This is a genomic window from Mycetocola sp. CAN_C7, from assembly GCF_015752285.1.
GTDB lineage: Bacteria > Actinomycetota > Actinomycetes > Actinomycetales > Microbacteriaceae > Mycetocola_A.
This window is the reverse complement of sequence record NZ_JADOUY010000005.1, coordinates 170,728-228,398: the sequence shown is the minus strand read 5'-3', so window position 1 is coordinate 228,398 and position 57,671 is coordinate 170,728. Positions and strand designations below refer to the sequence as shown.

Below are 57,671 nucleotides of genomic sequence, written 5' to 3'. Positions count from 1 at the left end.
TGCGGCCGTAATGTTGTCGCATGGACTACGCCCTGCTCGGCATCTTCGGAATCTTCGCAATCGTGGCCGTCGCCCGATTCGCGCCCCGGGTCGGCGTGGCCGCTCCCCTGATCCTCGTCGTCGTCGGCATCGCCGCGAGTTTCGTCCCGTGGGTCCCGCCATTCGATTTCCCACCCGAGCTCATCCTGTCCATCGTCCTGCCACCGATCCTGTATTCGGCGGCCGTGAACGTTCCGCTCGTCGACTTCCGCCGCAACCTGAAAGCCATCACCGGCCTGTCAGTGCTTCTCGTCCTCGTCTCCGCTTTGGTGAGCGGTGGCCTGCTCTACCTCCTCCTGCCCGACCTCAGCCTGCCTGCAGCGATCGCCCTCGGAGCCGTCATCAGCCCGCCAGACGCCGTGGCGGCGACCTCGATCGGTAAACGGCTCGGCCTGCCTCCCCGTCTGGTGACTGTCCTCGAGGGCGAAGGGCTCGTCAACGACGCCACCGCCCTTGTGCTGCTCCGTTCGGCGATAGCGGCGACGGCCGGAACGGTGTCGCTGGCTGAGATCGCCGGCGATTTCCTCTATGCGGTCGCTGCCGCGATCGCCGTCGGCGCCGTGGTCGGCGTCGTCACCGTCTGGGTGCGGTCCCGCCTCAACGACGCCGTGCTCACCACGACGATCTCGTTCGCCGTGCCGTTCGTCGCGTTCCTCCCCGCTGAGGAGGTCGGAGCATCCGGGGTTCTCGCCGTCGTCGTCGCCGGTCTGGTGACCGGTCACAGCAGTGCCCGCCGGTTCAGTGCACAGGACCGCATCTCGGAGCGGATCAACTGGCGGACTGCCCAGTTCGTTCTCGAGAACGGCGTCTTCCTGCTCATGGGAATCGAGCTCAAGGCACTGGTCGAGGAGGTGAGGGACGACCACCTCGGTGTCGGTCATGCGGTGCTGTTCGCCCTGCTCGCGACGCTCGCGCTCATCGTGGTCCGCATCCTCTTCGTTCTCCCGCTCATCGCGCTGCTCAGACGGGAACAACGGCGCGCGGAAGGGCAGGGCAAACGACTCGGCGTCGTGCTGCAACGGATCGATGACGCAGGGCCGACCGATGACAAGCGCCGATCACGCTTGCGTCGGCTGGTCACCCGTAAGCAGGCCGACGTCGAGTTCCTCGCCTCTGAAGGACTCGGCTGGCGTGGTGGGGCGGTTCTCGCCTGGTCAGGAATGCGCGGCGTCGTGACCCTCGCCGCGGCGCAGTCGCTGCCCACAGATATCCCCTACCGCCCCCAGCTGATCCTCATCGCCTTCACGGTCGCCGTGGTGACGCTGCTGGCGCAGGGCGGAACCCTGCCGCTCCTCATCCGCAAACTTCGGATCGTAGGGACGGATGCCGCCGCCGACCGGACCGAGCTCGCCGAACTGATCGACGAGATCTCAGCGGTCGGCGCTGCCTCGCTGGACGATCCGACCCTGCTTCGTGGCAATGGTGGCGAGTTCGACCCCGAGGTCCTCGAGCGGGTGCGTCGCGACAGCGTCATGCGCAGCGAATCGGTTGCAGAGGCCAGGGAGGGCGCCCCAGGTCCGCATCAGCAGCACCGGATCCTCCGTCAGCGGGTGTTGCAAGCGGAACGTGATGCCCTGCTCGATGCCCGCGCGACCGGCAGCTACAGCTCACGGGTGATGGAGCGGGCGCAGAGCATCCTCGATCTCGAGGAATCCCGGCTGGTGCAGTTCGACCAGGGATCCACACACTCCTCATCATCGTGAGACCACGACCGCGCGAGCGGGGACGGATGCCGCATCCGTCCCCGCCCTGTTCAGCCGGTGCCCGTCAGACGTCGGCTGGCGCTCCGCCCCGGTCGTTGACCTCGCCGGCCGCGTGCTTTCCCCCGCTCCGATCGGCGTCGGGGAAGGCCCGCGAGAGGGCGCTCGGCCACCAGATCGCCCGCCCGATGTCGTAGCTCAGCGCCGGGACGAGGAGTGTCCGCACCAGGAAGGTGTCGAGCAGCACCCCGAAGGCGACGATGAACGCGATCTGCAGGAGGAACAGGATCGGGATCACGCCGAGGGCCGCGAAGGTCGCGGCAAGCACAAGCCCTGCCGATGTGATGACCCCTCCGGTGACAGCCAGGCCGCGCAGGATTCCCTGCCTCGTGCCGTGTTTCTTCGATTCCTCCCGCACCCGTGTCATCAGGAAGATGTTGTAGTCCACGCCGAGGGCGACCAGGAAGACGAACCCGAAGAGTGGAACCGAGGGATCGGCACCGGGGAAATCGAAGATCCCGTTGAACACCCACGCCGAGACGCCGAGCGCGGCCCCGAACGACAGCACGACGCTGGCGATGAGCAGGAGCGGTGCGACGATCGAGCGCAGCAGGAGCATGAGGATGATGGTGATCGCGCCGAGAATCAGCGGGATCAGCAGGTTGCGGTCGTGGATCGCCGTCTCGTTGGAGTCGAGCGCGATGGCTGTGACCCCGCCGACGAGCACCGAGCTCGCGTCGGTGGAGAGGTCGGCGAGCTCGGCCCGAAGTTCGACGACGACGCGCTCTGCCGCGACCGAGTCTCCCGCTTCATCGAGGGTGGCCTGCAGAAGCACGGCACCGTCGATGACGGTGCCGTCAGGGACGGGTGTCCCCGGTGGACCAAGCGGCTGCACACCGTCGTCGGTGACCTGGAGCGATCCGGACGGCGAATCCTCCGACAGCACGCTCAGGGAATCGACGCCGTCCGTGCCGAGGACGATGCCTGCCACCGTCTCGAGCCTTCCCTCAGGGGCGATGATCACGGTCGGTGATCCGGAGCCGGCCGGGAAATGGTCGGCGAGGATCGCCTGTCCGTCCCGCGCCTGAGATTCGCCGAGCACAAATTCGCTCTGAGCGACGCCATCTGCCTTGAGCTGGAAGACCCCGAGGCACATCACCCCCAGAAGCAGCACGCTCGACATCCAGATCACCCGGGGACGCTTGTGGATCAGACGGGCGAGCGACGCCCACAGGCCCTTCCTGTCTGCCGAAATCGGGTCGTCGCCGACGGTCCCGGCCTTCGGCCTGATCGGCCAGAAGGCGACCCGGCCTGCCCAGAACAGCAGGGCGGGGAGCAGGGTGAGCGCTGCGAGCAACGCGAAGACGATTCCGATGGATGCCACCGGCCCCAGCGCCTTGTTGGAGTTGAGATCGGAGAACAACAACAGCAGCAGTGCGGCGATGACGGTGCCGCCCGACGCGAGGATCGGCTCCCACGACCCCTTGAGCGCGGCCCAGGTCGCCGTCCACTTGGTCGGCTGGGCGACGAGTGCCTCCCGGAATCGCGCAATGTACAGCAGTGAATAGTCGGTGGCCGCGCCGATGACGAGGATGAAGAGGATGCCCTGGGTCTGACCGCTGAGCAGCAGGATCTCCGCCCGAGCGAGTTGCACGACGACGAGGATCGACGCACACAGGGCCGACAGGCTCGAGAAGAGCACGATCACGGGCAGCAGCGGTGAGCGGTACACGATCACGAGGATGAGAAAGACGGCACCGAGGGCGACGAGCAGCAGGAGGCCGTCGATGCCGGCGAACGCTCCGGTGAGGTCAGCGGTGAGCCCGGCCGGGCCGGTCACCGCGGAGCTGAGGCCGTCGACCGCGTTGTTCTCGAGGACGGCACGAAGAGCCTCGACGGTGTCGGCCACCTCGCCGTCGGTGTCGAGGGCCAGAACGACCTGGATCGCTTCACCGTCTTCAGAGGGGATGACCGGCGAACTGTCGTCCGCCAGCACACCATCGAGGGAACCGAATCGTTCGATGTCATCGTCGATGTGGGCGATGTCCGCGTCGGTGAGGCCGCCGTCCCGTTGGTAGACGACGAGGGCGGGGATCACGTCGTCGTCCCGGAACGCGGACTGAAGCTCCTGCACCTGTGTTGCCTCAGCGCTCGCGGGAAGCTGCTGCGACTGGTCGTTGGTGCTCACGTCGCTGATCTGGCCGAAGCTCGCCCCGCCGGCCCCGAAGAGTCCGAACCAGACAAGGATCAACGAGACGGGAAGAAGAACACGCAGCCAGGTGGGCACACGCGAGTTCCGAGCGGGGGCAGAAGTCGTGATCACATCCCAGACGTTACGGGGTGCCAGGGGGCCCGCGCGTGAATCAAAAGGTTGAAAGCCTGATCACCGCAACTGGCTGAAGGCCTCAGCCTTCCTCGTTGTGCCGGCGACCAGGACGGTGTCTTCCGCTTCGAGCACCGTCTCCAGCGTCGTGTACGTCCACGGTGCGTCTCCCCGCTTGTACGCGGTGACCGTCACCCCGTACCGGTTGCGGATCCCGGTTTCACTGAGCGGTCGGCCGACGACGATCGCCGGTGGTTTCGTCTTCACGAGCGCGAAATCGTCGCCGATATCGATGTAATCCTGCATCGCTCCGCGCACCAGATGGGCGACTCGCCTGCCCATGTCCTTCTCCGGATACACGACGTTCTGCACGCCGAGCTGCTCGAGGATCGCCCCGTGCGGATCGCTGACGGCTTTCGCCCAGATCTGCGGGATCCCGAACCGCAACAGCAACGACGTGGTGAGGATGCTCGACTGGATGTCGCTTCCGATCGCGACGACGACGCGATCGAATTCGGGGACCGAGAGCTGGCGCAGCGACTCCTCCTTGGTCGCATCGGCACGGACGACGTGGGTGAGCATGCCGTTGAGCCCCTGCACGGTCTCCTCGTCGCCGTCGATGCCCAGCACCTCGGTGCCGTTGGCCATGAGCTCGAGTGCGAGAGCGCTCCCGAAACGACCGAGCCCGATCACGGCCACGGAGTCGGCCTCGGCGATCCGGTTGGGGTCGGCGCCGTGGAACAGACGGAAATTAGCCAATGATCGGCCTCTCTTTCGGGAGTTCGTACAGGACGGGGCGTTCGCGGAGCGCGATGGCGGAGGCAAAGGTGATGGGGCCGAGCCGGCCGACGAACATCAGGAAGACAAGCATCAGCTGACCGGCCGGGGGCAGGCCGCTCGTGATCCCGGTGGACATGCCGACTGTGGCGAAGGCTGAAATCACCTCGAACAGGAGCTGATCCAGATCGAAGTCGGTGATGAGCATGAGGAAGACGGTCGCTGCCATGACGACGGCGACCGAGAGCAGGACGACCGTGATCGCCTGACGGTGCACGGCACGGGAGAGCCGCTTGCCGAAGATGTTCACCGCGCCGTCGCCCCGGATCTCGGTCAGCAGAATGAAGTAGAGAACAGCGAATGTCGTGACTTTGACTCCGCCGGCCGTTCCTGCGGGTCCTCCACCGATGAACATGAGCATGTCCATACCGAGCCAGGAGGCGGAGTGCATCGCGGCGGTGTCGATGCTGTTGAAGCCTGCTGTGCGCGTCTGGACCGACTGGAAGAACCCTGCGAGGATCTTCGCCGGCCAGTCCATCGGCCCGAGCGTGCCCGGGTTGTTCCACTCCAGTGCTGTGATGTACACGGTTCCGCCGAGCAGCAGCACGACGGTTCCCCAGACCACGAGTCGCGTGTTCATCGACCACTTGAGCGGCGATCTGAGGTGCTTGCGCAATTGCATGATGACCGGAAAACCCAGGCCACCGAGAATGATCGCCGCGGCGATCGGCAGGCAGATGAACGGGTCGTCTGCGTACGACATGAGGCTGTCGCTGAACAGAGCGAAACCGGCGTTGTTGAACGATGACACCGAGTGGAAGACACCGAGCCACAGCGCCCTCCCGAACGATTCGCCGTAGCCGATCATGAACTGGGCGGTGAGCAGAACGGCGACGACGGCTTCGACGACGAGCGAAATCCGGACGACTCCGAGGACCAGCCCCTTCACATCGACGAGGCCCAGGCTTTTGACCTCTGCTGCCGCGGTGATCCGTGACCGCAGCGACATCCGTCGGATGACAGCCAGCCCGATCACCGACGCGAACGTCATGATCCCGAACCCGCCGATCTGAATCAGGGCAAGGATGACCACGTGGCCGAACGCCGTCCAGTACACGGGGGTGTCGACGAGGATGAGGCCGGTGACGCAGACCGATGAGGTCGCTGTGAACAGCGCTTCGAGAAGCGACGCACCGCCCGGTCCCACTTTCGCGATCGGGAGCATGAGAAGCCCTGTCCCGACGGCGATCGCTGCGGCGAAACCGAGTGCGACCATCTGAGCCGGGTGCGGGTTTCGCACGCGGTGGAGCGCAGACGACAACACAGGTCGCGACGGGGTTCGCACCGGGCAATCATACGCACCTGGGGCGAAGAGACGTTAGTGAGCCTGTGCGGCGCGCAATTTCGCCAGGACCTGGAGCTTCAGGTCTTCGGGAGCCGTCTCCTTGCATGCTCGCTGAACGGCTTCGGTCAGCGTCGTCGCGAGCAGCGCCTCTTCCTGGCACGAGGTGCAGTGCTCGAGGTGCTCCCTGATGTCGGCCGCGTTCGTCGAGCACACCTCGTGCCTGAGGTATTCCTCCAGGTCACGCTTGGCCTTGTCGCATCCGCAATCGGTCATTTCTGTGCTCCTGCCCGGCCGGTGTCGATCCCGCGCTCCTGGGCGTAGTCGGCCAATAGGTCCCTCAGCATGCGCCTGCCTCGATGCAGGCGGCTCATGACGGTTCCGATGGGTGATTTCATGATGTCGGCGATCTCCTGGTAGGCGAAGCCTTCGACGTCTGCCAGGTAGACCGCGAGTCGGAAGTCCTCCGGAATGGCCTGGAGGGCATCCTTCACCGCACTGTCCGGCATGTGGTCGATGGCTTCAGCCTCGGCCGAACGCGAACTCGATGCGGTCGTCGACTCAGCGCCGCCGAGCTGCCAGTCCTCGAGGTCGTCGATGGTGCCCTGGTACGGCTCACGCTGCTTCTTGCGATAGATGTTGATGTACGTGTTCGTGAGGATCCGGTACAGCCAGGCCTTGAGGTTCGTCCCCTGCGTGAACTGGCCGAATGCGGCGTACGCCTTCACGAACGTCTCCTGGACCAGGTCCTGGGCGTCAGACGGGTTCTTGGTCATGCGCATGGCTGCGCCGTAAAGCTGGTCGATAAACGGGAGCGCCTGCTCTTCGAACAGTGCCCGCGGATCGTTTTCCGGCTCTGGCGTGGGTGCTTCGTCGACGGTGGTCATCAGGGGCCATTCTATGGCCGCTTCAGGTGCAACCGGTCGTTCGAGCACTGCAGTCGTCATGCCACGCACGCCCTTTCTTCGTCAATCGCCGATACATTAGAGGAACAATGCTTGAGTCGAAATATTCCGCACCGGAGTTCGACCTGTACGGCGACCGGCACCAGCCGGACGACGACGGGTCCTGGGCTGCGCCCGTGAGCAGTGGACCGGTCGCGGCCACCGTGTCACTCCCCGGGTCGAAGTCGCTGACGAACCGCGAGCTCGTTCTCGCCGCACTCGCCGATTCCCCGTCGCTGCTGCGCTCGCCCCTGCACTCCCGCGACAGCCAGAACATGGTCGACGCGCTCCGTGCGCTCGGCGCGACGATCACCGAGACGGATGCCTCAGGCAGCTTCGGCGCCGACTGGCTCGTGAGCCCGGGCGAGTTGACCGGTTCGACCACTGTGGACTGTGGGCTCGCCGGCACGGTGATGCGATTCGTTCCCCCCGTCGCCGCTCTCGCACTCGGCCCGACGACGTTCGACGCCGACACCGCCGCACGCGGGCGACCGATGGGCACGATGATCTCCTCGCTCGTCGCGCTCGGCGTCGACATCAACGACGACAGGCGGGGTGCGCTCCCCTTCACCGTTCACGGCACCGGCCGGGTCGGAGGTGGCGATCTCACCATCGATGCGTCGATTTCGAGTCAGTTCGTCTCCGGTCTACTGCTCGCCGCCGCACGGTTCGACGACGGCCTCACCCTCACCCACTCCGGCGAGCGGCTGCCGAGCCTCCCGCACATCGACATGACCATCGCCGCGCTTGCGGCGCGCAACATCCCCGTCACCTCACCGTCCGTCGGTGTCTGGCGGGTCGAGCCTGGCGCCATTGCCGGCCGTGACGTCGACATCGAACCCGACCTCTCCAACGCCGCTCCGTTTCTCGCCGCCGCTGTCGTCACCGGAGGCACCGTCACGATGTCCGGCTGGCCGGCCGAGACCACGCAGGTCGGTGCCGAACTCCGTGATCTGCTCCCTCGCTTCGGCGCCACCGTCACGCTCGACGGCGACCGGCTCACCGTCACAGGACCAGAAACCGTTCACGGCGTCGACCTCGACCTCACGACGGCGGGTGAACTCGCTCCAGCGCTCGTCGCGATCGCGGCCTTCGCCGACTCGCCGTCGACGATCACCGGGATCGGGCACATTCGTCATCACGAGACGGATCGTCTCGCCGCCCTCGCCGCCGAATTCACGAAGCTCGGCGGGAACGTCACCGAGCTGGAGGACGGCCTGCGCATCGAGCCTCGTCCGCTGTCAGGGGGCACCTGGCTCAGCTATCACGACCACCGGATGGCGACGACGGGAGCTCTCGTCGGTCTCGTCGTTCCCGGCGTGGTCATCGAGAACATCGCCACGACAGCGAAGACCCTCCCCCAGTTCCCTGAACTGTGGACAGCGATGCTCGGCGGGACCGTCGTCGGATGAGCTGGTGGGACACCGGCGACGATGACGAACCGGAGTTCGACGAGTCGAGCATCCGGGTGCGGCCCAACCGCAAAGGCAACCGCCCGCGCACGAAGACACGACCGGAGCACAACGACGCCGAGACGGCGCGTGTGCTCGCCGTCGACCGTGGCCGATACACGGTGCTCCTCGACGAAGGAACGCGCGATGAACGCCGCATCACGGCATCCCGCGCGTCAGAACTCCGCAAGCACGCCGTCGTCAACGGTGACCGGGTGCGCGTCGTCGGCGACCTGTCCGGTGAGGACGGCACGCTCGCGAGGATCGTGCGCATCGTCCCACGCACCACCCTGCTCCGCCGCAGCGCCGACGACACCGACGAAGTCGAGCGGGTCATCGTCGCCAACGCCGACCAGATGCTCATCGTCGTCGCTGCTGCTGACCCTGAGCCCCGTGAACGCCTCGTCGACCGCTACCTCATCGCAGCGCTTGACGCCGGTATGCGACCGATCCTCTGCATCACGAAGACCGATCTCGCCGACCCGACCGAGTTCCTGCAGAACTTTGCGGGCATCGACGTCACAGTCTTTCGGAGTTCGACCGATCGGATGCCGCTCGCGGAGATCACCGAAGCACTTGTCGATCACGACACCGTCTTCGTCGGCCACTCCGGGGTGGGTAAGTCCACCCTGGTGAACGCCCTCGTTCCGAGCGCGCAACGGGCGACCGGCCACGTCAACGCCGTGACCGGCCGGGGGCGGCACACGTCGTCGTCGACTGTGTCGTACCGGATCGAGGGCCAGAAGGGCACCGGCTGGGTCATCGACACCCCCGGTGTTCGGTCGTTCGGCCTCGGGCACATCGACCCGGCGAACATCCTCCGTGCCTTTTCCGACCTGGCCGAGGTGGCCGACCGCTGCCCGCGTGGCTGCACCCACCTGCCCGACGCTCCCGACTGCGCGATCATCGAAGCGGTGGATGCAGGCGAGCTGGGTGACACCGGGGCTGCGCGACTGGACTCCCTGCAGCGCCTGCTCACGACCTTCATGAAGCCGACGCAGTACTGACCTCTACTCCCTGCTCTCATTTAGGCTGGGAGCATGACAGACGCGCGACTCTCCGCTGGAGACCAGGCCCCCTCATTCACTCTTCCCGATGCGAATGGCACGCCGGTCTCGCTCGCCGACTTCGCCGGTTCACGGGTCATTCTCTACTTCTACCCCGCCGCCATGACTCCCGGGTGCACCACCCAGGCCTGCGATTTCCGCGACAGCCTCGGCTCATTGCAGGCGGCCGGGTACACCGTCCTCGGCATCTCGAAGGACGCCCCGGCAACCCTCAAGACGTTCGCAGAACGGGATGCTCTTCCCTTCCCGCTGCTCAGCGACGAGGACCTCACCGTGCATCGGGCGTACGGCGCATACGGCGAGAAGAACTCCTACGGCAAAATCGTCACCGGGGTCCTCCGTTCGACCTTCGTCGTAGACGAGCACGGCGTGCTCGAGCAGGCGCTATACAACGTCAAGGCCACCGGCCACGTCGCGTCGCTTCGCAAGAAGCTGAAGGTCGCCTAAGCGGGGGCGTCGACCCCGGGCTCCTCGCGCCTGATGGCACTCATCACCGATGGTGTGAACAGCAGGACGAGCACGAGGATGCTTGGAGCGACGAGCGCCCAGCCGATGGCGGGTTGCGCGTACGCGCCCTGGAACGCGCCGACGGCGATGGCCAGTTGCACCAGTTGCCAGATCACGGCTCCCCCGCGGATCCAGCCCCGCCGGCGAAGGGCACCAACGGCAACGGCGGAGACGAACACGGCCCCGATGGCGACGAGGACGGTGAGGGCGATCGCGCTGGTGATGGATGCAGCAGGCAAGGTCAGGATGTCGACGATGAGAACACCGACCAGAATGATCATGGCGAGGGCTTCAGCGAAGAGGACGACGGTGAGGAGCCACACCGCTCCCGACCCTCGCCGAGGTTCCGAGGCAGGAATGATAGCGTCCCCGGATGTCGCGGACGTGTCGTCGGTGTTATTCACAGGTGTATCCCATACGAAGCTATTGATTTGACCGTGCCACTATGTCACGATTGTTGAGGCCTGAATACGACGCTCACAGAGAGGTGAGCAGATCCGCATGACGTGATCGCCCTCTCCCAGTATTCGGGAAACCCTCATTTCCGACCATATCGGTCGTCTACCCCCATTCAAAGGAGCACCCGCATGGATTGGCGCGACAAAGCCGCTTGCCTCACCGCTGACCCGGAACTTTTCTTCCCCGTCGGCAACACCGGGCCGGCCGTCGACCAGATCGACAAAGCCAAGACCGTCTGCGGTCGTTGCACTGTCACCGAGATCTGCCTGCAGTACGCTCTCGAGACCGGCCAGGACTCGGGTGTCTGGGGTGGCCTGTCCGAAGATGAGCGCCGCGCCCTCAAGCGTCGCGCCGCCCGCGCACGCCGCGCCTCCTGATCAGACTCTGATCGCGCTGAACTCCTCCCGCTGAAGCTCCCGGCCCTTTCGGTCCGGGAGCTTCGCCGTGTGGTCGGTGAGGCGCGGGCGAGCCGCCGCGCTGCGTGGCGGCTCAGCGGCATCCGTTTCTCCGCGATCTCTCAGCCGCGATCCGTCAGCTTCGCGAGATCCAGCGCAGCGGCACCTCGATGGTGACCTCTGTCCCTGAACCCATGACCGTGTGCCAGTCGATCGTGCCACCCAGTTCTCCCTGGATGAGCGTTCGAACGATCTGCGTGCCGAGCCCGGTGCCGACCTTGCCCTCCTGCAGCCCGATCCCGTTGTCGCGCACGAGCACGGTGAGTTCGTCGCCCGAACGATCGGCGACGATCTCGACCTCCCCGTCGCGACCCGCGAGGCCGTGCTCGACGGCGTTGGTCACGAGCTCGGTGAGAGCGAGGGCGAGCGGCGTGGCATAGGCGCTCGGCAGCACGCCGAATTCGCCGGTCTTGCGCGGGTGCACCGTGGTGTTGTGCGACGACGCGACCTCGGCGATGAGCATCAGAACACGCTCGAACACCTCATCGAAGTTCACGTCCTGCGTGAGGCCCTCCGAGAGTGTGTCGTGCACGACGGCGATCGCCGCGACCCGGCGCATGGCCTGGGTGAGCGCCTCACGGGCTTCGTCGGTGTGCGCCCGGCGACCCTGGATCCGAAGGAGGGATGCCACCGTCTGCAGGTTGTTCTTGACCCGGTGGTGGATCTCACGGATCGTCGCATCCTTGGTGATGAGCTCCCGCTCCTGATGCCGCAGCTCAGAGACGTCGCGGCAGAGCACGATGGCGCCCGCCCGTTCGCCGCGGTGACGGAGAGGGATGGCGCGGAGCGACACGGTCACCCCACGCGCTTCGATGTCGGTGCGCCAGGGCGCGCGTCCGGTCACGACCAGCGGAAGGGATTCATCGATGACCTGCTTGCCCGGCAGGATCTGCGTCGTCACCTCGGCGAGAGATTCACCCTCGAGCTCGTCGTTGAATCCCATCCGGTTGAAAGCAGACAGGGCGTTGGGACTGGCGAAGGTGGTCACCCCGTCGACGTCGAGACGGATGAGACCATCGGATGCCCGTGGGGCACCACGGCGGGGACCGGTCGGCGCAGAGAGGTCAGGGAAGTCCCCTGTGGCGATCATCTCGAAGAGATCGTTCGCGCACTCGTTGAAGGTGAGTTCCTGCCTGCTGGGAGTGCGGGCTTCACCGAGGTTGGTGTGGCGGGTGAGGACGGCGATCGGAGCCGTCGTGTTCTCCGGCGATGTGGCTGCCAGCCGACGCATGACCGGAACGGCTCGCACACGGGTGGGCGTCTCCTCGTACCAGTCCGGTGCTGTCGAGTCCGTGATCTGTCCGCTGGCGAACGCCTCCGACACCTGCGCGCGCCACTGGGGCTTGATGAGCTGACCGACGAAGTCGCGGTAGAACAGGGTGGCTGCGCTCGACGGGCGGTAGTGCGACACAGACATGAAGCTGCCGTCTGCCGTCGGAACCCAGAGCACGATGTCGGCGAAGGCCAGGTCGGCGAGGAGCTGGGCGTCGCCGACGAGCATGTGCAGCCAGTCCACATCCTCATCCGTGGAGCGGCCGTTGGCGAGGACGAGGTCACTGAGCGTCGACATTCGTCCAGTCTAGGCTGACGCGCCGGCCCGGCCGGCTTCGCCAGCGACCCGGTCATCCGGTACTCACAGACGCGAGGATCCGGCTCCGTCGGAGCGCTCGCCTGCGGGGAGCGATGACGGCAGCGGGCAGGATCCGGTCGCGAGCCAGGCGGGCGATCGCCGCCAGCGCCGGGGAGCGCGGGCTCACATCGCGCAGGGCTCGACCGGCCAGCAGCGCGGCATCCGTTCCCCGGTCGTCTGCGGGAACGAGGACCGGGTCCCCGATGCCGCCGAAGCGTTGCAGGGTCGCCCGCACCTGGCCGTTCGGGTTCAGCCCTGCCACCCCCGCGCGGACCTTGTTGACGACAGTGGTGATCGGTCGATCTTCGGTCACCTCGACCAGGTCGGGGTATGCCCGCAGGTATCGGGCGAGGCCGATGGGGTCAGCGGCCGCGACCGCGACGATGCGGTCCGCCGAACGCACAGCGGCCAGGGTGGCGGCATTGCGACGTGGGGCGAACAGGTCGCTTGAGATCTCCTCGTCGTTCTCGAGGCTGAAGCCGGTGTCGATCACGACGTAGTCCGCCCAGTCCCGGCAGGCGGCGATCGTGCGGGACACGCGCTCGGTGCTCAACTCGGGCCAGCGCGCCGCCCGCGGTATGCCGGTGAGCACGTTGAGTGTGCCGCCATGGACCGGGTACGGCTGCCTGATTCGCTCGAGTTCGGCCGTGGTGAGTCCGTCCTGGCCTGCGAGCCTGCAGGCGGCCGCGAACCCGGGTGCTTCGTCGAGCATCCCGAGGATGGGGGCGATCGATGCGCTGTGGGTGTCGGCGTCGACGAGAGCGACCGCGTGGCCGGCCGCGGCGAGTTCGGTAGCCAGGCAGATCGCGACGGTCGTGCGGCCGGGAGCTCCCGCAGGGCCCCAGACCGCGAGGACGGTGCCGTTCTTGTCGATCGCAGACGCCACCTCGACCTGGACACCACCACGGATGGCCGCGTCGATGACCTCGATGGCCGCGTCGGCGTCCACCACGTCGTACAGGCCGAGCGCCGCAGCGTTGCGTCTCCCGGCTCCGTCTGACGCCAGTGCGAGCACGCGGATGCCACGCCGGTCGCAGGCTGTGAGCAGGGAGGGAGTCAGCCGCTCGGCGTCGGCCGAGACAAGCAGAACGTCTGGCCGCCGTCCGTCGAGGGCCGCGATCGGATCGGTGAGTCGGCCGATCCGCGCGTCCACCCGGTGGCCGCGTTCGACGAGCGCGGAAACCAGACGGTCCTCGTCGTCCCGGTCGAGAGCGAAGGCGAGATCGGCCACCGCGTCACCCGGCCGGGACGATCGAGATGGCGTTCTCACCAGACAGTGCGGCGAGCAGCGCAGCGACCCGCCCGGTCGGAACGAGCACTTCGACCCGCTCACCGGTTCCGGCGGCGACGAGACCCTGCTGTTCGACCACCCGCACGACGCTGACGTCGGAGACGATCACCGTGGGAGGAGCGAACGACCCGTCCTCCTGCTGTTCGGCCGACCACACATCGACCAGCGACCCGGTCTGCACCGAACCGGCCAGGGCGAGCGATGACGGAACGACGACGGCGCTGACCTGCACCTCGGCATCCGTCCGAACGGCGGAAAGAGGCACGAGTTCGCCTGCGAACACCGTCCGGGTGACGACGAGGCCAGCTGCAGGCAGCGCCGTCAGGTAGCGTTCCCCGGCCGAATCGAGCCGGACGTTCACCACGGCGAGATCGTCGTCGGTGACGGTATCGCCGACCGAGAGCGTCGACGTCGCGGTCAGCACCGGGCTGGACCGGTCGGCGGCCCGGACGACTCCCCAGACGCCGAGAATCGATCCGATGATGAGCACGACACCGATCGCCAGTCGGGGGTCGAATCCGATCCGGTGTAGTCGACGCGACGCCATGATCACCTCCAGCGTGAGAGTGGATGCCGCACCCGGGTGCGGATTCACCCATCGTGCCAAGATGTGCGACACGACGAGAAAGTTATCCACAGACGGCCCCCACCGTCACGGGCTGGCGGAATAATCAGTGCCATGGATACGGTTTCCTCCGACTCCGTCGGTCGCTTTCTCACGGTGGCCGACACGGCCGACCTCCTCAACATCTCGACGGCTGAGGTCATCGAGTTGGTGCGGTCGGCCGAGCTTCCGGCGATCCACGTCGGTTCTCCGGGACGCTGGCGGATCGAACGAGTCGTGCTTGAGGCGTACATCGATGGCAAATACGAGGAATCCAGGCGGATGGGACTGTGGCGCCAGGCGAACCTGGCGAGCCTCCCCGAGGTGTCCGACGGAGCCATCGTGCGCCCATCCGACGCCTGACGCACCGCGGGTTAGTTTCCGAGCGAGCCTCCCCGGCGACCACCACGCGCGCCGCCGACGGCACGCCGGTCCCGGCGGTGGCCCCAGCGTGCCCCACGTGACCGGGAGGCCGGATCGATCGTGCCTTCCTCAGAGCAGGATCAGGGCGATCCCGGCGAGGGGAACGAGCCGATGGTGGCTGACGTTCCTTTCGCGGCGCGCGGCACCGCGCTCATGCACCGCAAGGTCGACGTGGTCTCCCGCGACCCGGTCGAGCGTGCCGCCGTGAACGGCCGGCGGCATCGACCGGCAATGGAGTTCGACGTAGACCCGCCGACGGCAGAGGTCACGCAAGGCGAAGGACATCCCGATCCTGTCGGTCAGCCGTGGCGCCTGCTCATCGCGGTCGGGAACGGAGAGACTGCGAGTGATGTCGCTCTTCGGCAGGGTCACACCGGCGATCGCATCGATCGGTACGATGCAGGCGCCGGATGCTCCGTCCCGGCCGACGAGGTCGGCACTCATCCAGTCCCGGCCGAAGGTCTGCGGCAGCACGGTGATCATTTCGCCGGTGACGAGTTCGAGGACCACCTCGGCACGATGGCCGTCCCTGCCTGAGAACGTCTGGAGCCGGTCGCGGAGGGTGAGTCGACCGACCCGGAGCCTGTGCTCTTCGGCGCGTTTGTCGAGTTCCTCCGCATGCAGCTCGTGTTCGAGCTGGCTTTCAAGGTCGTCGAAGAGGCTGTCCCAGCGCATGGTTGGAGAGTAGCGACTCCCCTCGCCGGCGCGGGAGAGTTATCCACAGTTTGAAATGTGGGGTTTACAGCGGTGATCAGACACTGGGAGAGTAACTCGTCATAACGAGCCCGACAGGGCAATGCTGACGCAGGCAGTGCGTGGACCCGAAACAGGCATCCTGTCACCGAGCGAGACGACGACCCCGGCAGTGGGCGTCCCGCCCAGACCTCACCAGGTCGCCGTGCCCACACCCAGGTTGTTTCCGCGCACGTTTTCCACGGAGCCTCGCATGAACTCCCCGTCTGCCGGCGAACCGGCATCCCGCCCGTCCGGCACCAGCCAGGCGCACCTTTCTTTCGATCCCGACCAGTTCTTCGGCAGGCAGAAGACGCCGACCGGGCAACTCCCTCCGCCTGAGCCTCTGCTCGAGAACCTCACCCGGTGCGTCATGGAGGTTCTCGCCGGGGCCCGCGAACTCGACCAGCTCGCCAGGTGGATCTCCGAAGACGTCTACAAGCACCTTCTCAAACGCCAGGTCGTGTCAGCGCGGGCTCGCCAGGTCAAGGGACTGCAGGCCGTCCGGCCCTTCCTGAAGATCGGGCGGATCACGACGTGCGAGCCACGCGACGGTGTCGTCGAAGCCGTGGTGATGGTTCACCAGCGCGCTCGATCCCGGGCGGTGGCCATCCGGCTCGAAGGGATGGACCGTCGCTGGCGAGCGACGGCGATCTCCGTGCTCTGAGCGCGGTGTTGTGCTCGGTACGACGCTAGCTCGCGTCGCACAGAGTCATGCCGCGACGACCCTTCGTGACCATTTCATGCCGCGACCACCTCCGTGGCCACTCCGCGCCCCGTGCAGGTCTCGATGTGCCGCGAACCGTCGTCCGGGGCATCCGCAAACGGCGCAGTGCGGCGACTCGTCGCCCGACCACGCACGACGCCCCCGGCCGGATCTCCGGTCGGGGGCGTCGTGTCTGCGCGGGCTGGCCGCTACTTCTTCTTGCCCTGCGCACGACGGTCGGCGCGGTTGCCGGCTGGAGCCGCCGAGCCACCCTTCTGGCCAAACGCTCCGCGAGCGGCGGGCTGCGCCTCCTGGGCAGGGGTCCCACCGGTGCGCGGTGCACCGGTGACCTCTGTCACCTTCTGCGCACGGGCAGTCGCTGTCTTCTCGATCTGCCCCTTCTGGTTGCGGACCTCGACCTCGCCGCCCTCGTTCGCCGCAGAGAAGCTGAGCTTCTCTTCTTCGTCGTCCGGTCGGGTGAGTCCCTTGGCCTCCACAGACGTCACCTCTTCGGTCGCGCCCTTCTTGACTTCGACCTCGAGGTTGAACAGGTAGCCGACGCTCTCCTCGCGGATCTGCCCCATCATCTGCTGGAACATGCTGAAGCCTTCGCGCTGGTACTCGACAAGCGGGTCACGCTGGGCCATGGCTCGCAGGCCGATGCCGTCCTTGAGGTAGTCCATCTCGTAGAGGTGGTCGCGCCAACGCCGGTCGACGACCTGCAGCACCACCCGGCGCTCGAGCTCTCGCATGGCGGGCGAACCGAGCTGTTCTTCACGGTTCGCATACGCGAGTCGGGCATCCGAGAGGATCTCGCGACGCATGAAGTCGCGGTTGATCCTGCCCTTCTGGCCGGCCTCGGCGACGACCTCATCGATGGTCAGCGAGATGGGGTACAGCGTCTTGAGGTCGACCCAGAGAGCGTCGAAGTCCCAGTCGTCGCCGTTGCCCTCGCCGATGTGCACGTCGAGCACCTCGTCGATGACGTCTTCGAGGAACTTCTGCGTACGCTCGTGCAGGTCGTCGCCCTCGAGGATGTGACGGCGGTCGGCGTAGATGGCCTCACGCTGACGGTTGAGGACGTCGTCGTACTTGAGCACGTTCTTGCGGATCTCGGCGTTTCGGCCCTCCACCTGCGACTGAGCGCTGCGGATGGCACGGCTGACGACCTTCGACTCGATGGCCATGTCGTCGGGGACCCCGCCGCGGCCCATAAGCGCTTCTGCTGCGCCGGAGTTGAACAGGCGCATGAGGTCATCGGTGAGCGAGAGGTAGAAACGGCTCTCCCCCGGGTCGCCCTGACGACCGGACCGGCCGCGGAGCTGGTTGTCGATACGCCGTGACTCGTGTCGCTCGGTGCCGAGTACGTACAGCCCGCCGGCGTCGATGACTTTCTCGGCCTCTTCATTGACCTCGCTCTTGACAGCAGTGAAGACGTCATCCCAGGCCGCCTCATACTCGTCAGGTGTCTCGGTGGGGCTGAGGCCCTTCTGGTTCATCTCCTGAACGGCGAGGAACTCGGCGTTTCCACCGAGCATGATGTCTGTGCCTCGACCGGCCATGTTGGTCGCGACGGTGACCGACCCGAGCCGACCGGCCTGGGCGACGATCGCCGCTTCCCTGGCGTGGTTCTTCGCGTTCAGCACCTCATGACGGATGCCCTTCTTCGCGAGCAGGCGGGAGAGGTATTCGCTCTTCTCCACGCTCGTCGTTCCGACGAGGACCGGCTGGCCGTTGGCGTTGCGTTCGGCGATGTCTTCGACGACCTGGGCGAACTTCGTCTCTTCGTTCTTGTAGACGAGGTCTGACTGGTCGATGCGCTTCATCGGTTTGTTGGTGCGGATGGGCACGACCCCGAGCTTGTACGTGGACATGAACTCGGCCGCCTCGGTCTCGGCGGTACCGGTCATTCCGGCGAGTTTGTCGTACAGACGGAAGTAGTTCTGCAGGGTGACGGTCGCGAGAGTCTGGTTCTCGGCCTTGACCTGAACACCCTCCTTGGCCTCGATGGCCTGGTGGATTCCCTCGTTGTACCGACGGCCCATGAGGATTCGACCGGTGTGCTCGTCGACGATCATCACCTCGCCGTTCATCACGACGTAGTCCTTGTCCTTCTTGAACAGCGCGCGTGCCTTGATCGAGTTGTTGAGGAAGGAGATCAGCGGAGTGTTCGCCGACTCGTAGAGGTTGTCGATGCCGAGGTAGTCCTCGACCTTTTCGATACCGGTCTCGAGCACACCGACGGTGCGCTTCTTCTCGTCGACCTCGTAGTCTTCGCCTTCGACCAGGACGGTGGCGAGCCGGGCGAACTCGGCGAACCAGCGGTTCGCCTCACCCGAGGCCGGACCGGAGATGATGAGCGGGGTCCGTGCCTCGTCGATGAGGATGGAGTCCACCTCGTCGACGACCGCGAAGAAGTGACCGCGCTGCACGAGGTCCTTCGACTGCCAGGCCATGTTGTCGCGGAGGTAGTCGAACCCGAACTCGTTGTTCGTGCCATAGGTGATGTCTGCTGCGTACTGTTCGCGGCGCTGCTCGGGCGTCTGCCCGGCGAGGATGACACCGGTGGTCATGCCGAGGGCACGGAACACCCGGCCCATGAGCTCGGACTGGTAGGTGGCGAGGTAGTCGTTCACGGTGACGATGTGCACGCCATTGCCGGCGATCGCGTTGAGGTAGGCGGGGAGTGTCGCGACGAGCGTCTTTCCTTCACCGGTCTTCATCTCGGCGATGTTGCCGAGGTGGAGAGCTGCTCCACCCATGAGCTGGACGTCGAAGTGACGCAGGCCGAGGGTGCGCTTCGATGCCTCACGGACAGCAGCGAATGCCTCGGGCAGCAGGTCGTCGAGCGACTCGCCGTTCTCGTGCCTTTCACGCAGTTCGACGGTCTCGTTGCGCAGCTCCTCGTCGGTGAGGGCGGAGAAGTCGGGCTCGAGTGAGTTGACTGCCGTTGCGATGTTCTCGAGTTTCCGGACCACTCGGCCTTCGCCCAGGCGAAGAACCTTCTCTAGTACTGAGGCCACGTATTGCACTCCACTTTGATCTCTGGCACGTTGTCGCAACGTGCTGCCATGCCGTGTGCACGGTGTGGTCACCGGCGTTCCTGCCGACGACCCCCTCTATGTTAGTCCGGTGCGGGGTGAGAGCATCCTGAATCCGCGCGGATCGGTTCCCCCTGAACGTGGCTCACGCGGGTACCCGTCCGGGCACCCGCGTGAGCATTGGTCGGACGGTCAGGCCCGCTTCTTCTCGTCTCGTGCGTCATCGTCGAGTCCGATCACGCCGTAGTCCCAGCCTTTACGGCGGTACACGACGCTCGGTCGGTCGTTCTTCGCGTCGACGAAGAGGAAGAACGGATGCCCGACGAGTTCCATCCGGTCGACGGCTTCGTCGACGGTCATGAACTCGGCAGGGAACACCTTTTCCCTGATGACGACTGGGCAGTACTCATCGTCATCCGATGCATCATCCTCGACGGCGGCAATAGTACCTGTGGCCACCCTGGCGATCGTGTCGAGGTCAGCCGGCTGGACGTCGATTCCGCTGAATCCCGCGGCGCTGGCCGCCTGGAGCGACGTCCGGCGTTTGCCTCGAAGCACCTTCTTTCGGTCCTTGGCCCTGCGCACCTGTTCAAGGAGTTTCGCGATTGCCAGATCGAAGGCGACGTACTTGTCTGAACCGGCGGCCTCCGCTCGCACGAGTGGTCCTGGGCCGATGAGCGTCAACTCGACGCGATCATCTCCTGGTTTTCCGCTCTTGTCGTGGTGACGGCTGACTTTGACCTCAAAGGCCAACGCCCGGTCCGACAGGTGGGCGATCTTCTCCGACTTTTCTTCCACGTAATCGCGAAAGCGATCGGTGAGACCCAGGCCTTGTCCGACAATGTTAGTTTCCACGTCAACCTCCCTGATGTTCGGCGTGCCGCCACATTTCCAGGGCGGTCCTTTCACGCCTTTTGCCCCACCGTAGTCCCGCCGGCCTGATAAGTCACTCAGCAAACTGTGCGGTTACGACGTCGGCGGGAGGTATCGCGGTGTCGCCGCGATCACCGCGGCACCGATGACGGTGCCGCCCGCATCGACGAGAGCCCGGCGGGCTTCCCGCAGGGTCACCCCGGTGGTGACCACATCGTCGACGAGCAGGAAAACCCGCTCGTCACCGGGACTCCTGCTGCGCAGCGATCCGGCAAGATTTTCTTCGCGCGCGCTGCTTCCGAGCCCGATCTGGTCGAGTGGCTGGCGGTTCCAGCGCAGCGGATGATCGAGCTTCAACCCGGTTCGCGAGACGACGACGTCAACCGGACGATAGCCGCGCCTGCGGTACGCGGCGCGCGTTGAAGGAACGGATGCCAGCACGACACCGCCGGGGCCGAAGGCGTCGACCGGTGCGCCGAAGAGACCTTCCGTCACCGCAGCGACGATCGCGGTCCTGAGCACCAGCGACAGAGCTCGTGCCGTGTCGGTGCGCTGGTCGTTCTTGAGCGCGAGGATGATGCGCCGCGACGGGCCGCTGTACCCGGTTCCTGCCCACACCGGGAATCCGGGGTCCAGGTCGCGGCGAAGAACCGGACCGGCCATCGTGGCTGCGCACTGTTCGCACACCGAGACGTTCGGCTGCCGGCACCCGGCGCACTCCACCGGGAACAACACGGCGAGCGCCTCACGTGCCGCGCCGACGAGCGATGATCGCAGCATTCATTCAGCCTGACGTGACGGCCGCGTCGGCGACGGACCCCGGGGAATCCGGTGAGAACGGCCTGGCCGAGGTGTTGCTGTGGTGGGAGGGTCAGCCCGGGCTGCCGAGCTGGGTGGCGAGGAGGGTCAGCCCGGGCTGCCGAGCTGGGTGGCGAGGAGTGTCACGTCCGTGCCGACGACCTGCCAGGCCGAGGTGCGCAACGCGGTGAGATCTCCGTTGGAGAGAACGGCGCGCAATTGCCGGAGTCCGCTCCCCGCGACGAGGGAGATGGCGCCTGCCGGCCCCTGGAGAATCTCGGACGGCCCGCCGATGATCTGCTCGACGACCTCGGTCGATCCGTCTGCCGCCGTCGTGAGCGTAGCGACCGTGAGGTCGTCGACCCAGGTGGTGGTCACTGCCGTTCCGGTTCCCACGGCGAGCGCCTGAGCGTCACCGAGGCGAACGGGCAGGTCATCGCCGTCTCGCTGCACACCGGCGACGAGGAGGCGCGCCTCGTCACCGACCCTGACGAGGGCGAGGATGCGCGTGCCGTCTCGCGAGACGGCGATCGACAGGATCGAGGATGCCTCGGGCCAGCTGGTGAGGACGGCCGACTGGGTTCCATCGGAGCGGGAGACGATCACCGACCCTGGCGCCGACGCCGGGACACTCCAGATGTAGCCGAACCGGTCAAGGGACGGCGCGATCAGACCGGGTCGGGCGTCGACCCGGAGCGGGTCAGGTCCAGACGCGCGTACGGCGAAAACACCGTCAGATGTCTTCGCTGCCGCGAGCGTGTGGGACGCGTTCACGACGGCGGCCGTCGGAGCGAGGGCTTCGACGCGGCCAGACAGGCCGTCCAGCTTCTCGAGGGCATCGCCCGTCGAGAGAAAGCCGAACCCGTCCTCGCCGAGCACGAGCGGACGGGGATCGACGCGCGGAGGCGCGACAGTCAGAGCCGGGATGTCTTCGGTGTTGTTGTTCACGGTGATGCTGACCGAATTGATCGATGACACCCCGGTGAGACTGCCGGAGAGCTGCGCCTGCATGCGCTGGAGGGTCACGTCATCGGCCTGGAACACCTCACTGCTGAGGTCGATCTGGGCGACGTCGCCCACGACGGGAACCGCATTCTTCGTCAGGGTCGTCCCCTCGGGGAATGCGGTGGTCACCGCACCGGTGAGGAGGGGGCCAGGACCGTCGAGAAGCGCTTTGACGATCCTCGTTCCGGTGGACGTCCGTGACGGGAACCAGCGCAGGTCGGGCACGAGGTAGGTCCAGGACGGGTCGAAGAACGTGACGGCATACGAACTGAACACGTCGCTGAAGCTCTGCCGGTCGAGGATGACCCGGTCTGGCGCGACGCTGATCCGCCACTCGTCCTTCACCTTGGTGAAGCTGTAGCCCTGGGTCAGCGGGGTACGCGAACTGAACTCGGTGTATTCGCCCTGCGCGTTCACCTCGGCGAGAGGGGCGACCGTCAACTGCATCGAGAGGTCGTCGACGGAGAGGTAACTGCGCTGCGCTGACTCGTCGACGACGACGTTGAGGTCGGGGTTCCACTCGGTCTTGAGATCGGGTGCCAGGTATTCCCGCGCCGTCGCATAGTCCTCCCTCGGACTGGATGCCGCGCCGATGAAGCCACGCAGGATCTGTTCCTGGCTGGCTCCGGCGCTCGGCCCCTTCGGGTTGAACTGGAATTCGGCATCCTCGGCACCCTCGACCGGCTGGCCGATTCGCGGCGCACCCGACTGCGGGATTCCAGCGCACCCGGAAAGCGCAAGGGCCGCGACGAGGGCGACGGTTGCGGTCCAGAACCGATTTCTCATACCCCGACTCCGTTCTCTCTCGCGTTGTCCGGCTGCTCGGCATTCGTGCTGCCTGCGGGATCGATGTCATCGGGCTCAGGATCCGCGTCCACGGGCGGCAGCGGGATCGGTGACAGCGTGACCTCTCCCCCGAGCACACGCGGCAGCGTGAGCCGGAAGCAGGAACCCGCCCCGACCCGTGACCAGAGTTCGAGAGAACCTCCGTGGAGTTGGGCGTCTTCGAGCGCGATGGCGAGCCCCAGTCCCGTCCCGCCGATCGTGCGCTTGCGCGAGGGGTCTGCGCGCCAGAACCGGTCGAACACCCGCAGGGCATCCTCATCGGTCATGCCGTGCCCGTAGTCGCGAACCGACAACGCGACCGCCTGCTCGTTGCTGTCGACCGTGATGACGATGGGCTTGCCTTCGCCGTGTTCGATCGCGTTGCCCAGCAGGTTCCGTACGACCCTGCGGATGCGGCGCGGATCGATCTCGACGTCGGAGTAGCCGCCCGGTGCCACCAGTCTCACGTCGGAACCCTTCTGCTCGGCGAGCGACGCCATCCCGTCGATCGAATCCTCGGCGAGGTGCACGAGGCTGTGCGGTTCGAGTTCGAGCTGCACGGACCCGGCGTCGTAGCGGCTGATCTCGAGGAGGTCGGCGAGGAGGAGTTCGAAGCGCTGGGTCTGGGTGTGCAGCAACTCCGCGGTTCTGGCGGTCGCAGGAGGGAAGTCGGCACGCTGGTCGTAGAGGACGTCGCCGGCCAGGCGCATCGTGGTGAGTGGTGTACGGAGCTCGTGCGAGACATCGGAGACGAAGCGCTGCTGCACCTGTGAGAGATCGGCCAGTTCCTTGATCTGGGATTGGAGGCTGTCTGCCATGCCATTGAACGATCGCGCGAGAGTGGCGAGTTCGTCCTCACCTTTCACCGGGATCCTCACCTCCAGGTCTCCCCTGGCAAGTTGCTCACTCGTCTCGGCCGCCACCCGAACCGGGTTGGCCACGAGCCGCACGATCACCCACGCGACGGCACCGACGAGCAGCAGCAGGGTCAGACCACCGACGAAGAGGGTGCGCTGGACGAAGAGCAGGGTCTGCTCGGTGTCAGTGAGGTCGAAACCGATGTAGATCTCCCAGCGGCTGCCCTCCGGGAGCGTGATCTGGGAACCGACCACGATGCCGGGCACCCGGCCGCCGTCAGCAGTTGTCAGCGACACCGACTGCCACCACTGCTCGTCGGGGTTGTCCTGCACCAGCCCACGCAGCTCGTCGCTCACCACATCCTTCAGCCGGACGTTCTCGAAATCCTGCGGCCCGGTGGGGCTGGGCTCCTGGCCCGGCGAACGGTAACCGGCGATCATCGTGCTCGACGATGTGCGCGCGATCTCCTCACGCGCTGCGCCCATCAGCTCCTGTGTGCTTCCCCTGCCCTGGTCACTGGACGAATCGAGGATGCTCTGGGCCGCTTCGATCGCGCGCGCTGAATCCTGCTGCACCTGGCTCACACGCGACTGGAACAGGTCGTTGCCGATGGTCAGCGACATGTAGAAGCTGCTGATGAGCAGGGCGAAGAGCGACAGGGCCAGCGTGACGACGATGGTGCGGAACTGCAGGGACCGTCGCCAGGAACGCGCGGCGCGAGCCGGCCACGTCCTCCAGTTCGCGAGCCGGATGCCCGAAACGCCCTGGCCCAATCCCATCATCTCTTTCAGGCGGCTGCGCCGGCGCCGGCGCGGTACCCGACGCCGCGCACGGTCATGACGATGCGCGGGTTGTCCGGATCGTCTTCCACCTTGGCTCGCAGCCGCTGTACGTGGACGTTCACCAGTCGGGTGTCTGCCTTGTAGTGGTAGCCCCAGACCTGCTCGAGGAGCATCTCGCGGGTGAAGACCTGCTGTGGCTTCGACGCCAGGGTGAGAAGCAGGTCGAATTCGAGCGGTGTGAGGTTGATTCGCTGATCTCCGCGCTTGACCTCGTGGCCGGCGACGTCGAGGGTCAGGTCGCCGATCGACAGCGAATCCTGCGACGTCGGTGACGCCGGCCGGAGCCGCGTCTTGATCCGCGCGACGAGTTCCTTGGGGTTGAACGGCTTGACCATGTAGTCGTCGGCGCCGGATTCGAGCCCCTTGACGACATCCGCAGTGTCGGTTTTCGCGGTGAGCATGATGATGGGCACCCCTGACTCGGCCCTGATGCGGTTGCAGACCTCGATGCCGTCGATGCCAGGGAGCATGAGGTCGAGGAGCACGAGATCTGGCCTGGACTCGTGGAAAGCGTCGACCGCGCCGGACCCGTCCGCGCAGAACGAGGGCTCGAACCCTTCGGTGCGAAGGACGATACCGATCATTTCTGCCAGGGCGGTGTCATCGTCGACCACCAAAATCCGTGCGTTCATACGCCTCGTTCTCGATTCGTGTGCAGGTCCGCTTCGGGTACGCGACCATGCAGTACCTTCCTTCAGGTTAGCTGCAACCCGGTGGCAGTTCGCCGAGAACCGCCAGGGGACGGATGCCCGGACGGTCGTGGTGCCGCTGAGGCTGGTGTGACACGATGAGAGAGCGCACGTTGTCGAACAGCCTGAGGGAGCCGCTGGAGTGACCACCGACGAGAACTGGCAGGACCCCGCGGACGCGGCAGGACCGAACGGTCAGGGAGAGCAGCGACCGCACCAGCCGGCGGCAAGCCCGCCCTACTCCGCCCCCGCACAATCAGCCCCGGACCAGCCGTTTTATCCTCCGAGGCCGCCCCAGGCGGCACCGCCAGCGTGGCACAGCCCCGACGGTCGGTCCAGCTGGCAGCAGCCACCAGCTCAGCCGTACCCTCCGGCGCAACCGGGCTACGGAGCGCCGCCGGTCGGCCAGAATCCGTACCAGCAACCGGCACAGCAGGCTCCGTGGGGATACCCGGGCATGCAGCAGGGCCCGTCTGCACCGCCGGCCTGGGCCCCTCCCCCCAAACCGGGGCTCATTCCGCTCCGACCGCTCGGATTCGGGACGCTGCTCGGTGCCCCGTTCCTCACCCTGAAGCGCAACCCGAAGGCGACATTCGGAAGCGCGCTGCTCGTGCAGGCGATCACGGTGGTCGTCAGCCTGATCGTGATCGGTCTGGTGACCTGGTTCGTGATCTCACGGATCACGACCGCTGCGCCGGAAGATGTCGAGACTGTGGCTGCAGGGGGGATCACGGCGATCATTCTCGGTTCGATCATCCCGTTCCTCATCAGCATCGCTGGAACGGTGTTCCTTCAGGGCGTCATCGTCACCGAAGCAGCCCGATCGACGCTCGGCGAGAAACTCACGCTCAAGGCGACCTGGAAGGCGACCTGGCCGAGACTGGGAGCACTGCTGCTCTGGACGCTTCTCGCCGGAGCCGCCGTCTCCATCGTTCTCGCGGCGATCATCGGGATCGTGTGGCTCCTGGTCGTTCTCGGCGGAGGGTTTATCGCGGCCGGCATCATTCTGGCCATCCTCGCCGGACTCGCCCTCGTGGTTGTCGGTGTGTGGCTTGGGGTGAAACTCTCCCTAGTGCCCAGCGCGATCGTCCTCGAGCGGGCAGGAGTTCTCGCCGCCGTGCGTCGCTCCTGGCGGCTCGTCGACGGATACTTCTGGAAGACGCTGGGAATCCAGTACCTGATCGCGTTCATCGTCGGCACGGTGTCGCAGGTCGTCCTCACGCCGATCACCATCATCTACACGATGTCCGTCAGCGTGCTCGACCCGACCGGGGCGACCGCGGAGGACTGGATTGCGCCCGCCGTGCTCTATGTCGTCCTCATCATCGTGTCGCTCCTCGTGGCATCCATCACCTCGGTCGTCCAGTCGGCGACACTCGCCTTCATCTACATCGACCTGCGGATGCGTAAAGAGGGACTCGACCTCGAACTGATCCGGTTCGTTGAGGCTCGCCAGTCCGGTGACAGCTCGGTGCACGACCCCTATCTGCTGCGCACCGGGTCTCCGACGGGTGCTCCATGGGCCTAGTGGGCACCGTCCGTTTCGACGTGCCGGTGGTGCCGGATGCGCCTGAGGCGCGCGACTGGCTGCTCCAGGAGCTGTCACGGCCGGAGTACGCTGCCGCGCAACCGAGCCTGTTCGATGTGCTCAGTCAGGAGTTCTTCGCCTGGCTTGCGCGCTTGTTCCAGCCAGGGGACTCCGTTCCCCTCGACTGGCTTCCCGTTCTGATCGTCGGGCTCGTCGTTGTCGCTCTCGTCGTCGCCCTCCTGATCTGGGGTGTGCCGCGAGCGAACCGGCGCAGCCGCCCCGCCTCCGGGCTGTTCGGTGACGCCGATCGCCGGACCGCTGCCCAACTCCGCTCCGCAGCAGCGAAAGCAGCGGCTGAGGCACGCTGGACCCTGGCCGTTCTGGAGCAGTTCCGGGCGATCGCCCGGGGCCTCGACGAACGCACCGTGGTCTTTGTCAGCCCCGGAACGACCGCCCACGATTTCGCGGGCAGGGCATCGTCGGCTTTTCCTGCGGTCTCGACCGAACTCCGTGAGGCAGCTGACGTGTTCGACCGGGTCAGGTACCTCGGCGAAGACGGCACTTCCGACCAGTACCAGCGGCTCCGGGCACTCGACGGTCGCGTGCAGAGTGAGACCCCGGCCGTTCACGAGACCATCGAACGGATGCCGGTCGCATGACTTCGACGACGCAGCTCGCCGATGCTCCTGCAGACGACCGGGTGCTGACCCCCCGTGCCAGGACAGTCGCCCGTCGCGGCCTGTTCTGGGCCGGGGTCGCCGTGGTCTGCGTTCTCGTCGTCGGCGCCTCTCTTCTCCTGACCCGCGGAGGAGGAGCCAGCGGCATACCGCTGGATCCGACCAGCCCGGCCCCCACCGGTGCGAAAGCGGTCGCCGAGGTGCTGCGCACACAGGGTGTCGACGTCATCATTCCCGACGGATACGACGACGCGCTCGCCGAGGCACAGACGCCAGGAACCACGCTGGCGCTGTACGACCCGAGCGCCTACCTGTCAGATGAGCGGCTCACCGACCTCGTCACGGACGCCGGCGACGTCGTCGTGCTCTCCCCCCACTTCCGGCAGTTACAGACGCTTGAACCGGATGTCCGCGCGGCAGGACAGTCCGACCCGGACATCCCGCTCGAGAGCTCCTGCTCCGTCGGGGCGGCTGAACGCGCCGGGACGATCAGCGCCGGTGCGACACTCGCCTTCTCCGACGAGACGGATGCCGTCGGCTGCTTCCCCGCCGAGACCGGCGGATTCGGCGTCGTCGAGCTTCCGCTCGACGGCGACCGGCTGACCTTCGTCGGCCCGACCGAACTCTTCTCGAACGACGCTGTCATCCTTCACGGCAACGCCGCACTCGCTCTCGGGCTGCTCGGCGGCACCGACCGCCTCGTCTGGTACCTGCCGACCGTGGCCGATGTCGAAGCGACCGGACCGCCCAGCCTGCAGGAACTCACACCGCCCTGGCTCGTTCCCGTCACCTCCCTCCTGGCGATCACCGCCCTCACAGCCATGTTCTGGCGAGGCCGTCGGTTCGGTCCGCTCGTCGCCGAGGACCTCCCCGTCACCGTTCCTGCTGGCGAGACCATGGAGGGACGGTCGAGGCTCTACCAGCGCACCGCAGCACGAACCCGGGCCGTCGACGCCCTCCGCATCGGTGCGATCGGACGCCTCGGCAGCACCCTCGGCCTGCCGCGGACGGCCAGCGTGACCGACGTGTCGGATGCTGCTGCCGCGACGCTCGGACGGCACCCCGCCGAGGTACGCGGCATCCTCGTCGACCTGCTTCCGGCATCCGAACGAGATGTGGTCGCGCTCTCGGACTCGCTCCGAGACCTGGAAGCGGCGGTCACCGCCGCCGTCGACCCGCGGCCACCCCGGACTCGCTCATGAACCCGACCATCGCCATCCGCCTCCACCGACCGAACCGGAAGAACGCGCCATGACCTCACCGACACCGTACGGACAGCAGCATCCGCAGGGATACCCCCAGCCTCAGCAGCCTCAGCAGGCACCACAGCAGCCGCAGGGGGCCCCGCAGGATCCGGCTGCTCAGCCGCACCGGCAGCCACAGCACCACCAGCAGTCGCCGCACCAGCAGCCGCCGGCCCGCCGAGCGGCCCCGCAGGTCGAGTCTCCTCGGACCACCGAACTGCGGGAGAAACTCGCTCAGGTGCGCCGTGAAGTCGGCAAGGCCGTCGTCGGGCAGGAACCGGCCGTCACCGGGCTGATCATCGCCCTGCTCGCCAAGGGTCACGTGCTTCTCGAGGGAGTCCCCGGGGTTGCCAAGACCCTGCTCGTTCGCACCCTCAGCCAGGCGCTCGACCTCGACACGAAACGGGTCCAGTTCACACCGGACCTGATGCCGGGCGACGTCACCGGTTCGCTCGTCTACGACGCGAAGACCGGAGAGTTCGAGTTCAGGCGGGGCCCGGTGTTCACGAACATCCTGCTCGCAGACGAGATCAACCGGACGCCACCGAAGACGCAGTCCTCGCTGCTCGAGGCGATGGAGGAACGCCAGGTCTCCACCGACGGCCGGACTGTGCCGCTGCCAGACCCGTTCGTCGTCGCTGCCACGATGAACCCGATCGAGTACGAGGGCACCTACACGCTCCCCGAAGCTCAACTCGACCGCTTCCTGCTCAAACTCGTACTCGACGTACCCGAGCGTGACCTGGAGATCGAGGTGCTCAGACGCCACTCGGCCGGGTTCAACCCGCGCGACCTCGCCGGGGCCGGCGTCACCGCCGTGCTCGGAGCGGCCGACCTCGCCGACGCCCAGCGCGCAGCGGCCGCCACCGGGGTGAGCCCGGACGTGCTCAGCTATATCGTCGACCTCGCGCGGGCGACACGGCGGAGCCCGTCGGTGCGAATGGGCGTCAGCCCACGCGGAACCACGGCTCTCCTCGCCGCCGCGAAATCGTGGGCCTGGCTGAGCGGGTATGCCTGGGTCACTCCGGACCACGTACAGGCGATGGTGCTGCCGGTGTGGCGACACCGGCTCCAGCTCCGCCCGGAAGCGGAACTCGAGGGTGTCGGATCGGATGCCATCCTGCGATCCGTCCTCCAGCAGGTGCAGGTGCCGATCTAAATGATCGTGTCGGGGAGGTTCGTGGCGCTCGTCGGCGTCGGTGTGGTCCCGGTCATTCTGATCGGCTCGGCCACAGGCGAGCCCGGCCTCGTGCTGGGCGGGTGGCTGCTGTTCGCTGTCGCGCTGGGCATCCTCGACATCGCCCTGGCGGCATCCCCCCGCCTTCTCGTGCCTACGAGGTCACTTCCTGCACGGGTGCGGCTCGGCGAAACGGTCACCAGCGAGCTGTACCTCGCCAACACCGGGAAGCGAACCCTGCGAGCGATCGTTCGGGATGCCTGGCAGCCGTCGGCGGGCGCAGGCGTGCGACGCAGCCGCGTGACAATCCCTGCCGGGGAGCGCCGACTGGTCGTGGTGCCGCTCACCCCGTTCCGGCGCGGTGAACGCCGGGTCGACCTCGTCACCGTGCGGTCGTTCGGGCCACTGCGGATGTGGGCACGGCAGGCAACGCTGAAGAGCGCCGGGCACATCCGCGTTCTTCCACCGTTCAACGCCCGCAAGCACCTGCCTTCGCGACTGGCCCGCCTGCGCGAGCTCGACGGGGCGACGAGCGTGATGGTGCGGGGGCAGGGCACCGAATTCGACTCCCTGCGCGAATACGTCCGCGGTGACGACGTGCGTTCCATCGACTGGAGGGCGACGGCGCGGCGCCAGGACGTCGTCGTTCGGACCTGGCGCCCCGAACGCGACAGGCGCGTCGTCATCGTGCTCGACACGGGGCGCACATCGGCGGCGAGGGTGGCGGACGAGCCGCGCATCGACACGGCGTTCGAGTCAGCACTGCTGCTGGCCGCTCTGGCCACCAGGGCCGGTGACCGCGTCGACCTCATCGCCTACGACCGCCGGATCAGAGGCCGGGTGCAGGGGGCGACCGGAGCCGATCTGATGTCGAAACTCGTCGACACCATGGCCACCATCGACCCCGAACTCCTCGAGATGGACTGGTCGGCCGTTCCGTCACTCGTCCGCGGAGTGACGAGCCAGCGCTCTCTCGTCGTTCTGCTCACCTCGGTGGATGCTCCCGGCGCCTCCACCGGGTTGCTCTCGATGCTCCCCCAGCTCACCCAGCGGCACACCGTCGTCGTGGCATCCGTCACCGACCCGGCCGCACTCGACGCCAGCAGGACGCGTGGCAATCGCGACGAGGTCTACCTCGCAGCGGCAGCCGAGCGGGCGCTGCTCGACGTCGGCCGGGTGTCAGGAGCCGTCCGGCAGCTCGGTGCGGATGTCGTGACGGCCGCGCCGGCTGACCTTCCGCCAGCCCTCGCCGACCGGTACCTCGCGTTGAAGGCGGCCGGGCGGCTCTAGGTGTGCGAGTCCGGCGCCGTGCGGGTCGTACGCGAGCGGGCCCGTTCCGACGGCATCCGTCCTCCGGCCGCTCAGAACCTCGCGTCCCTCGGGAGAACCCTGCACGCGCAGGGATTGCTGCAAATTCAGGAGAGCCCGGCACGCTCAGGAACCTGCTGCAAATTCAGGAGATTCGGGCGACACGCCGTGATGGGAGCGCGACCATACGGCGTGTCGCGACGGATCTCCTGAATTTGTGGCCGGTACGCGCGGCGAGGGGGACGCAGGGCACGAAGCGCCCAGAAACGCACGAAGGCCCGGCACCCGCGAGAAACGGATGCCGGGCCATCGGTGAGTGGGTTACGCCACGCTCACAGCAGCGAGCGCTGCGCCCAGCTTCGATCCGAGCTCGATGTCGACGTTCGACCAGTAGGCGATCGCCCGTGCACGGATCTCGGGGTTCACAACAGCGCCGACGTGGCCGGTGATCTGGGCGAGCAGGCGGGCTTTCGCCGCGTCATCCATCACATCGCGGTACAGCGTTCCGGCCTGACCGAAGTCGTCGTCCTCGGGGTGCAGTGTTGCCGAGGTGCGCAGCAGCTCACCGTCGTTCTGCCATCCCGGAGCCTCCGCAGCACGCACGGGGTCGGCGTGCGGGCCTCCGAAGGAGTTGGGCGCGTACACCGGGCGGTCGGCCGGCGGGAACTCGACCCGCGCTGCGCCATCCTTCGAGTAGCTGTTCACCGGGCTCTTCGCAGCGTTCACCGGGAGCTGGGCGTGGTTCACACCGACGCGGTAGCGCTGGGCATCTGCGTAGGAGAAGATCCGTGCCTGCAGCATCCGGTCGGGGCTCGCGGCGATTCCTGGCACGAAATTCGCCGGCGAGAACGCCGCCTGCTCGATCTGCGCGAAGTAGTTCTCGGCATTGCGGTTGAGGGTCATCGTGCCGACCGTGATCAGCGGGTAGTCGGCGTGCGGCCAGACCTTCGTGACGTCGAACGGGTTGAATCGGTAGGTCTTCGCGTCTTCGTATGGCATGACCTGCACCGAGAGGGTCCATCTCGGCATGTTGCCCGCCGCGATGTTCGTGTACAGGTCATGCTGGTGGAAGTCGGCGTCCTGGCCGGCGATCTCGGCCGCCTGCTCGCCGCTCAGCACGGCGATGCCCTGGTTGGTCTTGAAGTGGTACTTCACCCAGAAGCGCTCGCCTGCGGCGTTGATCCACTGGTAGGTGTGCGAACCGAATCCGTCCATCTGGCGCCAGGATGCCGGAAGGCCACGGTCGCCCATGAGCCAGGTGACCTGGTGTGCGCTCTCGGGTGACTGGCTCCAGAAATCCCACTGCATGTCGTTGTTGCGCAGGTTCGACCCCGGGAGGCGCTTCTGGGAGTGGATGAAGTCGGGGAATTTGATGCCGTCACGGATGAAGAACACCGGGGTGTTGTTGCCGACGAGGTCGTAGTTGCCCTCTGAGGTGTAGAACTTCAGAGCGAAACCGCGGGGGTCACGCCAGGTGTCTGGGGAACCCTGCTCGCCGGCGACCGTCGAGAAACGCGCCAGCATCTCGGTGGTCACACCGGGCTGGAACAGCGCTGCCCGAGTGTACTGCGACACATCCTCGGTCGTCTCGAACACACCGAACGCTCCGCCGCCCTTGGCGTGAACGACGCGCTCCGGCACGCGCTCCCGGTTGAAGTGGGCGAGCTTCTCGGTGAGGTAGCTGTCGATCAGCGGGATGGCGCCGTCGGCACCGACGGTGAGCGACTGTGAGTCAGCCTGAACGGGGGTGCCGGTGTTCGTGGTGGTGAACGAGGTATCGGACATGGATCTCCTTGTGGTTTTGCGGGCAGAGAATGGCAAGCGCCCCGCTCGCTGGCTGCGTGCGGGATGCGGAAGAGTACGGCGTCAGGCGACGGGGCCTGCCGCGCAATCGGGGCAGAGCCCCCAGTAGGTGACCTCGGCGGTTGTGATGGTGAACCCGGATGTCGACGATGGGGTCAGGCAGGGTGCATGTCCGACGGCACAATCCACGTCACCGATCGCTCCGCAGTTCGAGCAGACGATGTGATGGTGATTGTCGCCGATGCGTAACTCGTAGCGAGCGGGCGAACCGGCCGGTTCGATACGACGCACCAGACCGGCATCCGTCAGCGCTCCGAGGATGCCGTACACCGCCTGAACGGACGTGTCAGGGAGCGTCGGGGTCACCGCCGCGAGCACACCAGCTGCGTCGGCGTGCGGCTGCGAGCTGAGCGCCTGCAGCACGGCGACGCGTTGTTCGGTTGCACGGAGTCCTGCGGCACGAAGGCTCTCGCGCAGGTCAGGCATCTCCGTGGTGGTCATGTCTCGACACTATCGATTGTTTTGAATCATTCAAAACTAGGACGCGCCCGGGCGCGTCGCTCACAACGGCGGCGGCGGCGCACGCCGGCGGGGCATGCTGACGGCTCATTCTGTTCGGTCAGACAGCCGTCCTCCGCGCCTCGATGCCGCGGGCGACAGCTCAGCTCGCGTAGATGCGAGTGGCGCCGGCCTCGAACGCCGTGAGATCACCGGTCTCACCAGCACGGTAGGCCCGGCGGCCGACCACGAGCATGTAGAAGAGGAAGGCGCCGAGCGCGGCAGCCCCGATGCCGATTTTCACCGGCCAGGGCCACGGCTGGGGCGTGACGAAACCCTCGATGATGCCGGAGACGAACAGAACGAGAACCAGTCCGATCGCGACGGCGAACAGTGCCCGCGCATCCTCGGCGAGCGCCTGGCCGCGGGTGCGCGTCCCCGGTGACACCCAGGCCCAGAAGATGCGGAGCCCGCCAGCAGCCGCGACGAAGATCGCCGTGAGTTCGAGCATCCCGTGCGGAGCGATGTAGAGGAAGAAAGTGTCGCCTTCGCCGACGCTGAACAGGACGGCCGCCGAGGTGCCGATGCCCTGCGCGTTCTGGAGGATGACATAAGGCACCCAGATGCCGGTGATGCCGAAGGCGATGCACTGCGCGGCGATCCAGGCGTTGTTCGTCCAGACCTGGCCGGCGAATGATGCCGCCGGGTTCTCCGAGTAGTAATCGATGAAGTCCTCAGTGGCGTAGCGCTTGAGGTCTTCATCGTTACCGAAGTTGGCGAGCACCTGCGGGTCGCCGAGAATCCAGGCGGCCCAGAGTCCGGCGACCACGATGGTCGCGAGGGCGACGGCGAGGGTCAGCCACCTCAATCGGTAGAGCGCAGCAGGCAATTGGAGCACGAAGAACCGCGGAAGCTGGCTGAGCACGTTCGACCCGGCCGACGTGAAGCGGAGTCGGGCTTTCGACAGGCTCACGCTCAATCGGTCGCCGTGGACGGTGGACCCTGCCGTGGTCTTGATCGCCGAGAGCTGGGTGGCGCCGGCCTGGTAGCGGTCGATCAGTTCGTCGGCTTCGGCGCCCGACAAGGAGCGCTTCGACGCCAGGGCGTCGAGGCGCGTCCACTCATCGCGGTGTGCGGCGCTGTAGGCATCGAGATCCATCTGCTTAGATACTATTCATGGCAGAGCCCGTCGGCACACTTTCGAACACGCCGGACTCCTCCGAGCTCGTCACAGGCGAGGCCGTCGCGCTCGACGTCCAGTCGACGAGTTTCATCCTGCGTGCTGCAGGGGCCATCATCGACTTTCTCACCACGGTCGTGCTCGCCGCACTGATGTTCTGGCTCCTCTTCGTGCTCGCCAGCCAGGGCCTCATCGACCAGTCGGCCACCGCGGCGTTCACGACATCGATCATCGTGCTCAGCTGTGTGGTCGTGCCCACGGCGGTCGAGACACTCAGCTCGGGCCGCTCGCTGGGTAAACTCGCCGTCGGCTCCCGGATCGTGCGCGACGACGGCGGGGCAGCCGGATTCCGGCACGCTTTCATCCGCGCCCTCGTCGGGTTCTTCGAGATCTACATGACTCTCGGGGGCGTCGCGGCCCTCACCGGCCTGCTCTCCTCCCGCTCGAAACGCCTCGGCGACCTCCTCGCAGGCACGTACGCCCAGCAGGAGCGCGTTCCCCGCATCACCGACCCTGTGTACGGGATGCCCCCCGAGTTGGCCGGCTGGGCACAACTGGCCGATGTGGGACGGATGCCAGACCGCCTGTCACGCCGGATCGCGCAGTTCCTCAAGCAGGCGCCGAAACTGACGCCGGGAACGCGATCGCGACTGGCCGCCGATCTCGCCGCCGAGGCATCCGTCTGGGTGTCGCCTGTTCCCCGCGTCGACGCTGAACTCTTCCTCTACGCTGTCGCTGCTGCCCGCCGCGACCGCGAGTACGCCGCCCACCTGCTCGAACGTGAGCGGCTCGCCCGTGTGCAGCCGGTCCTCACGGGCCGTCCGCACAACTTCCCCGACCGGTAGGCGCGGCGACCGCTTACGTTCGGCCGTCGCGAACGCCGGGTTTCGTCGCCGATAGTCGACACAGGCGACGGATGACGCAAGGGCACGATCACACGCCCCGGCTCATCCGTTCCACATGCCAGGTTTCGTCGCCGAAAGTCGACACAGGCGACGGATGCCGCGCCGGGCGAACGCCGCCAGGGTTCAGCGGGCATCCGCGCCGACGCCCGGCGACGCCGTCGTGAGCGGAAATTCAGTACCGGTAGTGATCGACCTTGTACGGGCCGTCGACCGACACGCCGATGTACGCGGCCTGCTCGGCGCTCAAGGTGGTGAGCTGCACTCCGAGGGCATCGAGGTGCAACCGGGCGACCTTCTCATCGAGGTGCTTGGGCAGCACGTACACGCCGACCGGGTAGTTCTCGGTGTGGGCGTAGAGCTCGATCTGGGCGAGAACCTGGTTGGTGAACGAGTTGCTCATGACGAACGACGGATGCCCGGTGGCATTTCCGAGATTCATCAATCGTCCTTCGCTGAGGACGAGGATCGACCGACCGGTCGGGAGACGCCACTCATGCACCTGCGGCTTGATCTCGATGCGCTCGGCACCGGCGAGCGACTCGAGACCGGCCATGTCCACCTCGTTGTCGAAGTGGCCGACGTTCGCGACGATGGCCTGGTGCTTCATCCGCAGCATGTGCTCGGTGGTGATGACGTTGAGGTTTCCGGTGCCGGTGACGAAGATGTCGACCTGCTCGACCACGTTTTCGATGCGGGCGACCTGGTAGCCGTCCATTGCGGCCTGCAACGCGCAGATCGGGTCCACCTCGCTGACGATGACACGGGCACCCTGCCCGCGGAGGGCCTCAGCTGCTCCCTTGCCGACGTCGCCGTACCCGACGACGAACGCGACCTTGCCACCGATGAGCACATCGGTTGCGCGGTTGAGGCCGTCAGGCAGCGAGTGGCGGATGCCGTACTTGTTGTCGAACTTGCTCTTGGTGACCGAGTCGTTGACGTTGATCGCGGGGAACAGGAGGTCACCGTCCCTGAACAGCTCGTAGAGGCGGTGCACACCGGTTGTCGTCTCTTCGGTGACACCCATCAGCTCGGCGCCGACCCGGGTCCAACGATCGGTCGACTCGGTGAGTGAGCGGCGCAGCAGGTCGAGGACGACCTTGCCTTCTGCGCTGTCGGCAGCGGTCGGCTCCGGCACGGCGCCCGCGAGCTCGAACTTGCGGCCGTTGTGCACGAGAAGAGTCGCGTCTCCGCCATCGTCGAGGATCATGTTGGGGCCGATCCAGTCGGCGCCGGCCGCTTCGGCCTCTGCCGACCAGTCGAAGATGCGCTCGGCGCAGGCCCAGTACTCCTCGAGCGTTTCGCCCTTCCAGGCGAACACCGGAACGCCGGCCGGAGCATCGGGGGTTCCGGTCGGTCCGACAGCGATCGCTGCGGCGGCTTCGTCCTGGGTGGAGAAGATGTTGCAGCTGGCCCAGCGCACCTGAGCGCCCAGGGCGACGAGGGTCTCGATGAGCACCGCGGTCTGCACCGTCATGTGCAGCGATCCGGCGATGCGAGCACCCGCAAGTGGCTGCGACGCACCGAACTCCTCGCGGAGCGCCATGAGTCCTGGCATCTCATTCTCGGCCAGGCGGATCTGGTGGCGTCCCGCCTCGGCGAGGGAGAGGTCGCGAACCGAGAAGGCGGTCGAGGAGTCGAGAACGGATGCTGCTGGGGAAGAAAGCGTCATGAGCTCATTCTCGCAGACCGCAGGTGGGTGTGAACCGGCAGCGAGGTCAGGCGGTCGAGTCCATGTCTCGCAGGATCTGATGACGGATGACCTGCCAGCCCTGCGGTGCGCTCATCCGCTCGGCGTGGATGGAACAGAGATCGTAGGTGTGCGGCTCGCGGCTGAGACTGAGCGGACCGAGCACGGCCATCGAATCCGCGTAGTCGTACGTGAGGGTCGACACCGCGTCGCGGGAGCATCCGACTTTCGAGCAGGGCCTGTCAAACATTTCACTCACCATACAAGCCGCACCCGGATCCACCGCCGCACCCCGCCGGGATGTCTGTCCTGGGCGCATAGGATGGCGTCATGGCCAGACGCACTTCCCGGACGAGCACGTACGCGAGGAGGGCAGTGCGCCACGACAGGCATGGTCGATCAGAGCGCAGCGCGGCGACAGGCCCCCACCTGGATCCGTTGAAGAACCGCATCGACACCTTCGACATGACGGTGGCCGGTGCCGCGGACTTCCTCCGCAGCGCCTGGCCGGTCGATCTCGCCCAGGTGCGTTACGAAGTCGGCGCCATGCCGGTGGGCGTGCTCCCGGACGGCACCGTACCGCGCTGGTGGACGAGCGCATCCGAACGTCGCATTGTGCTGTACCGCCTGCCGATCCAGCGGATGAGCAAGCTGCACCGCGACGACGAACTCCACCAGCGGATGATGATCGAGAGCTGCGTGTTCCGGGCGACAGCAGAACTCATCGGAAAAGATCCATGGGACCTCGGCCCCGACCGGTTCCACTTCTGATCAGGCCGAAGCGACCCGATCAGCGCGGGTAGACCGTCACAGGCGATGCCGATGGGCTGGCCGGCTGGATCGCGTAAGCGGAGAACCCGGCGGATCCCCAGTAGCTGACCTGGGCGTGGATGCCTTCTGCGCCCGAGACCTCGTACGACATGCCGGAGCGCAGGGTCGCGTCGATCGCCGATCCGGCCGGGACCGTCAGGGTGATGTCCCCTCCGTTCCGGTCGGTGAGGACGATGTCGGCGTCAGCAGACGCCGGGTTGAACAGGTGAAGTCGTGGACCCTGTCCGGGCGCGACGGCGATCGCCGTCTCGTCGGCCAGCGACCCTGACGCCCCGAACCAGGCGAAGTCGGTCAGCTCCCCCGCAGCGGCGGTCGTCCGAGCGGCAGCGACGACCGGCTGGTCGGAGGTGATGCTCACCGCGTAGCTTCCGGTCGGAAGGCTGTTGAGCGTGACCTCACTGACGATGCCACCCTCGAAATCGTAGGTGAGAGGCGGCGGCGCTTCGGCTCCTTGCTCCGAGACGAACTCGACGGTGACCTCGGCCGGATCAGTGCCAGGGACGAAGACGCGAATCGCCGCTACGGCGTCGTCATAGGTCTCGGCGGTTCCGCGCGGGGCCGAAGCGGCGAGGACCACCCCGGAGATGGTCTGGTCGGTGGCTGGCGGAGTGGTGGCGCTCGACAGTTCCACCCCGCCGGGGGTGACACCACGGACGATGCTCTGCTGCAGCACGGCTGAAACCTGGCCACCGGTGGTCTGAACCCTGATGACCGGCGTGCGAACGCCCGGGGCGAAACTCGCCAGCGAGAACAGTCGCTGCTCCCCGGCGTTTACGATGATGCCGCGGGCGCCCGGCGCCTCGACCTCTCCGGTTTCGCTGTAGAACGACAGATCGACGATCGAGTCCGCCCTGGTCGGATTGTTGAGCGACAGCAGTGTGGAACGCCCGACGTCTGACGAACCACCGACGAGCCAGCTGTCTGCGCTCACCTCGCCGCAGGCCGTCGCGGCGAATCCGGTGAGGTCGTCCAGGCCGGCGACCTGGGACTGAGCCGCACCGATCAGCGGGGTGTCCTGACCGGGCTCGCTGGCCACACTGACGACGGTCGGCAGCCCGAACGCCTCGCCACTGAGATTGTCCGGAGCCGTGAGAGCCGTCTGCTCCGGCGGCGTGCCGGTCGCGATCGTCGCTCCCGGGCGGCCGAAACCGGCGGCGGCGCCGGCTGAACCCGCATCGTCGCCCTGGCGCAGCAGGGGCCCTGGACAGAGCCGTGACTGGTCGGATGCCGTCGGAGTGACCGTCGTGCTCGGGGCCTCGACCGCGACGACGGGAAGATCGAGCCGCCCGACGGCGACAACGGATACGAGCGCGACGGCGATGCCGATGGCTCCGCTGATCACCCGTCCGCTGGTCATGACGATTCGTCGCCTATCGGCCATCGGAGTGCTTCCTCTCGGCGTGGGTGTCCGGTACAAGAACGTCGCCACCGTCTCGATCGTCTGGGGAGGCACCAGCGCTGTCAGCGGCGTGCTCGGCAGCATCCGCAGCGGCCTGCTCGGCCTCACGGGCCTCCGCTTCCTCCGACTCGGCGGCGAGTTTCAGCTCCACCGATCTCTCGGCTTCGGCTTCGGCCTTCTCCTCTGCTCGCTCTGCCCGGGTGAGCCGGGGTGCTGGTTCTGCCTCGCGGCGGCCGATCGTCCGTGGCCGGCCCTCCGCTGCGCGTCTCGACGCCGCCGTCGGGATGGACAGCAGGAGTGCGAAACCGAAGACCACCACGAGCGAGAGAAGCACGAGCGTCGACATGAATGGCACGGCCCCTGCGGTTGGGACCGGTGCGGTTTCACCCTCGAACCGCCAGAGCGTGCCACGATCGGTCGGGCCGACGTGCGCGAGCACGGCATTCGAATCCAGCGAGGTGGCCGCACGGTTGGCCATGCCCTGGGCCGCCGGCGTCACACTGTTCCCGGACGCATCGGCGGGATCGGTGAGCAGGATGAACTCCACGCCGAAGTCCGACAGGATCGAACTCGGGTCGAGACCGCCCTGGGACACGAGGTTTCCGGCGAGCACAGCCACCTGCTGATCGTTCTCGGTCAGGTCGGGGTTGGTCGTCACGAGGGTGGACGAATTGTCGAGGGTGTCTCCGATTCCGTCGATGACGCGCGCCGAAACCCCGCCGTCCGCCTGTGGAGAGAGGATGAGCGTCCGCAGGAGTGGCTCGGCGGATGCCGCCGCCGTGACGTAGGCAGGAAGAGTGCGGCCGTTGCTCGCGGCGATCTCACCGTTTCCGGTCGGCAGCGCGCCGGCCATCGGCACGGCGAGGATGACGGCGAGCATGCCGACGACGAGAGCGGGAAGGGTCGCGGCGCGGCGCAGGCTGTCGAACCCCACGACGGCAGCACCGGCGAGTCCCAGCCAGTACAGGCTCAGTGCCGACCCGGCCCAGACGGCTGTCGGTGTGGATCCGCTGACCGTGAGATAGAGGTGGGATGCTCCGAACGCGGTCAGCAGCCCCAGCAGTCCGACAAAGAGGAGGACTGCCGCGCGACCGTTGCCTGGCAGGAACAGCGCAAGCAGGGCCATGACGGCGAGAGGGGCGAGGAGCACCGGCACCAGGATGTGAGCGGGAAGGCCGCCGAGACCGACGGTGTTCGCGACCTCGTCCCACCAGGGGTTGCCGGCCGGCAGCGATTGCAGCAACTGCCAGCCGGTCGGCCGCGCAGAGGCAACAGGAACACCAGGGTCCGCGAGCAGCCGGATCCAGTTCTGGTTCAGGACGCCCTGCTGCCAGACGAGCGGCGCGAACAACACCGCCGCCGGGATGACCAGCCAGATCACCCGGGCGAGGTGGCGGCCGGACAGCACGAGCGCGACGACCCAGATCAACAGAAATGCTGGAGCGAGCGATGGCGCCGTTGCGATCGTCGCCGCAAGAAGGATCGACGCGACACCGGCTGAACCCCAGGAGCGTGCGGCGACGCATCCGCTGTAGAACAGCCACGGAAGAAGGAGGTGGACGAGGATGCCAGACAGCTGACCGCCGACGAGTGCGGAAAGGAATGTCGGGGCGAGCGTCCACAGGATGGCCGCGACGAAACGGTAGCCGCTGCGTTCCGTCAGTCTCGTTGCCGCGAACCAGCCGCCGAGAGTCGCGAGAGGCAGAGCGAGCAGCGTGACGAGCACGAGGGCATACGACGGAGACCAGAAGGTGATCGAACCGAGGACGGCGAGAACCGCAGAGAAGGGGTCTGCCGCGCCGGTGAAGCCCAGACCGATCTCGCGCACTCCGTAGCCGATGTGCTGCCACAGTTCTGCGACCCCGGCTGAGAGCGGCAGCAGACTCCCGCCCTCGACAGCGGATGCCGCGAGCAGGCTGAAGAACAGACCGACGCTCGCCGCGGCCGAGGCGAGCACGAGCCAGCCGCCGCCTCCGGTGAAGAACCGGAGGTCGGTGCGCTCGACGGCGTGCACGGCCACTCCGGATTCGCGGCGCAACCGTCGGCGACGTCGGACTTCGGCGAACGGGATCCGCAGCGCCGACAGCGACGACCAGCCGAGCTTTCGCGAGGCCTGGAGCCGTTTGCGGGCGCGGAGAACCGCCAGGGGGCTGAAGGCGACCCGGAATGCGGCGGCGAGCTCTGAGCCAACAAGGTCGGGCTGCTTGACGACGATCCGGCGGATGCCGCGCAGGATTCCGAGCGGAACAAGACTGAGCCAGTGCAGCCACACCGCTGCGGTCGGTGCATAGACGAGGCGCCGGTACAGCTGGGCGGCGCGCGACTGTCGAGCCCGTTTGCGACGTGCGCCCGGCCGGTCGGATCGGCTGGGTCCGGCAATGCCCGAACCTGCGGTGAGGACGACGGCGGAGGGAACGACGGTTACCCGATGTCCGGCAAGGCGAGCTCTCGTGGAGAAGTCGAGCGCGTCATCGGCGGAACCGAACGCGGTGTCGAACCCCCCGATCTCCTCCCAGACGGTATGGCGCACGAGCATCCCAGCGGGAGCGACGGCGAGGACGTCGCTGACCGAGTCGTGCTGCCCCTGGTCGAGTTCGTCTTCGACAAGAGGCACGGTGGCGCCGAACGGTGTGACCGATTCCCCGAGTGAGACGATCGTCGACCCGTCAGCGGCCTCCATCAGTTTCGGGCCGGCGATGGCGACAGACGGCGCAACCTCGATTGCTCCGAGAAGACGTGCGAGAGCTGTCGGCTCCGGCGGCGTGTCCTGTGCCAGAAGCCAGAGGAATTCGTCGGCGCTGTCGGGCTGCTCGACGACCCGGATACCGGCGCTGAGCGCCTGCCCGAAGTTCAGCCTCTCCCCCGAGGTGACGATCCGGTCGACGGACGCTTTCTCGAGTGCGAGCGTCGTGGCCGCCGGGGCAGCGCATGCGACGGCGATGACCGTGTCCGGCTGTCTGGTCTGGGCGGCAAGTGCGTCGAGGGTGCTCTGAAGGCGGCCGGCATCGGCGGTGCCGGTGCCGTCATGCACGACAAGGATTGCGGTAACTCGGGGAGACATCGCGTCCAGACTATGTCGGGCGTGGTGACCGGAGTCCGTCCACGTCGGCGTGGCACGATATCGCCCCGACCCTCTGAGCCGCAGGACTGACCCCGCCCGAGCTGTGGGGATGGCCTGCCGTCACCGACCCGGCACGCGGCGTCAGACCGCGCGCTTTTTCAGCTTGCGACGTTCGCGCTCCGAGAGACCGCCCCAGATGCCGAACCGTTCGTCGTTCTCGAGAGCGTATTCAAGGCACTGCGACCGGACTTCACAGCTCGTGCAGATGCGCTTGGCATCGCGCGTCGAGCCACCTTTTTCGGGGAAGAAAGCCTCGGGGTCTGTCTGGGCGCACAGCGAATCCGTCTGCCAGGACAGCGGGTTGTCGTCGTCGACTGCTTTGCGAACCCCAGGAACACCCAGCTGAACCGGATCAATGAACCAGTCATCGGGAACGCCAGAGCGATATTCAGGTGACATATCTCTCTCCCCACTTGTTGCCCGTGCGCCACGCGGCGCTAGACATAATTACACCCGTGTAATTCCCCCACGTCAAGTCGCAGATAGTAAACCCTCAACCCCCCATGGAGGGTTCATGGGGTGTTTACCGGCGTGTCGCATCCGAGCGCGCGCGCCATGCACTGTCGACCATGTCTGCGAGCGAATGCCGCATCACCCAGTCGAGGTCGCGCGCCGCGAGCTCCCCGGATGCGACGATCCGAGCCGGATCCCCGGGGCGACGAGGGGCGACCTCTGGGGTGAAGTCGATGCCGGTCGAGTCTCGGACGGCGGTCATGATCTCTCCCACCGAGACGCCTTCTCCCGAACCGAGGTTGTAGACGGGTTCGACCGGCTCGCCGGCGTCCAGTCGCTGAGCGGCTGCGACGTGCGACGTAGCGAGGTCTGAAACGTGCACGTAGTCGCGCACGCAGGTGCCGTCGGGGGTCGGGTAGTCGTCGCCGAAGATCTTCGGCGAGCGCCCGTCGAGCAGCGCGTCGAACAGGAGGGGGAACAGATTGTGAGGGCTCGTGTCGTACACATCCTCGTAGCCCGAGCCGACGACGTTGAAGTACCGAAGCGAGGTGTGGGCAAGACCGGACGCAACACCCTGGTCGGCCAGGATCCATTCGCCGATCAGTTTGGATTCACCGTAGGGCGACTGCGGGTTCTTTGCTGTCGCCTCGGTGACGAGTTCGGTGTCCGGGGTCCCGTAGACAGCGGCACTCGATGAGAACACGATCCGCGACACTCCCACCTCAGCCATCGCCTGAAGCAGCACCAGCGTTCCCGTGACGTTCTGCGCGTAGGTGTGCAGGGGCCGCTGTACCGAGACGCCCGCGTACTTGAACCCGGCGACGTGCACGACGCCGGTGACGGCGTGGTCACGGAGAGCGGATGCCACGAGGTCACCGTCGAGGATGTTCCCCTGCACGAAGGGAACGCCGGCGGGGAGGAAGGAGTCATGCCCTGAGGACAGATCGTCGAGGACGACGACGTCGATCCCCCGGTCCACGAGTGCACGGACGACATGGGCGCCGATGTAACCTGCGCCGCCGGTGACCAACCAGGTCATAGTTCCTCCTCGATGTCGGGCGTCGTCCGACGCCCGACATCGAGCCTAGAGCACCCTCTCGGGGCGCGAGCGGTCAGCGGAGACCGGCCATCAGGGGCCGTCCGAGGGAGTCGACATTCTCGTTCGCTGCGGGGCCGAAGGTTCGGTCAGGCAACCGGCGGAAGCCGTCACTTCGCAGTGAGGCGACGGTGGCGATCGTGGCGAAGACGACCGCGGCGACAATCAGGATCAAGAACAACATCATGGCAGCAAATCTATGGATTGCGGGTTTCTGCCAACAGTGGCAGACTTGCCATCGTTCGATCTTTTTCTGCCAAGCCGGAAGGCATCCGACATGCTCAAGAAAATTGCGGTACTCGCGCTCCCCCAGATGGCGCCATTCGAGTTCGGGGTGATCTGTGAGGTCTTCGGAATCGACCGGAGTGACACAGGAGGCCCCGTCTTCGACTTCCATGTCGTGGCGGCCGAGCCAGGACCGATTCGCACCAAGCTCGGCTTCGACATCATCGTCGACAAAGACCTCACCGAAGCAGAGGATGCCGACCTGATCGCTGTGCCCGCCTACTACTTCGGTGAGATCGACCCGAGGATCACCCGACTGCTGCGTGATGCTGAGGCTCGTGGGGCCTGGATCCTCAGCGTGTGCAGCGGCGCATTCGTCCTCGCCGAAGCAGGAATCCTCGACGGCAGGCGCAGCACCACCCACTGGATGTATACGGACAGGCTCACCCGGGACTTCCCGCAGACGACCGTCGATCCCGATGTGCTCTTCGTCGAAGACCGGCACGTCATCACCGGCGCGGGAACGGCGGCGGGCATCGACGCCTGCCTGCACCTCGTGCGCACCGAACTCGGTGCGGCAGCGGCCAACGTGATCGCCAGGCGCATGGTCGTTCCGCCGCAGCGCGACGGCGGGCAGGCCCAGTTCATCGAAGCCCCTGTGCCCGAGCGTCAGAGTGATTCCTTCGCCGGGGTGACGACGTGGATGCTCGAGAACCTCGCCGCAGACCTCCCCGTCGATGTCCTCGCCGCAAAGGCTCACATGTCGGAGCGCACGTTCGCGAGGCGGTTCCGGGCCGAGATGGGAGCGACTCCCGCCGCGTGGCTCAACCGCCAGCGCCTCATCCGCGCGCAGCACCTGCTGGAACGAACCGACTTCGGTCTCGAGCAGATCGCCGCCGAGGCGGGGTTCGGCTCATCGGCCGTAATGAGGCACCACTTCCTCAAGGTGCTGCACACGACACCGAACGCCTACCGGAACACGTTCAGTTGCACAGGCGAGCCGGCGATGGCGGCGATGTGATCGGGTGCTGTGATGGGGTTGCGCTGAGAGGTCAGTGTCCGACGGTGGCGAGGAAGAGCTCGCCCGTTCCTGTCACAGCAATGCGCGCTTCGTCCGGAGTGATGTAGGCGGCGTCGCCCTGCCCCAGGTCGATTTCCCCTGTCGCCCCTGTGATGGTGAGTTGCCCGGACGTCACGATCACGATGCCCGGCCCGGTCAGGTCGATGCTCGCCGGCTGGCCGTCGACGGGAACGATGTGAGCGAGAGCGAAGTCGGGGACGTCGGGGCGGTACAGGTCGACCCCGCTGGCTGTCGTCAGCGGATGAAGGTACGGCACCGGCAGTGGGGTGAAGTCCAGCACGCCGAGGAGCTCGGGCACGTCGATGTGCTTCGGGGTCAGCCCGCCGCGGAGCACGTTGTCGCTCGCTGCCATGAGTTCCACACCGAATCCCCGCAGGTAGGCGTGGATGTTGCCTGCTGGCAGGTAGAGGACGTCGCCGCGTTGAAGCGTCACCCGGTTGATCAGCAGCGAGACGACGATGCCCGGGTCGCCCGGGTAGTGCTCGGCAAGAAGGCGCACCGTGTCGACCGCGGGCGTGAGCGGCGCAGACGCCGCGGCATCCGTCACCGCGCCGACGAGGACGGATGCGTCTTCGTCGAGCAGAGAGGCGACCACCCGTCGGAGGACTGAGGCGTCGTCGCCGTCGAGCGACGAGCGGAACTCCCGCAGGGAGTCGACCGCATCGTCGGACAGGCCGGGAACAGCGAGAAGAGCATCGACGTCTGCAGCCGCGTCCGCGACGGGCCGGAACCCGCACAGCGCGTCGAACGTGGTGCTCAGGGCAAAGATCAGTTCCGGCTTGTGGAACGCGTCCTTGTAGTTGCGTGACGGGGCGTCGACGGCGAGCCCTGCGGCGTTCTCCCGTTCGAATCCCTCCTCGGCCTGCTGAGGCGAGGGGTGCGCCTGCAGCGAAAGCGGTGCGTCTGCGGCGAGAAGCTTGAGCAGGAACGGCAGTCGCGGTTCGGTGAGCCCGGCGGATGCCGCGTCGGTTGTGACCCAGTCGGCCAGCGTCTCGTAACCCCCTGCGGCATCCGGCTCGAGGATGCGGGCAGGGGATCCCGGGTGCGCGCCGAGCCACAGCTCGGCTTCCGGCTCTCCGGACGGTGCGTGGCCGAGCAGGTCGGCGATCGCGGTCTTCGCCCCCCAGGCGTAGTCACGCGGGGTGTTGGCAATGGGAACAAACACGGATTCGGCCTTATCTCTCGGCCGGCGCAGTCTGAACCGGCATGGGGATTATCGCCACCCTACAAGAGCGCGCCTCGGCCCATCGGCCGTCGCTGGTCCGATCGACCAAGGCGCTTGGTCGCCCGCGACCGGATACCTAGGCTGCAACCACCCCCTCTTCACCGATCGCCCCCGACGCAATGGAGCCCGCATGACGTTCGAACCACTCGCCAGTGATTTCCTCGGATTCGAGACCCTCCTCACCGGGCAGGAACAGGACGCCCTGATGCGAGTGCGCTCATACATGGAGGGCACCGTCCGCCCGGTCATCAACGACTACTGGGAGCGCGCAGAATTCCCGCACGACCTCATCCCGTCGTTCCTTGAGACGGATGTTGCGCGGTATCCGTTCGCCGAGACGCGCCCGTTCGAGAACTCGGCCGTGTTCCGTGGACTCGCCGCTCTCGAGATGTCGCGGGTCGACGCGTCGATGGCGACGTTCATCGGCGTGCAGGAAGGCCTCGCGATGGGCTCGATCAGTGTCTGCGGCTCGCAGGAGCAGCGCGACGAATGGCTGCCGAAAATGGCATCGGGTGAGGTGATCGGTGCGTTCGGTCTGACCGAACCGCTCTCCGGAAGCGACAGCGCACGCGGGCTCCGCACCACGGCGACGAGAAACGGCGACACCTGGACCCTCACCGGTTCGAAGCGCTGGATCGGAAACGCCACCTTCAGCGACATCACGATCATCTGGGCGAAGGACACCGCAGACGGCCAGGTGAAGGGCTTCATCGTCCCCACCTCGACACCCGGCTATTCGGCAACGAAGATCGAGCGCAAGATCGCGCTCCGTCCCGTACAGAACGCCGACATCACCCTCGACAAGGTCGTCGTCCCCGAGAGCATGCGCCTGCAGAACTCCCGGTCGTTCCGTGACACGGCCAAGGTCCTGAGGCTCACTCGTGCCGCCGTCGCGTGGTCGAGCGTCGGCGTCGCCGTCGGAGCATACGAGGCGGCGGTCGCCTACGCGGCCGAACGGGAACAGTTCGGCAAGAAGATCGCCGAACACCAGCTTGTCCAGGATCTCCTGGCGAAATGCCTGGGGAACATCACCGCGTCGATGGCGATGTGCGTCAGGGTCTCGCAGATGGCGGATGAGGGCACCCAGCGCGACGAGCATTCCGCCCTCGCGAAGGGGTTCTGCACCGCGAGGATGCGAGAGACCGTGGCCTGGGCACGCGAGTCGATGGGCGGCAACGGCATCGTGCTCGACTACGAAGCTGCGCGTTTCTTCGCAGACGCCGAAGCCCTGTATTCGTATGAGGGAACCAGGGAGATGAACGCGCTCATCGTCGGCAGGGCCATCACCGGCAAGGCTGCGTTCGTCTAAGCCTCGACGGGTACACCGTCGAGGTCGCCCGGGCAAGCCGTGGCACCCTGCGTTCCGACAGTGGGAGTATTCTCTGATCCCGGCGCCACCACGCCGGATCGAGCCAGAGGGATACATGACACGAATACACCTCCGCCCAGGGAAGCATCTCGCTGTGACCTGGGGCATCGCCGACCAGTTCGGGGGAATGACGGGGGCACTCCTGCACCGATCTCGGGCGTTCGTCACCCTTGGCGGTGTCGACGTGGATGTGGTCACCTTCGACCTCCGGCCGGATTATCCCGCTGTCGAGGAACGGCTCCGTGCCTCTGGCGGGCTCATCGACGGCATGCGGCTGGTCAACCTCTGGGACTGGCTGTGCACATGGCAGCCGGCAGCCGATGCACAGGCCGCCGCGGCCGGCCGTGCGGCGTTCACCCCCCTGGCCGCGGATCCTTCGTTCACTTCGTCCCCGGCATCCGGGCGGGAACGGACGAGGACCCGATTCGCCGAAGACGGGACAACGGTGCTGCAGGTCGACCATTACCGCGCCGACGGCAGCCTGGCCGTCTCCGATCGCCGCGACGTCAGGCGGAGCGGCATCTCCGGTGGCCGCTCCATCGTCTGGTGCGACAGCGACGGTGTTCCCCGCCACCGCTGGAAGCGAGCTCACGCCCTCTACATCTGGTGGCTCGACAGGCTTCGTGAGAACACCCAGACCACGCTGATCGTCGACAGCAAGACCAGCGCGCGGTTCCTGCTCGGCTACCGAAGGCGGGGCATGCTGACCTTCCACGTGGTCCACGCCTCGCACCTCCAGAGCCGCGATCCGTTGCAGGTGAGGCAGTCCAGGGCCGAGGTGTTCTCGACACCTCGCGCGTTCGACCGCCTGGTCTTCCTCACCGAGCGGCAGCGCAGCGATGCACGGATGATTCTGGCCCCCGATACCGGGACGGCCGTCATCCCCAACGCCAGGGATGTCTCTCCGACCGACGCGGCTCCGGCGGTCGCACCCCGGAAATCCGGGCGGGGTATCGTGCTGGCGTCGCTCGAAAAACGGAAACGCGTCGACCACGCTGTGAGGGCTGTCGCAGCCGCGCAGACCGCGGTGTCGCTCGACATCTTCGGCGACGGACCTGAGCGGGCCCGGGTGGAGCGTGCAGCGGCGGGAGCCCCCGACGTCACCCTCCACGGCTACCGATCAGATGCCAGCGAGCACCTGGCAACGTCGTCGTTCCTGCTGCTGACGTCACGAAGCGAGGGTCTCCCCCTCGTCCTCGTCGAGAGCATGGCGAACGGGTGCATTCCGATCGCGTACGACATCCCGTACGGCCCCGCAGACATCATCCGGTCGGGCCACAATGGTTTCCTCATCCCCGCTGGGGACGTCACCGCTCTGACTGCAGCGATCGACGCACTCGTCGATCTGCCGGCAGATCAGGTTGCGAGGCTCCGACGGAATGCCGCGCGGACGGCGGCCAGGTTCACTGACGAGGCGGTCACCGCGAGATGGGCACGGGAGATCGATCGGGCTGCGATGCAACGCGGTTTCCTACCCGCCGCGCCAGCACGTGCGCTGGCGTTTCGACTGCGACGTGGAATAGCCAGGCGAGTGCGACGCTTGCGGGAATCCCGACACCGGCAACCAGCCACCATCGATCGTCACCAAACAGGTACGAGCATGTGACGATGACCGGGATGTGCACGAGGTAGAGGCTGAACGATACCCGGCCGAGCCAGCCGGGTACGGCTGACGACAGGATCCGTCGTGCCCCAGGCGAGACGATTGCGACGACGATGATTCCGGCGGCGCCGACTCCGCCGAGTCCCCAGAGAACGGCGCTGGGAACGGAACCGGCCGGAGCAAAGGGACGCGCCAGCCAGCTGAGAATGAGGGCGCCGGCCGAACCGGTGAAGATCGCGAACCAGATGCGACCGCCACGACCTGCGTTTCTCCGCTCCCCCCATGCCCGCAGCCGGGAGAGATTCACCGCCATCAGGGTACCGAGGAAGAAAGTCGGAAGATAGACGAGAGCATCGTTGCCGACCACCCGGCCGAGGACCATCGACCCGACACTGAGCGAGACCGCCAGCCAGACCCGTCGGCCGACGGCGCGAGCCACGACGACGAAGACGGGGAGGAGCAGCGAGAAGATCATTTCCCAGCGCAGTGACCACAGCACGTTGTTGAGGGTGTATGTCGCCGGAAGCAGCGAGGCCTCATCGAGGATCTGAGGCAGCGGTGCACTGTCTGCGTTCCGCTCAGCCAGCCAGCTGCCGTCCGTCACCTGCCCGGCGGTGTGCGGCACAAGGGCGAGAAGCAGGGCGGCGAGCGCCAGGGATCCGGCGACGGGGAGGTAGAGCCGGAGCATGCGGCTGGGGTAGTACGCGAGCCAGTTCAGTCGACCGTCGAGGGCGGGCAGCGCGACGACGAGTCCGCTCAGGACGAAAAAGACGAGAACCGATTCGGTGCCAGCGGTCAGTAGTTTGGTCGGCGACTGGGTGAGCCACTCCCACACACCGGGGCGCGATTCGAGGTGAGGCCGTGCGACCAGGGTGAGGTGGTAGAGCAGCACGACGACGGCGGCGACGCCCCGCAGGCCGTCGAGAGCCGGCATCCGCTCGCGCCGCGTCCGATCGGGCGTCGGAGAAGAAGACATCGGGCCACTGTACGCAGTGGCGGATGTGCGGACGCTGGGGTTGACCGAGGCCTCGTTATACTTGCGACGACCCGAGGCGCAATCCGCCCATTCGCCGAGCCCGGCCACCCCGGCCAGAATTGCGTGATCGTTGTGAGCAACCAGTGGTGAGCGCCAGGCGCCTGTTGACCTCCACCGGCGGCTACGGTGCATCCGTTCTCGTCAGTGGTGTCATCAGCATCGGGGTCCTGCCCGTCATCATCATCCTCGCCGGCGAGGCCGCGTGGGCGGAGATCGCCGTGGCGCAGGGCGTCGCCGGATTCGCCTATGTTCTTGTCATCTACGGCTGGGGCGTCACCGGACCAACAACAGTGGCGAGCATTTCCCCCGCTGAGCGCGGAAAGTTCTACCTTGACTCGCTGGTCAGCCGGTTCTGGTTGCTGTTCATCGTCCTCCCCCCTGCCATCGTCATCGCACTCCTCTTCAGTCGCGAATACCCGGCCCTTGTTGCCTTGACCGTCGTGACCGGGGTGGGATCCGCGCTCTCCGGTGCCTGGTTCTTCGTCGGTGAGGCGAGCCCCGGGCGGTATTTTGCCATCGACACGATCCCGAAAAGCATCGGCACTCTCTCCGGTGCCGGCCTGCTCTTCCTGACCCACGACGCCGTCTGGTTCATCATCGCCCAGGGGCTCGGCTCCGTGATCGCGATCTCGATGACCACCGCCGACATCGCCAGGCGGTACCCGGGCTGGGATCGCGATTTCGGCCCGCGGAACGCCTTCGCGCGGCTCTCGGGGCAGGGCGCAGCCGTCGCCATGTCGGCGACAAGCGCCGTCTACGTGAACCTCCCCATCCTCATCGTCGGCTTCTTCGCCGGCACGCAGGTCACAGCGGCGTATGCCCTGGCCGAGCGGTTGATGCGCTTCGCTCTCATGGCGACCCGCCCGGTCGTTCAGGTCGCTCAGAGTTACGTGCCGTCGCCCCACCCTCAGGAACAGGTGAGGCGCTCCCGCCTGGTGACCAGCATCGCCTTCGGCATCGGGGCAGCAGGCGGTCTCGCCTACGCGGCGGCAATGCCCGCAATCGTGACCCTGTTCTCGGGCAGTGGCCTCGAAATCTCCTTCGACCTGTCCGTGCCCCTCGGCCTGGCGCTCGGCGCGATGCTCGTGTCCCAGATCACCGGGTTCGCCTGCCTCACCGCTTTCGGCCTCACCAGGGCGCTGGCGACCAGCACGATCGCGGGAGCAGTGAGCGGCGCCATCCTCCTCATACCCCTCATGCTCCTGTTCGGCATCCCTGGTGTTGCCGCCGGCCTCGCGATCTCCGAGGTCGTTGTACTCATCGTCCAGCTCGTGAAGCTTCGTCCGCTGCTGTGGCAGCGCGATACCCTGACTGCATGACCACGTCGACCGTCGCTCCCCCTCAGGCGCTGTCGACACCGCGGCTGTGGGCGTCAGGCATCGCCACTCTCGCCCTGTTCATCGCGCTTGCCGGTGACGGCATCCGCAATCTGCTCGGTTTGTGGGGTTTCGTCGCTGTCAGCATTCTCACCGCGGTCGCCTGCCTCGCTCTCCTCGTCGTTCTGCGCCCGGTGTACGACCGCCGCCGCACACCGAAGGCGCTGCTCACCTTCGCCGGTTTCGCCGTCCTCTCCCTGGCCTGGTCCGCGTACCCGGGCGCAAGCCTCTTCACCCTCACCGGGATGCTGCTCTGCAGCATCGTCGGAGTCTTCCTCGCCCTTGCGTTCGACTGGGCCAGCGTTGTGCGGGTGTTCGCCAACGCTCTCAAATGGGTCCTCGCGTTGTCGATCCTCTTCGAGCTCTGGGTGTCTCTCGTCGTGCGCGACCGCGTCCTCCCGCTCTGGGTCGATCACGGAGACGGCGAACCGCCGCTGCTCGCGTACTGGTCACGCAACCTCCTCTTCGACGGGGGCAAGATCCAGGGGATCCTCGGCAACTCGAACCTGCTCGGTATCGTCGCCATGTTCGGCCTGATCGTCTTCAGCGTGCAGTGGGCCGCTGGCTCGGTGCGACGCCGATCGGCGGTTCCCTGGCTGATACTCGCCGCGGCCGAATTCCTGCTCACCCGGTCGAGCACCATGATCATCGCGCTCGTCGTCGTCCTCCTCGTACTCGCCGCAGCACTACTGATCCGGAATGCCTCGACGCCGGCGGCGCGCACACCGGTATACCTCGGATTCGTCGGGGTCGTCGCTGCAGGAGCGGCGGGCGCCGCCCTGTTCAGCGACCAGGTGCTCGGACTGTTCGGCAAGAGTGACGATCTCACCGGGCGGCTGGACATCTGGCAGACGGTGATCGAAACGGCTTCGCAGCGCCCCTGGTTCGGCTGGGGATACTCCAGCCCATGGGTGCCATGGGTCGAACCGTTCAACGACCTCGTCGTGCGTCGCGGCGTGCTGCAGTTACACGCACACAACGCCTGGCTCGACGTGTGGTTGCAGCTCGGGATCGTCGGCCTCGCCCTTTTCACCGCCCTCATCCTCTCCGTCACCTGGCGGTCCTGGTTCGCCGCCGTCGACCGGCCGCGACTCGGTCTCGACGACAGTCAGGGCTACTCGCCGCTCTCGTTGATCCCGATCCTCTTTGTGACAGTGCTTCTCGTGCAGAGCCTGGCCGAGAGCCGCATCCTCATCGAGTCGGGGTGGGTGCTGATCGTCCTCCTCACCGTCGCCACGAAACAGCAGTCCGTCAGTCGCCCGCTCACACCGGCACTGCACCGATGAGCACGCCCCGCGGCCTCCCCGCATCGCGGTTCGCCGCGATCGAGAAGACCATGGGTTCTGCGCCGGTGACGCAGGCCCTCGCCTGGTGCATCATCGGTGTTGCGTTCGGGGCTCCCACCATCCGCCGCCTCATCGGAACCCCTGGGCTCGTCGCAGCGCTCGTCACCCTCGCCGTCGGGGCCGCTGTCGTCCTGATCGCCCGCAGGCAGTACCTCGACTGGCACGGACTGCTCCCACTGTCGATCATCGCCTTCATCGCGTGGAGTGCCGTCTCTGTGGCGTGGTCCGGGTATCCGACCCATTCCCTCGAGGGCGTATTCGACCTGGCCGTGTACGCCTTCCTCGGGCTGACGATCGCCCTCACCAGGGACCTGATCCAGATCGTGCGCACGACCGGGGCTGTGCTGCGCGTGCTGCTGACGGCATCCATCCTCCTCGAGGTCGCCAGCGGAATCATCTTCGACCAGCCGTTCGGTTTCCTCGGCATCGAGGGCCAGCTGGCGAACGGCGGTCCCATCCAGGGGCTGTTCGAGACCCGCAACCTGCTGGGCATGGTCACGTCGATCGCCCTCGTCACGTTCGTGGTCGAGTGGAGGACCCGCTCGGTTCCTCGAGGGGTGGCCCGGTACTCGATCACCATCGCGGTGCTCTGTCTGCTCTTCAGCGGCTCCCCCGTCACCCTCATCGTCGTGCTCGTACTCGCCGTCGCTTCCTCAGCGCTGTACGGCCTGAGGCGGGCCCGCCCCGAAACCCGCCGGCTGCTGCAGGGCGCACTCCTCGCGGTCGGGTCGCTCTCCCTCGTCGTCGTGTACCTGCTTCGCACCCGCATCATCGATCTGCTCAACGCAGGCAGTGAATTCGAGGTGCGTTACCGGCTGTGGCTCAGCGTGTGGAACTACATCCAGATCCACCCGCTCGAGGGTTGGGGCTGGACGGGACGCTGGCGGAACGATGAAGCCCCTTTCACCTACATCACCTGGACGATCGGTCGCGAGCACACCTCGGCGCTCAACGCGTTCCTCGACGTCTACCTCCAGGTCGGACTCGTCGGCGTGTTCTCGTTCGTCCTGCTCTGCGGCTTCGCTTTCCTCCGCAGCTGGCTGCTGGCATCCAACCGGCGGAGCACCGTCTACACCTGGCCGGCTCTCGTGCTCGTCGCCCTTCTCGCCACCGGCCTGACCGAGAGCTTCCTTCTGGTCGAATGCGGCTGGCTGTTGCTCGTCATCTGCGCGGTGAAAGGGTCGCAGGGTATGAGCTGGCGGTCCCGGCTGCCCGAGAAACCCCCACCGGCAACAGGGCCTGCCCCGGCCCACCCCGAGACGCTCGCCTGACCCGATCCCGGCTGTTCCGATCGCTCCCTGACCAACGGATGCGCGACTAGGCTCGAGGGAGCATCGCGCCACCTCAGCACCCCCAGTTCCTGCAACGAAAGCGGAGTCCAACACATCGTGACTGCCTGGTCCACCCTGCAAAATGTCGTCTTCTCCACAGACGGCGACCCCGACGTCCTCCCGCTCTACGCCGACCCTGAGACCTGGACCCAGATCGGTGGCGAGACCGTACGGATCAGCGAGAACGCGCACATCGAAGACGTCCTGTCCCGTTCGAGCATGCGGATCCCGGCCGGCCGGCGGGTCTCCTTCGCGAGCTACTTCAATGCCTTCCCCGCTTCGTACTGGCAGCACTGGTCAAACGTCAGGTCCGTGCGGCTCTCCGTGACGACAACAGGCATCGGCACTGTCCTGGTGTTCCGGTCCAACTCTCAGGGGATCCAGCAGAGCGTCACCTCCCGGGCCGTCAGCGGCACATCGGAGACCGTCGTCGACCTGCCCGTCCAGTCATTCGGCGACGGCGGCTGGTACTGGTTCGACATCGTGGCCGAAAGCGAGCCGGTTGTCCTCGAGCACGGCACCTGGTCGACGGAAGCGGACGAGGTCGTCACAGGCAAGGTCTCCCTCGGCATCACCACATTCAACAAGCCGGACTATTGCGTCGAGACGCTGGCGACGCTCGAGTCGAGCCCCGAGCTCCTCAGCGAGATCGATCGGATCTTCATCGTCGACCAGGGCAACCAGCGCGTGGCAGACGAACCCTCCTACCCGGAACTCGCTGGTCGCCTCGGCGAGAAGCTTGAGATCATCACCCAGTCCAACCTGGGCGGTTCGGGCGGATTCGCCCGGTCGATGGCTGAGACACTCGACCGACCCGAGAGCGACTACGTGCTGCTCCTCGACGACGACGTCAAAGTGGAGCCGGAGAGCATCCTGCGTGCGCTGCGTTTCGCCAGGCACAGCCGCCGTCCGACCATCGTCGGAGGGCACATGTTCGACCTGCTCGACCGCCCGGTGATGCATGCGTTCGCCGAAGTCATCGACCCGGTCCCGTTCGTCTGGCAGACCCAGTTCAAGGACCACTTCCCCCACGACTTCCGGCGCTCCAACCTGCGGCAGACCCGGATGATCCACGCTCGGATGGACTCGGACTACAACGGCTGGTGGTTCTGCCTGATCCCGACGGCCGTGATCAGGGAAGCAGGCCTCGCGCTGCCGGCGTTCATCAAGTGGGATGACGCCGAGTACAGCCTCCGCGCTCGGGAGCACGGCTTTCCGACCGTCAGTTTCCCCGGGGCCGCACTCTGGCACGTGTCGTGGATCGACAAGGATGACGCGATCGACTGGCAGGCATACTTCCATCAGCGCAACCGCTTTGTGGCCGGCCTGCTCCACTCCCGGCACAAACGGGGCGGCAAGCTTCTCAAGGATTCACGACGGGCAGACTTGAAACACCTGCTGTCGATGCAGTACTACGCCGTGACGCTGCGTCACCAGGCTCTCCGCGACGTCCTGTCAGGGCCGGAGCACATGCACGAGACCATGCCCACCCAGCTCGGCGAACTCCGCGCCCAGGCGAAGGACTTCCGAGAGAAGAAGGTGCTGCGCTCCGATGACGAGACGCCGATCACTCACCGTGGCAAGCAGGTGTACATGGCCCCGTCTGGCACTCAGCAGACCAAGGGCCCCCGCGGCGTCCCCCTGGTGATCTACACCGTCAAGATGATCGCCAGGCACTGGCTCCGTGAGCCGAACGCCCAGGACCGCGAGCAGCCCCAGGTCGAACTGGCCAAACGCGACGCCACCTGGTTCCGGATCCCGACCTTCGACAGCGCGCTCGTCTCTACGGCGGAAGGTTCAGGCAAGGTCTGGTACCTGCGAAACCGACGCACGTTCCGACGGATGCTGCGCGAGAGCATCCGCCTGCACGAGGAGATCGGCAAGAACTGGGACGAGCTTTCCGGTTCGTACAAGGACGCTCTTCCTCGCATCACGTCCGTCGACGAGTGGCGGAAGACCTTCGAGAAGTAACGCTCCTCAACCGGAGTTGGACGAAACGAACCCTGCCGGGCACCTGTCGGTGCCTGGCAGGGTTCGTTCGTTGTCGGCGCTGTTATTCGCCGCCGAGGGCAGGTGAGAGTTTGTTGCTCCACATCGACAGGGCGGCGCCGATGGCCATGTGCATGTCGAGGTACTGGTAGGTGCCGAGACGTCCGCCGAAGTAGACATCCTTCTCCCCCGCCTGCAGCTCACGGTAGGCGAGCAGGCCGGCGCGGTCGTCTGCCGTGTTCACGGGGTAATACGGCTCATCGTCGCGCGTCGCGAAACGCGAGAACTCACGCATGATGACCGTCTTGTCCGTCGGATAGTGTGCCCGTTCCGGGTGGAAATGCCTGAACTCGTGGATCCGGGTATACGGAACCTCGGCGTCGGCGTAGTTCATCACTGTGGTGCCCTGATAGTCGCCGACCGGGAGGACTTCCTGTTCGAAGTCGAGGGTGCGCCACGACAACTCGCCCGCTGAGTAGTCGAAGTAACGGTCGACGGGACCGGTATAGACCACGGGGACCTGTCCGACGACCGCCGCCTTGTTCACCGGCTGCGAGGTGTCGAAGAAGTCGGTGTCGAGCCTCACTTCGATGTTCGGGTGGTCGGCCATCCGCTCGATCCAGGCGGTGTAGCCGTCGACCGGCAGGCCCTCCCAGGTGTCGTTGAAGTACCGGTTGTCGTAGTTGTACCGCACAGGGAGGCGGGAGATGACTTCGGCGGGCAGATCCCGGGGGTCTGTCTGCCACTGCTTGGCCGTGTAATCCCGAATGAACGCCTCGTACAGCGGGCGTCCGATCAGCGA

The 57,671-nt window shown here is 66.5% G+C and carries 49 protein-coding genes and 1 pseudogene (1 of these 50 running past the window's edge); 21 read left to right on the top strand and 29 right to left on the bottom strand.

All coding sequences use genetic code 11. The annotated features are described in order from the left end of the window. The first annotated feature begins 20 nt into the window (after nt 1-20). A complete protein-coding gene (locus IWX78_RS12855; RefSeq protein ID WP_196833934.1) occupies nt 21-1,742 on the top strand; it encodes a cation:proton antiporter in 1,722 nt (573 codons plus the stop codon). Between the two features lie 64 nt (nt 1,743-1,806). Here IWX78_RS12855 and IWX78_RS12850 read toward each other — a convergent pair whose 3' ends face one another. From IWX78_RS12850 to IWX78_RS12830, 5 genes are all read right to left on the bottom strand, one after another. Next, nucleotides 1,807-4,062 (bottom strand): MMPL family transporter, encoded by a 2,256-nt coding sequence (locus IWX78_RS12850; RefSeq protein WP_334684730.1) that lies wholly within the window; start codon nt 4,060-4,062, stop codon nt 1,807-1,809. 60 nt (nt 4,063-4,122) lie between these two features. Next, entirely contained in the window at nt 4,123-4,821 is a 699-nt protein-coding gene (locus IWX78_RS12845; protein WP_196833933.1) for a potassium channel family protein, read from the bottom strand. Next, nucleotides 4,814-6,115 (bottom strand): TrkH family potassium uptake protein, encoded by a 1,302-nt coding sequence (locus tag IWX78_RS12840; protein ID WP_196834039.1) that lies wholly within the window; start codon nt 6,113-6,115, stop codon nt 4,814-4,816. The genes IWX78_RS12845 and IWX78_RS12840 overlap by 8 nt, the downstream gene beginning before the upstream one ends. Before the next feature lie 102 nt (nt 6,116-6,217). Further along, nucleotides 6,218-6,457 (bottom strand): zf-HC2 domain-containing protein, encoded by a 240-nt coding sequence (locus IWX78_RS12835; RefSeq protein WP_196833932.1) that lies wholly within the window; start codon nt 6,455-6,457, stop codon nt 6,218-6,220. Then, nucleotides 6,454-7,068, bottom strand: a complete 615-nt coding sequence (locus IWX78_RS12830) for a sigma-70 family RNA polymerase sigma factor (RefSeq protein ID WP_196833931.1) — start codon at nt 7,066-7,068, stop codon at nt 6,454-6,456. The genes IWX78_RS12835 and IWX78_RS12830 overlap by 4 nt, the downstream gene beginning before the upstream one ends. A gap of 107 nt (nt 7,069-7,175) precedes the next feature. On the opposite strand from IWX78_RS12830, the gene aroA reads away from it, so the two are divergent. The 3 genes from aroA to bcp are packed head-to-tail and all read left to right on the top strand — an operon-like array spanning nt 7,176 to nt 10,090. Further along, nucleotides 7,176-8,537 carry a 3-phosphoshikimate 1-carboxyvinyltransferase gene (gene aroA / locus IWX78_RS12825; RefSeq protein WP_196833930.1) on the top strand — a complete coding sequence of 454 codons (1,362 nt, stop codon included), beginning with the start codon at nt 7,176-7,178 and terminating at the stop codon, nt 8,535-8,537. Next, the gene (rsgA, locus tag IWX78_RS12820) at nt 8,534-9,583 is read left to right on the top strand and encodes a ribosome small subunit-dependent GTPase A (protein ID WP_196833929.1); all 1,050 of its coding nucleotides are present in this window, start codon (nt 8,534-8,536) and stop codon (nt 9,581-9,583) included. The genes aroA and rsgA overlap by 4 nt, the downstream gene beginning before the upstream one ends. Nucleotides 9,584-9,616: 33 nt before the next feature. Then, a complete protein-coding gene (gene bcp / locus IWX78_RS12815; RefSeq protein WP_196833928.1) occupies nt 9,617-10,090 on the top strand; it encodes a thioredoxin-dependent thiol peroxidase in 474 nt (157 codons plus the stop codon). Here bcp and IWX78_RS12810 read toward each other — a convergent pair. After that, entirely contained in the window at nt 10,087-10,554 is a 468-nt protein-coding gene (locus tag IWX78_RS12810; protein WP_334684729.1) for a hypothetical protein, read from the bottom strand. The two genes, bcp and IWX78_RS12810, sit on opposite strands and share 4 nt — an antisense overlap. A 183-nt stretch (nt 10,555-10,737) precedes the next feature. On the opposite strand from IWX78_RS12810, the gene IWX78_RS12805 reads away from it, so the two are divergent. Beyond that, the gene (locus IWX78_RS12805; RefSeq protein WP_196833927.1) at nt 10,738-10,986 is read left to right on the top strand and encodes a WhiB family transcriptional regulator; all 249 of its coding nucleotides are present in this window, start codon (nt 10,738-10,740) and stop codon (nt 10,984-10,986) included. A 154-nt stretch (nt 10,987-11,140) separates the two neighbouring features. Here the strand turns inward: IWX78_RS12805 and IWX78_RS12800 are convergent, their stop codons facing one another. Genes IWX78_RS12800 through IWX78_RS12790 form a run of 3 tightly spaced genes read right to left on the bottom strand, consistent with a single transcriptional unit; the run spans nt 11,141 to nt 14,604 of the window. After that, a complete protein-coding gene (locus tag IWX78_RS12800) occupies nt 11,141-12,634 on the bottom strand; it encodes a sensor histidine kinase (RefSeq protein ID WP_196833926.1) in 1,494 nt (497 codons plus the stop codon). A gap of 52 nt (nt 12,635-12,686) precedes the next feature. Continuing rightward, nucleotides 12,687-13,925, bottom strand: coding sequence for an AAA family ATPase (locus tag IWX78_RS12795; protein WP_196833925.1), 1,239 nt, complete (start codon nt 13,923-13,925; stop codon nt 12,687-12,689). 4 nt (nt 13,926-13,929) lie between these two features. Further along, nucleotides 13,930-14,604: an SAF domain-containing protein gene (locus IWX78_RS12790; protein ID WP_196833924.1), complete on the bottom strand. Its 675-nt coding sequence runs from the start codon at nt 14,602-14,604 to the stop codon at nt 13,930-13,932. Between the two features lie 60 nt (nt 14,605-14,664). On the opposite strand from IWX78_RS12790, the gene IWX78_RS12785 reads away from it, so the two are divergent. Continuing rightward, a complete protein-coding gene (locus tag IWX78_RS12785) occupies nt 14,665-14,952 on the top strand; it encodes a helix-turn-helix domain-containing protein (RefSeq protein WP_196833923.1) in 288 nt (95 codons plus the stop codon). A 129-nt stretch (nt 14,953-15,081) separates the two neighbouring features. Here the strand turns inward: IWX78_RS12785 and IWX78_RS12780 are convergent, their stop codons facing one another. Then, nucleotides 15,082-15,687, bottom strand: coding sequence for a hypothetical protein (locus tag IWX78_RS12780; RefSeq protein WP_196833922.1), 606 nt, complete (start codon nt 15,685-15,687; stop codon nt 15,082-15,084). A gap of 271 nt (nt 15,688-15,958) precedes the next feature. On the opposite strand from IWX78_RS12780, the gene IWX78_RS12775 reads away from it, so the two are divergent. Continuing rightward, nucleotides 15,959-16,411, top strand: coding sequence for an Rv3235 family protein (locus tag IWX78_RS12775; protein WP_196833921.1), 453 nt, complete (start codon nt 15,959-15,961; stop codon nt 16,409-16,411). 248 nt (nt 16,412-16,659) lie between these two features. Here the strand turns inward: IWX78_RS12775 and secA are convergent, their stop codons facing one another. From secA to mtrA, 6 genes are all read right to left on the bottom strand, one after another. Then, entirely contained in the window at nt 16,660-19,473 is a 2,814-nt protein-coding gene (gene secA, locus IWX78_RS12770) for a preprotein translocase subunit SecA (RefSeq protein ID WP_196833920.1), read from the bottom strand. Between the two features lie 210 nt (nt 19,474-19,683). After that, a complete protein-coding gene (gene hpf / locus IWX78_RS12765) occupies nt 19,684-20,346 on the bottom strand; it encodes a ribosome hibernation-promoting factor, HPF/YfiA family (RefSeq protein ID WP_196833919.1) in 663 nt (220 codons plus the stop codon). Between the two features lie 111 nt (nt 20,347-20,457). Beyond that, nucleotides 20,458-21,144, bottom strand: coding sequence for a ComF family protein (locus tag IWX78_RS12760; protein ID WP_196833918.1), 687 nt, complete (start codon nt 21,142-21,144; stop codon nt 20,458-20,460). A 126-nt stretch (nt 21,145-21,270) separates the two neighbouring features. Next, the gene (locus IWX78_RS12755) at nt 21,271-22,953 is read right to left on the bottom strand and encodes a GerMN domain-containing protein (protein ID WP_196833917.1); all 1,683 of its coding nucleotides are present in this window, start codon (nt 22,951-22,953) and stop codon (nt 21,271-21,273) included. Further along, nucleotides 22,950-24,632: an MtrAB system histidine kinase MtrB gene (mtrB, locus tag IWX78_RS12750; RefSeq protein WP_196833916.1), complete on the bottom strand. Its 1,683-nt coding sequence runs from the start codon at nt 24,630-24,632 to the stop codon at nt 22,950-22,952. Before mtrB ends, IWX78_RS12755 begins: the two co-directional genes overlap by 4 nt. Nucleotides 24,633-24,637: 5 nt before the next feature. Continuing rightward, nucleotides 24,638-25,324: an MtrAB system response regulator MtrA gene (gene mtrA / locus IWX78_RS12745; RefSeq protein ID WP_196833915.1), complete on the bottom strand. Its 687-nt coding sequence runs from the start codon at nt 25,322-25,324 to the stop codon at nt 24,638-24,640. A 199-nt stretch (nt 25,325-25,523) separates the two neighbouring features. Here mtrA and IWX78_RS12740 point away from each other — a divergent pair, with 199 nt between their 5' ends. The 5 genes from IWX78_RS12740 to IWX78_RS12720 are packed head-to-tail and all read left to right on the top strand — an operon-like array spanning nt 25,524 to nt 31,297. Next, nucleotides 25,524-26,909 carry a hypothetical protein gene (locus IWX78_RS12740; RefSeq protein ID WP_196833914.1) on the top strand — a complete coding sequence of 462 codons (1,386 nt, stop codon included), beginning with the start codon at nt 25,524-25,526 and terminating at the stop codon, nt 26,907-26,909. Then, nucleotides 26,900-27,568: a DUF4129 domain-containing protein gene (locus IWX78_RS12735; RefSeq protein WP_196833913.1), complete on the top strand. Its 669-nt coding sequence runs from the start codon at nt 26,900-26,902 to the stop codon at nt 27,566-27,568. The genes IWX78_RS12740 and IWX78_RS12735 overlap by 10 nt, the downstream gene beginning before the upstream one ends. Further along, entirely contained in the window at nt 27,565-28,788 is a 1,224-nt protein-coding gene (locus IWX78_RS12730) for a DUF4350 domain-containing protein (RefSeq protein ID WP_196833912.1), read from the top strand. The genes IWX78_RS12735 and IWX78_RS12730 overlap by 4 nt, the downstream gene beginning before the upstream one ends. A gap of 49 nt (nt 28,789-28,837) precedes the next feature. Further along, the gene (locus IWX78_RS12725; protein WP_334684728.1) at nt 28,838-29,989 is read left to right on the top strand and encodes an AAA family ATPase; all 1,152 of its coding nucleotides are present in this window, start codon (nt 28,838-28,840) and stop codon (nt 29,987-29,989) included. Next, nucleotides 29,990-31,297 (top strand): DUF58 domain-containing protein, encoded by a 1,308-nt coding sequence (locus tag IWX78_RS12720; RefSeq protein ID WP_196833911.1) that lies wholly within the window; start codon nt 29,990-29,992, stop codon nt 31,295-31,297. A gap of 339 nt (nt 31,298-31,636) precedes the next feature. Here IWX78_RS12720 and IWX78_RS12715 read toward each other — a convergent pair whose 3' ends face one another. The 3 genes from IWX78_RS12715 to IWX78_RS12705 all read right to left on the bottom strand — a co-directional run bounded on the left by IWX78_RS12715 (nt 31,637) and on the right by IWX78_RS12705 (nt 34,775). Then, nucleotides 31,637-33,100 (bottom strand): catalase, encoded by a 1,464-nt coding sequence (locus IWX78_RS12715; RefSeq protein WP_196833910.1) that lies wholly within the window; start codon nt 33,098-33,100, stop codon nt 31,637-31,639. Between the two features lie 81 nt (nt 33,101-33,181). Next, a complete protein-coding gene (locus IWX78_RS12710) occupies nt 33,182-33,619 on the bottom strand; it encodes a Fur family transcriptional regulator (RefSeq protein WP_196833909.1) in 438 nt (145 codons plus the stop codon). 160 nt (nt 33,620-33,779) lie between these two features. Beyond that, the gene (locus IWX78_RS12705) at nt 33,780-34,775 is read right to left on the bottom strand and encodes a stage II sporulation protein M (RefSeq protein ID WP_196833908.1); all 996 of its coding nucleotides are present in this window, start codon (nt 34,773-34,775) and stop codon (nt 33,780-33,782) included. Nucleotides 34,776-34,792: 17 nt separating this feature from the next. Between IWX78_RS12705 and IWX78_RS12700 the strand changes: the two genes are divergently transcribed. Further along, a complete protein-coding gene (locus IWX78_RS12700) occupies nt 34,793-35,641 on the top strand; it encodes an RDD family protein (protein WP_196833907.1) in 849 nt (282 codons plus the stop codon). A 232-nt stretch (nt 35,642-35,873) separates the two neighbouring features. Here IWX78_RS12700 and ahcY read toward each other — a convergent pair whose 3' ends face one another. Together ahcY and IWX78_RS12690 are read right to left on the bottom strand one after the other, a co-directional pair. Further along, a complete protein-coding gene (gene ahcY / locus IWX78_RS12695) occupies nt 35,874-37,370 on the bottom strand; it encodes an adenosylhomocysteinase (RefSeq protein ID WP_196833906.1) in 1,497 nt (498 codons plus the stop codon). Nucleotides 37,371-37,416: 46 nt separating this feature from the next. Beyond that, nucleotides 37,417-37,638 (bottom strand): DUF3499 family protein, encoded by a 222-nt coding sequence (locus IWX78_RS12690; protein ID WP_196833905.1) that lies wholly within the window; start codon nt 37,636-37,638, stop codon nt 37,417-37,419. A gap of 80 nt (nt 37,639-37,718) precedes the next feature. Here IWX78_RS12690 and IWX78_RS12685 point away from each other — a divergent pair, with 80 nt between their 5' ends. After that, nucleotides 37,719-38,159 carry a metallopeptidase family protein gene (locus IWX78_RS12685; RefSeq protein WP_196833904.1) on the top strand — a complete coding sequence of 147 codons (441 nt, stop codon included), beginning with the start codon at nt 37,719-37,721 and terminating at the stop codon, nt 38,157-38,159. 19 nt (nt 38,160-38,178) lie between these two features. Here IWX78_RS12685 and IWX78_RS12680 read toward each other — a convergent pair whose 3' ends face one another. From IWX78_RS12680 to IWX78_RS12660, 5 genes are all read right to left on the bottom strand, one after another. Then, nucleotides 38,179-39,576 (bottom strand): DUF5719 family protein, encoded by a 1,398-nt coding sequence (locus IWX78_RS12680; RefSeq protein ID WP_196833903.1) that lies wholly within the window; start codon nt 39,574-39,576, stop codon nt 38,179-38,181. A 13-nt stretch (nt 39,577-39,589) separates the two neighbouring features. Next, nucleotides 39,590-42,679, bottom strand: coding sequence for a glycosyltransferase family 2 protein (locus tag IWX78_RS12675; protein ID WP_196833902.1), 3,090 nt, complete (start codon nt 42,677-42,679; stop codon nt 39,590-39,592). A gap of 141 nt (nt 42,680-42,820) precedes the next feature. Then, entirely contained in the window at nt 42,821-43,138 is a 318-nt protein-coding gene (locus IWX78_RS12670; RefSeq protein ID WP_196833901.1) for a WhiB family transcriptional regulator, read from the bottom strand. A 124-nt stretch (nt 43,139-43,262) separates the two neighbouring features. Further along, nucleotides 43,263-44,231: a UDP-glucose 4-epimerase GalE gene (gene galE, locus IWX78_RS12665; protein ID WP_196833900.1), complete on the bottom strand. Its 969-nt coding sequence runs from the start codon at nt 44,229-44,231 to the stop codon at nt 43,263-43,265. Between the two features lie 73 nt (nt 44,232-44,304). After that, on the bottom strand, nt 44,305-44,475 hold the full coding sequence (locus IWX78_RS12660) for a hypothetical protein (protein WP_196833899.1): 171 nt from the start codon (nt 44,473-44,475) through the stop codon (nt 44,305-44,307). Between the two features lie 90 nt (nt 44,476-44,565). On the opposite strand from IWX78_RS12660, the gene IWX78_RS12655 reads away from it, so the two are divergent. Continuing rightward, entirely contained in the window at nt 44,566-45,534 is a 969-nt protein-coding gene (locus tag IWX78_RS12655; RefSeq protein ID WP_196833898.1) for a GlxA family transcriptional regulator, read from the top strand. Between the two features lie 31 nt (nt 45,535-45,565). Here the strand turns inward: IWX78_RS12655 and manA are convergent, their stop codons facing one another. Beyond that, nucleotides 45,566-46,759, bottom strand: a complete 1,194-nt coding sequence (gene manA, locus IWX78_RS12650) for a mannose-6-phosphate isomerase, class I (protein ID WP_196833897.1) — start codon at nt 46,757-46,759, stop codon at nt 45,566-45,568. A gap of 190 nt (nt 46,760-46,949) precedes the next feature. Between manA and IWX78_RS12645 the strand changes: the two genes are divergently transcribed. Then, the gene (locus tag IWX78_RS12645) at nt 46,950-48,128 is read left to right on the top strand and encodes an acyl-CoA dehydrogenase family protein (protein ID WP_196833896.1); all 1,179 of its coding nucleotides are present in this window, start codon (nt 46,950-46,952) and stop codon (nt 48,126-48,128) included. Nucleotides 48,129-48,243: 115 nt separating this feature from the next. Next, a pseudogene (locus IWX78_RS12640) lies at nt 48,244-49,563 on the top strand (glycosyltransferase); the annotation flags it as partial. Between the two features lie 43 nt (nt 49,564-49,606). On the opposite strand, the gene IWX78_RS16385 reads toward IWX78_RS12640, so the two are convergent. Continuing rightward, nucleotides 49,607-50,767: an acyltransferase family protein gene (locus tag IWX78_RS16385; RefSeq protein WP_334684727.1), complete on the bottom strand. Its 1,161-nt coding sequence runs from the start codon at nt 50,765-50,767 to the stop codon at nt 49,607-49,609. Nucleotides 50,768-50,931: 164 nt separating this feature from the next. Between IWX78_RS16385 and IWX78_RS12635 the strand changes: the two genes are divergently transcribed. The 4 genes from IWX78_RS12635 to IWX78_RS12620 all read left to right on the top strand — a co-directional run bounded on the left by IWX78_RS12635 (nt 50,932) and on the right by IWX78_RS12620 (nt 56,851). Further along, nucleotides 50,932-52,146, top strand: coding sequence for a lipopolysaccharide biosynthesis protein (locus IWX78_RS12635; protein WP_196833894.1), 1,215 nt, complete (start codon nt 50,932-50,934; stop codon nt 52,144-52,146). Then, nucleotides 52,143-53,489 (top strand): O-antigen ligase family protein, encoded by a 1,347-nt coding sequence (locus tag IWX78_RS12630; protein ID WP_196833893.1) that lies wholly within the window; start codon nt 52,143-52,145, stop codon nt 53,487-53,489. The genes IWX78_RS12635 and IWX78_RS12630 overlap by 4 nt, the downstream gene beginning before the upstream one ends. Further along, nucleotides 53,486-54,820, top strand: coding sequence for an O-antigen ligase family protein (locus tag IWX78_RS12625; RefSeq protein ID WP_196833892.1), 1,335 nt, complete (start codon nt 53,486-53,488; stop codon nt 54,818-54,820). Before IWX78_RS12630 ends, IWX78_RS12625 begins: the two co-directional genes overlap by 4 nt. 117 nt (nt 54,821-54,937) lie before the next feature. Then, entirely contained in the window at nt 54,938-56,851 is a 1,914-nt protein-coding gene (locus tag IWX78_RS12620; protein ID WP_196833891.1) for a glycosyltransferase, read from the top strand. Nucleotides 56,852-56,933: 82 nt separating this feature from the next. Here the strand turns inward: IWX78_RS12620 and glf are convergent, their stop codons facing one another. Further along, on the bottom strand, nt 56,934-57,671 hold the 3' portion of the coding sequence (gene glf, locus IWX78_RS12615) for a UDP-galactopyranose mutase (protein WP_196833890.1). 420 nt of this gene lie beyond the right edge of the window; only the last 738 of its 1,158 coding nucleotides appear in the window; its start codon lies off the right edge, out of view; the stop codon is at nt 56,934-56,936.

Bases quoted from the DNA above. Each gene is read 5' to 3' on its own strand.
- IWX78_RS12855 (WP_196833934.1), top strand. From the start codon at position 21: ATGGACTACGCCCTGCTCGGCATCTTCGGAATCTTCGCAATCGTGGCC.
- IWX78_RS12840 (WP_196834039.1), bottom strand. From the start codon at position 6,115: ATGGTCGCACTCGGTTTCGCCGCAGCGATCGCCGTCGGGACAGGGCTT.
- IWX78_RS12835 (WP_196833932.1), bottom strand. From the start codon at position 6,457: ATGACCGATTGCGGATGCGACAAGGCCAAGCGTGACCTGGAGGAATAC.
- IWX78_RS12830 (WP_196833931.1), bottom strand. From the start codon at position 7,068: ATGACCACCGTCGACGAAGCACCCACGCCAGAGCCGGAAAACGATCCG.
- aroA (WP_196833930.1), top strand. From the start codon at position 7,176: ATGCTTGAGTCGAAATATTCCGCACCGGAGTTCGACCTGTACGGCGAC.
- rsgA (WP_196833929.1), top strand. From the start codon at position 8,534: ATGAGCTGGTGGGACACCGGCGACGATGACGAACCGGAGTTCGACGAG.
- bcp (WP_196833928.1), top strand. From the start codon at position 9,617: ATGACAGACGCGCGACTCTCCGCTGGAGACCAGGCCCCCTCATTCACT.
- IWX78_RS12805 (WP_196833927.1), top strand. From the start codon at position 10,738: ATGGATTGGCGCGACAAAGCCGCTTGCCTCACCGCTGACCCGGAACTT.
- IWX78_RS12800 (WP_196833926.1), bottom strand. From the start codon at position 12,634: ATGTCGACGCTCAGTGACCTCGTCCTCGCCAACGGCCGCTCCACGGAT.
- IWX78_RS12785 (WP_196833923.1), top strand. From the start codon at position 14,665: ATGGATACGGTTTCCTCCGACTCCGTCGGTCGCTTTCTCACGGTGGCC.
- IWX78_RS12780 (WP_196833922.1), bottom strand. From the start codon at position 15,687: ATGCGCTGGGACAGCCTCTTCGACGACCTTGAAAGCCAGCTCGAACAC.
- IWX78_RS12775 (WP_196833921.1), top strand. From the start codon at position 15,959: ATGAACTCCCCGTCTGCCGGCGAACCGGCATCCCGCCCGTCCGGCACC.
- IWX78_RS12760 (WP_196833918.1), bottom strand. From the start codon at position 21,144: ATGCTGCGATCATCGCTCGTCGGCGCGGCACGTGAGGCGCTCGCCGTG.
- IWX78_RS12755 (WP_196833917.1), bottom strand. From the start codon at position 22,953: ATGAGAAATCGGTTCTGGACCGCAACCGTCGCCCTCGTCGCGGCCCTT.
- mtrB (WP_196833916.1), bottom strand. From the start codon at position 24,632: ATGATGGGATTGGGCCAGGGCGTTTCGGGCATCCGGCTCGCGAACTGG.
- mtrA (WP_196833915.1), bottom strand. From the start codon at position 25,324: ATGAACGCACGGATTTTGGTGGTCGACGATGACACCGCCCTGGCAGAA.
- IWX78_RS12735 (WP_196833913.1), top strand. From the start codon at position 26,900: ATGGGCCTAGTGGGCACCGTCCGTTTCGACGTGCCGGTGGTGCCGGAT.
- IWX78_RS12730 (WP_196833912.1), top strand. From the start codon at position 27,565: ATGACTTCGACGACGCAGCTCGCCGATGCTCCTGCAGACGACCGGGTG.
- IWX78_RS12725 (WP_334684728.1), top strand. From the start codon at position 28,838: ATGACCTCACCGACACCGTACGGACAGCAGCATCCGCAGGGATACCCC.
- IWX78_RS12720 (WP_196833911.1), top strand. From the start codon at position 29,990: ATGATCGTGTCGGGGAGGTTCGTGGCGCTCGTCGGCGTCGGTGTGGTC.
- IWX78_RS12715 (WP_196833910.1), bottom strand. From the start codon at position 33,100: ATGTCCGATACCTCGTTCACCACCACGAACACCGGCACCCCCGTTCAG.
- IWX78_RS12710 (WP_196833909.1), bottom strand. From the start codon at position 33,619: ATGACCACCACGGAGATGCCTGACCTGCGCGAGAGCCTTCGTGCCGCA.
- IWX78_RS12705 (WP_196833908.1), bottom strand. From the start codon at position 34,775: ATGGATCTCGATGCCTACAGCGCCGCACACCGCGATGAGTGGACGCGC.
- IWX78_RS12700 (WP_196833907.1), top strand. From the start codon at position 34,793: ATGGCAGAGCCCGTCGGCACACTTTCGAACACGCCGGACTCCTCCGAG.
- ahcY (WP_196833906.1), bottom strand. From the start codon at position 37,370: ATGACGCTTTCTTCCCCAGCAGCATCCGTTCTCGACTCCTCGACCGCC.
- IWX78_RS12690 (WP_196833905.1), bottom strand. From the start codon at position 37,638: ATGTTTGACAGGCCCTGCTCGAAAGTCGGATGCTCCCGCGACGCGGTG.
- IWX78_RS12685 (WP_196833904.1), top strand. From the start codon at position 37,719: ATGGCCAGACGCACTTCCCGGACGAGCACGTACGCGAGGAGGGCAGTG.
- IWX78_RS12680 (WP_196833903.1), bottom strand. From the start codon at position 39,576: ATGACCAGCGGACGGGTGATCAGCGGAGCCATCGGCATCGCCGTCGCG.
- IWX78_RS12675 (WP_196833902.1), bottom strand. From the start codon at position 42,679: ATGTCTCCCCGAGTTACCGCAATCCTTGTCGTGCATGACGGCACCGGC.
- IWX78_RS12670 (WP_196833901.1), bottom strand. From the start codon at position 43,138: ATGTCACCTGAATATCGCTCTGGCGTTCCCGATGACTGGTTCATTGAT.
- galE (WP_196833900.1), bottom strand. From the start codon at position 44,231: ATGACCTGGTTGGTCACCGGCGGCGCAGGTTACATCGGCGCCCATGTC.
- IWX78_RS12660 (WP_196833899.1), bottom strand. From the start codon at position 44,475: ATGATGTTGTTCTTGATCCTGATTGTCGCCGCGGTCGTCTTCGCCACG.
- IWX78_RS12655 (WP_196833898.1), top strand. From the start codon at position 44,566: ATGCTCAAGAAAATTGCGGTACTCGCGCTCCCCCAGATGGCGCCATTC.
- IWX78_RS12645 (WP_196833896.1), top strand. From the start codon at position 46,950: ATGACGTTCGAACCACTCGCCAGTGATTTCCTCGGATTCGAGACCCTC.
- IWX78_RS16385 (WP_334684727.1), bottom strand. From the start codon at position 50,767: ATGTCTTCTTCTCCGACGCCCGATCGGACGCGGCGCGAGCGGATGCCG.
- IWX78_RS12630 (WP_196833893.1), top strand. From the start codon at position 52,143: ATGACCACGTCGACCGTCGCTCCCCCTCAGGCGCTGTCGACACCGCGG.
- IWX78_RS12625 (WP_196833892.1), top strand. From the start codon at position 53,486: ATGAGCACGCCCCGCGGCCTCCCCGCATCGCGGTTCGCCGCGATCGAG.